General features: G+C 69.0%; 35 protein-coding genes, 3 tRNA genes and 1 pseudogene (1 of these 39 running past the window's edge). 24 read left to right on the forward strand and 15 right to left on the reverse strand.

Annotation, left to right across the window (positions count from 1 at the left end):
- Positions 1-885, reverse strand: the 5' end (the start) of a protein-coding gene (locus BU52_RS20125) for a transglycosylase domain-containing protein (protein WP_200881219.1). The gene continues 1731 nt to the left of window position 1, outside the view; 885 of the gene's 2616 nt are visible here — the first part of the coding sequence; it begins with the start codon at positions 883-885; the stop codon falls past the left edge of the window.
- Between the two features lie 396 nt (positions 886-1281).
- On the opposite strand from BU52_RS20125, the gene BU52_RS20130 reads away from it, so the two are divergent.
- The 4 genes from BU52_RS20130 to BU52_RS20145 all read left to right on the forward strand — a co-directional run bounded on the left by BU52_RS20130 (position 1282) and on the right by BU52_RS20145 (position 5056).
- Positions 1282-1965 carry a PadR family transcriptional regulator gene (locus BU52_RS20130; protein ID WP_037936300.1) on the forward strand — a complete coding sequence of 228 codons (684 nt, stop codon included), beginning with the start codon at positions 1282-1284 and terminating at the stop codon, positions 1963-1965.
- Between the two features lie 43 nt (positions 1966-2008).
- Positions 2009-3091 carry an inositol-3-phosphate synthase gene (locus BU52_RS20135; protein ID WP_037936301.1) on the forward strand — a complete coding sequence of 361 codons (1083 nt, stop codon included), beginning with the start codon at positions 2009-2011 and terminating at the stop codon, positions 3089-3091.
- Between the two features lie 78 nt (positions 3092-3169).
- Entirely contained in the window at positions 3170-4432 is a 1263-nt protein-coding gene (locus tag BU52_RS20140) for an MFS transporter (RefSeq protein WP_037936302.1), read from the forward strand.
- Positions 4433-4555: 123 nt separating this feature from the next.
- Positions 4556-5056 carry an LppU/SCO3897 family protein gene (locus tag BU52_RS20145; RefSeq protein ID WP_037936304.1) on the forward strand — a complete coding sequence of 167 codons (501 nt, stop codon included), beginning with the start codon at positions 4556-4558 and terminating at the stop codon, positions 5054-5056.
- A gap of 113 nt (positions 5057-5169) precedes the next feature.
- On the opposite strand, the gene BU52_RS20150 is transcribed toward BU52_RS20145, so the two are convergent.
- Positions 5170-6636 (reverse strand): CCA tRNA nucleotidyltransferase, encoded by a 1467-nt coding sequence (locus BU52_RS20150; RefSeq protein WP_407702051.1) that lies wholly within the window; start codon positions 6634-6636, stop codon positions 5170-5172.
- A 199-nt stretch (positions 6637-6835) separates the two neighbouring features.
- On the opposite strand from BU52_RS20150, the gene BU52_RS20155 reads away from it, so the two are divergent.
- The 7 genes from BU52_RS20155 (at position 6836) to trxA (ending at position 16628) form a co-directional block, all read left to right on the forward strand.
- Positions 6836-9220 carry a DUF6049 family protein gene (locus BU52_RS20155; RefSeq protein ID WP_037936309.1) on the forward strand — a complete coding sequence of 795 codons (2385 nt, stop codon included), beginning with the start codon at positions 6836-6838 and terminating at the stop codon, positions 9218-9220.
- Between the two features lie 43 nt (positions 9221-9263).
- The gene (murJ, locus tag BU52_RS20160; RefSeq protein ID WP_037936311.1) at positions 9264-11585 is read left to right on the forward strand and encodes a murein biosynthesis integral membrane protein MurJ; all 2322 of its coding nucleotides are present in this window, start codon (positions 9264-9266) and stop codon (positions 11583-11585) included.
- A gap of 141 nt (positions 11586-11726) precedes the next feature.
- Positions 11727-13427, forward strand: coding sequence for a protein kinase family protein (locus tag BU52_RS20165; RefSeq protein WP_037936312.1), 1701 nt, complete (start codon positions 11727-11729; stop codon positions 13425-13427).
- Between the two features lie 28 nt (positions 13428-13455).
- Positions 13456-14181 carry an RNA polymerase sigma factor SigM gene (gene sigM / locus BU52_RS20170; RefSeq protein WP_037936315.1) on the forward strand — a complete coding sequence of 242 codons (726 nt, stop codon included), beginning with the start codon at positions 13456-13458 and terminating at the stop codon, positions 14179-14181.
- On the forward strand, positions 14178-15095 hold the full coding sequence (locus tag BU52_RS20175) for an anti-sigma factor family protein (protein ID WP_037936316.1): 918 nt from the start codon (positions 14178-14180) through the stop codon (positions 15093-15095). Before sigM ends, BU52_RS20175 begins: the two co-directional genes overlap by 4 nt.
- Positions 15096-15284: 189 nt before the next feature.
- Positions 15285-16253, forward strand: a complete 969-nt coding sequence (trxB, locus tag BU52_RS20180; protein ID WP_037936318.1) for a thioredoxin-disulfide reductase — start codon at positions 15285-15287, stop codon at positions 16251-16253.
- Between the two features lie 42 nt (positions 16254-16295).
- Complete coding sequence (gene trxA, locus BU52_RS20185; protein WP_037936319.1) at positions 16296-16628, forward strand: thioredoxin; 333 nt, start codon at positions 16296-16298, stop codon at positions 16626-16628.
- A gap of 98 nt (positions 16629-16726) precedes the next feature.
- On the opposite strand, the gene BU52_RS20190 is transcribed toward trxA, so the two are convergent.
- The 9 genes from BU52_RS20190 to rpmH all read right to left on the reverse strand — a co-directional run bounded on the left by BU52_RS20190 (position 16727) and on the right by rpmH (position 23711).
- A complete protein-coding gene (locus tag BU52_RS20190) occupies positions 16727-17344 on the reverse strand; it encodes a GNAT family N-acetyltransferase (protein ID WP_037936320.1) in 618 nt (205 codons plus the stop codon).
- 306 nt (positions 17345-17650) lie between these two features.
- Entirely contained in the window at positions 17651-18751 is a 1101-nt protein-coding gene (locus tag BU52_RS20195; protein ID WP_037936321.1) for a ParB/RepB/Spo0J family partition protein, read from the reverse strand.
- On the reverse strand, positions 18748-19824 hold the full coding sequence (locus tag BU52_RS20200) for a ParA family protein (protein ID WP_078903353.1): 1077 nt from the start codon (positions 19822-19824) through the stop codon (positions 18748-18750). The genes BU52_RS20195 and BU52_RS20200 overlap by 4 nt, the downstream gene beginning before the upstream one ends.
- 345 nt (positions 19825-20169) lie before the next feature.
- Complete coding sequence (gene rsmG, locus BU52_RS20205; RefSeq protein WP_037936323.1) at positions 20170-20889, reverse strand: 16S rRNA (guanine(527)-N(7))-methyltransferase RsmG; 720 nt, start codon at positions 20887-20889, stop codon at positions 20170-20172.
- Positions 20890-21006: 117 nt separating this feature from the next.
- Entirely contained in the window at positions 21007-21519 is a 513-nt protein-coding gene (locus BU52_RS20210) for a Jag family protein (RefSeq protein WP_037936325.1), read from the reverse strand.
- Positions 21520-21534: 15 nt separating this feature from the next.
- On the reverse strand, positions 21535-22806 hold the full coding sequence (yidC, locus tag BU52_RS20215) for a membrane protein insertase YidC (protein ID WP_037936327.1): 1272 nt from the start codon (positions 22804-22806) through the stop codon (positions 21535-21537).
- A gap of 3 nt (positions 22807-22809) precedes the next feature.
- On the reverse strand, positions 22810-23184 hold the full coding sequence (yidD, locus tag BU52_RS33825) for a membrane protein insertion efficiency factor YidD (protein ID WP_078903345.1): 375 nt from the start codon (positions 23182-23184) through the stop codon (positions 22810-22812).
- Entirely contained in the window at positions 23181-23552 is a 372-nt protein-coding gene (gene rnpA / locus BU52_RS33830; protein ID WP_078903346.1) for a ribonuclease P protein component, read from the reverse strand. Before rnpA ends, yidD begins: the two co-directional genes overlap by 4 nt.
- A 21-nt stretch (positions 23553-23573) precedes the next feature.
- The gene (gene rpmH / locus BU52_RS20225; RefSeq protein ID WP_003949374.1) at positions 23574-23711 is read right to left on the reverse strand and encodes a 50S ribosomal protein L34; all 138 of its coding nucleotides are present in this window, start codon (positions 23709-23711) and stop codon (positions 23574-23576) included.
- A 376-nt stretch (positions 23712-24087) separates the two neighbouring features.
- Between rpmH and dnaA the strand changes: the two genes are divergently transcribed.
- The 10 genes from dnaA (at position 24088) to BU52_RS20275 (ending at position 37055) form a co-directional block, all read left to right on the forward strand.
- Complete coding sequence (gene dnaA, locus BU52_RS20230; RefSeq protein ID WP_078903347.1) at positions 24088-26037, forward strand: chromosomal replication initiator protein DnaA; 1950 nt, start codon at positions 24088-24090, stop codon at positions 26035-26037.
- A gap of 856 nt (positions 26038-26893) precedes the next feature.
- Positions 26894-28024 (forward strand): DNA polymerase III subunit beta, encoded by a 1131-nt coding sequence (gene dnaN, locus BU52_RS20235; protein ID WP_037936336.1) that lies wholly within the window; start codon positions 26894-26896, stop codon positions 28022-28024.
- Positions 28025-28165: 141 nt separating this feature from the next.
- Positions 28166-29041 (forward strand): phosphogluconate dehydrogenase (NAD(+)-dependent, decarboxylating), encoded by an 876-nt coding sequence (gene gnd / locus BU52_RS20240; protein WP_037936338.1) that lies wholly within the window; start codon positions 28166-28168, stop codon positions 29039-29041.
- 71 nt (positions 29042-29112) lie between these two features.
- Entirely contained in the window at positions 29113-30234 is a 1122-nt protein-coding gene (recF, locus tag BU52_RS20245) for a DNA replication/repair protein RecF (RefSeq protein WP_037936339.1), read from the forward strand.
- Entirely contained in the window at positions 30231-30773 is a 543-nt protein-coding gene (locus BU52_RS20250) for a DUF721 domain-containing protein (protein WP_037936342.1), read from the forward strand. The genes recF and BU52_RS20250 overlap by 4 nt, the downstream gene beginning before the upstream one ends.
- Before the next feature lie 422 nt (positions 30774-31195).
- Positions 31196-33256 carry a DNA topoisomerase (ATP-hydrolyzing) subunit B gene (gene gyrB / locus BU52_RS20255; RefSeq protein ID WP_200881220.1) on the forward strand — a complete coding sequence of 687 codons (2061 nt, stop codon included), beginning with the start codon at positions 31196-31198 and terminating at the stop codon, positions 33254-33256.
- Between the two features lie 42 nt (positions 33257-33298).
- Positions 33299-35896 (forward strand): DNA gyrase subunit A, encoded by a 2598-nt coding sequence (gene gyrA, locus BU52_RS20260; RefSeq protein WP_037936349.1) that lies wholly within the window; start codon positions 33299-33301, stop codon positions 35894-35896.
- 18 nt (positions 35897-35914) lie between these two features.
- Positions 35915-36658 carry a DUF3566 domain-containing protein gene (locus BU52_RS20265; RefSeq protein ID WP_078903348.1) on the forward strand — a complete coding sequence of 248 codons (744 nt, stop codon included), beginning with the start codon at positions 35915-35917 and terminating at the stop codon, positions 36656-36658.
- A 119-nt stretch (positions 36659-36777) separates the two neighbouring features.
- Positions 36778-36854: transfer RNA gene (locus tag BU52_RS20270), tRNA-Ile, on the forward strand.
- A gap of 126 nt (positions 36855-36980) precedes the next feature.
- Positions 36981-37055 (forward strand) — tRNA-Trp (locus tag BU52_RS20275).
- A 193-nt stretch (positions 37056-37248) separates the two neighbouring features.
- Here BU52_RS20275 and BU52_RS20280 read toward each other — a convergent pair.
- The gene (locus BU52_RS20280) at positions 37249-37620 is read right to left on the reverse strand and encodes a DUF6344 domain-containing protein (RefSeq protein WP_037936352.1); all 372 of its coding nucleotides are present in this window, start codon (positions 37618-37620) and stop codon (positions 37249-37251) included.
- 339 nt (positions 37621-37959) lie between these two features.
- On the opposite strand from BU52_RS20280, the gene BU52_RS33845 reads away from it, so the two are divergent.
- On the forward strand, positions 37960-38088 hold the full coding sequence (locus BU52_RS33845; RefSeq protein ID WP_003999697.1) for a DLW-39 family protein: 129 nt from the start codon (positions 37960-37962) through the stop codon (positions 38086-38088).
- 99 nt (positions 38089-38187) lie between these two features.
- Entirely contained in the window at positions 38188-39573 is a 1386-nt protein-coding gene (locus BU52_RS20285) for a hypothetical protein (RefSeq protein ID WP_407702052.1), read from the forward strand.
- A 1040-nt stretch (positions 39574-40613) separates the two neighbouring features.
- Here BU52_RS20285 and BU52_RS37170 read toward each other — a convergent pair.
- Positions 40614-41291 (reverse strand): annotated as a pseudogene (locus tag BU52_RS37170) (serine/threonine-protein kinase); the annotation flags it as partial.
- A gap of 176 nt (positions 41292-41467) precedes the next feature.
- Entirely contained in the window at positions 41468-42016 is a 549-nt protein-coding gene (locus BU52_RS20295) for a helix-turn-helix domain-containing protein (protein ID WP_037936355.1), read from the reverse strand.
- Positions 42017-42197: 181 nt separating this feature from the next.
- On the opposite strand from BU52_RS20295, the gene BU52_RS20300 reads away from it, so the two are divergent.
- Positions 42198-42270, forward strand: a tRNA-Ala gene (locus tag BU52_RS20300).
- Between the two features lie 122 nt (positions 42271-42392).
- On the opposite strand, the gene BU52_RS20305 is transcribed toward BU52_RS20300, so the two are convergent.
- Positions 42393-43091: a DUF5324 family protein gene (locus tag BU52_RS20305; RefSeq protein ID WP_037936356.1), complete on the reverse strand. Its 699-nt coding sequence runs from the start codon at positions 43089-43091 to the stop codon at positions 42393-42395.
- Positions 43092-43255: the final 164 nt, after the last annotated feature.

A 43255-nucleotide genomic window follows, 5' to 3' on the forward strand; every position in this document is an offset into this window, starting at 1 on the left:
CGCGTCCTTCCCGTAGTACGTCTGGGCGGCGGCCTGGATGCCGTAGGCACCGCGGCCGTAGTACGAGGTGTTCAGGTAGCCCTGGAGGATCTCGTCCTTGGTGAGCTTCGTGCCCACCTTGATCGAGATGAACATCTCCTTGAACTTCCGGGAGATCGTCTGCTCCTGGCTCAGGTAGGTGTTCTTCACGAACTGCTGGGTGATCGTGGAGCCACCCTGCGTGTCCTCACCCCGTGCCATGTTGCCGAGCGCCCGGGCGATGCCCATCGGGTCGATGCCGGAGTCGTCGTAGAAGCTCTTGTTCTCGGCCGAGATCACCGCCCACCGCATGGCTTCGGGGATGCGGTCGATCGTGACGTTCTGCCGGTTCTGGCCGCTGCCGGTGGCGACCATCTGGCTTCCGTCCGCCCAGTAGTAGACGTTGTTCTCGGACAACGCCGCGGCGTTCTCCTCACTGGGCACGCTCACCATCGCGTACCCGATCCCCGCCACGGCCACCAGGCTGCCCAGGAAGGCGAGGAACAGGCCGGACACGAGCTTCCAGGACGGCGTCCAGCGGCGCCAGCCGTCCTTGTCGTGGCGCGGATAGTCGATCGCCCGCTTCCTGCCGGGTGGGGCCGCACGCCCTCTGCCCCGGCCGGGCGAGGCGGGACCGGTACGCCGGGCCCCGCCCCGCTGCGCCGCGCGCCGCGCCTCGGCGCGGCTGCCGTACGTATGCTCCTCACCCCCCGAGCCGCGGAAACCCGACCCATAGGAATCGGACGGAGATCCGGTGGCGCCTCGCGGTGCCGCGCGGCGGCCGGAGGACGAGCCGGACTGGCCGCGTCGGGCCGCGGCACGTCCGCCTCCCTGCGGCTGCGGCGGTTTGCGACGGTGCTCGCTCATCGAACGACTACTCCTCGGGCAGGCGCACCCTTGCGCGCCTGGAAACGGCGGCTGGTTTCCGGTCCCCCCGAAGTACGGATGCGGCGCTTTCCGCATTCACCCGTACCGCACCGGGGACAGAGACGCCCCCGGGCGTCACTCGGTTCCCGGTGGTGTGCATGGCGCACAGACTACGCACCACCAAAACCCGCCGAGCACAGAAGTTCACCTCAAATCAGGCAACTTGCTCGCAACGAAACGGTGATGTGATCCCGTTCACTCTTCTCCCCCTTGTCGCTTCCGGAAGGCCGTTCTATCGTCGTGATGTATCGAGTCGATACATCAGCCCGACATAAAGGCGGCGCCGAGCCGTCCACGAGACCGTCACGGCACGACCGCGGCAGAGGGGAGGCGACGATGAGCCGGCGTTCCGGGATCCTCGAGTTCGCCGTACTCGGCCTGCTCCGCGAATCCCCGATGCACGGCTACGAGCTGCGTAAGCGACTCAATACGTCACTGGGTGTGTTCCGTGCGTTCAGCTACGGGACGCTCTACCCCTGCCTCAAGACGCTGGTCGCAAACGGCTGGTTGATCGAGGAGCCGGGGAACACCACCGAGGACGCCCTCGCCGCTCCGCTCGCGGGGCGCCGCGCCAAGATCGTCTACCGGTTGACGGCGGAGGGTAAGGAGCACTTCGAGCAGCTGCTCTCCCAGACGGGACCGGACGCCTACGAGGACGAGACCTTCGCCGCGCGGTTCGCCTTCTTCGGGCAGACGTCGCGCGACGTCCGTATGCGCGTGCTCGAGGGCCGCCGCAGCCGGCTGGAGGAGCGCCTCGAGAAGATGCGTGCTTCCCTGGCCCGGACCCGGGAGCGCCTCGACGACTACACGCTCGAGCTCCAGCGCCACGGGATGGAGTCCGTGGAGCGCGAAGTGCGCTGGCTGAACGAGCTCATCGAGAGCGAGCGGGCCGGGCGGGACCTGAAAGGGTCCGCCACCGGAGGGTCCGCTCAGCAGGACACCACATCTGGAGCGCCGGGCGGCCTGCCCCGGCCGGGGGACGAACCCCGGCCGGATTCGCCCGACGACACCGCCACGTGAGACCCGCTCAGGGCCTCACTCGTACACACAGGGAGCAACCGGAATGGGTTCGGTTCGCGTAGCCATCGTCGGCGTGGGCAACTGCGCGGCGTCGCTGGTGCAGGGAGTCGAGTACTACAAGGACGCCGACGCGGCAGCCAAGGTGCCGGGCCTGATGCACGTCCAGTTCGGCGACTACCACGTCGGGGACGTCGAGTTCGTCGCCGCCTTCGATGTGGACGCCAAGAAGGTCGGTCTCGACCTCGCGGACGCCATCGGCGCCTCCGAGAACAACACCATCAAGATCTGCGACGTCCCCAGCACCGGTGTGACGGTCCAGCGCGGCCACACCCTCGACGGCCTCGGCAAGTACTACCGCGAGACGATCGAGGAGTCCGCCGAGGAGCCGGTCGACGTCGTCCAGGTCCTCAAGGACAAGCAGGTCGACGTCCTCGTCTGCTACCTGCCCGTCGGCTCCGAGGACGCGGCGAAGTTCTACGCCCAGTGCGCCATCGACGCCAAGGTCGCCTTCGTCAACGCCCTCCCCGTCTTCATCGCCGGCACCAAGGAGTGGGCGGACAAGTTCACCGAGGCGGGTGTCCCGATCGTCGGTGACGACATCAAGTCCCAGGTCGGCGCCACCATCACGCACCGCGTCATGGCGAAGCTGTTCGAGGACCGGGGCGTCATCCTGGACCGCACGATGCAGCTGAACGTCGGCGGCAACATGGACTTCAAGAACATGCTCGAGCGCGACCGCCTCGAGTCCAAGAAGATCTCCAAGACGCAGGCCGTCACCTCGCAGATCCCCGACCGGGAGCTCGGCGAGAAGAACGTCCACATCGGCCCGTCCGACTACGTCGCCTGGCTGGACGACCGCAAGTGGGCCTACGTCCGCCTGGAGGGCCGCGCCTTCGGTGACGTCCCGCTGAACCTGGAGTACAAGCTCGAGGTCTGGGACTCCCCGAACTCCGCCGGCGTCATCATCGACGCCCTGCGCGCCGCGAAGATCGCCAAGGACCGGGGCATCGGCGGTCCCATCCTCTCGGCGTCCTCGTACTTCATGAAGTCCCCGCCGGTGCAGTACTTCGACGACCAGGCCCGCGAGAACGTCGAGAAGTTCATCAAGGGCGAGGTCGAGCGCTAGGACCTCCCCGATGCGGGCAGTTGAGGGTCTCCGGGTCGTATGGCCCGGGGACCTTCTTCGTATGTGAGGCTGTGCCCCATGGCCGTCGTCCGTGACCTGCGCGTTCTGCTGCGCTTTCAGGGCTTCAGACGCCTGCTCGCCGTCCGGGTGCTCTCCCAGGGCGCCGACGGCGTCTTCCAGGTCGCGCTCGCCTCTTACGTGGTCTTCTCGCCGGAAAGGCAGACGTCGGCCGCAGCGATCGCCTCCGCGATGGCGGTGCTGCTCCTCCCGTACTCCCTGGTGGGGCCCTTCGCCGGGGTCCTGCTGGACCGCTGGCGCCGCCGCCAGGTGTTCCTGTACGGCAACCTGCTGCGCGCTCTGATGGCATCCGTGACCGCCCTCCTCATCCTCGGCCAGGTGCCCGACTGGCTCCTGTTCGTCTCCGCTCTGTGCGTCACCGGAGTGAACCGCTTCGTCCTCGCGGGACTGTCCGCCGCGCTGCCGCGCGTGGTCGACAGCGAGCGGCTGGTCATCGCCAACTCCCTGTCACCGACCGCCGGCACACTCGCCGCGACAGCAGGGGGCGGCCTGGCCTTCGTCGTCCGCCTGCTCGTCGCCGATTCCGATGCGGCGGTGGTGCTCGTGGGCGCCGCGCTGTACCTGTGCGCGGCCATGGCATCACTGCGCATGGCGAAGGAACTGCTGGGCCCCGACCGGGCGCTGGTACGTCCCCGGCTGTCCACGGCGCTCACCGGCACCGTGCGCGATCTGAGGGCGGGGGTGCGTCATCTCGCCGAACCACCGCGCAGAGGGGCGGCCTGGGCGCTGACGGCGATGTCGCTGATGCGGTTCTGCTACGGCGCCGTGCTCGTCCTTCTGCTGATGCTGTGCCGGTACGCGTTGACCTCGACCACGGACGAGGGACTGGCCCTGCTGGGACTGGCGTTGGGGGCCTCGGGCGCCGGCTTCTTCGCCGCGGCCGTCATGACCCCCTGGGCCGCCGGGCGGCTCGGTCCCGGTCGCTGGATCGTGGTGTGCGCCGCGTCAGCCGCGGTGCTGGTGCCCGCGCTCGGCCTGCCGTTCGCCGCCGGCCCGCTCCTGGCCGGGGCGTTCGTCCTGGGGCTGACCACCCAGGGTGCCAAGATCGCCACCGACACCATCGTGCAGTCCACCGTCGAGGACGGCTTCCGCGGCCGGATCTTCTCCCTGTACGACGTCCTGTTCAACGTGGCCTTCGTCGGCGCCGCCGCGGTGGCCGCCCTGATGCTTCCACCCGACGGCCGATCCGTCCCGCTGGTGGTAACAATCGCCGTTATCTACGGAGCAGTAGCTATGGCTATGGCCCGCTTTGCCCGTCAGTAAGTGTCACATCAACGCCACAGAGCTTTCCAGGGCTACAGAGTTGTCAGTGCGGGCCGGTAGCTTACGTGCGTCTTATCAGCGCATCGTTCGCGCCACGCACCCATGTTCTAGGGGGACTCCCAAGTGACCACTCCGCCGCCCCAGGGCAACCCGTTCGCACAGGGGCAGCAGCAGCCCTACGGCCAGCCCCAGGGCCAGGCCCCCTACCCGCCCCAGGGCGGCTTCCCGCAGCAGGCCGGCCAGCCGGGCTTCCCCCCGCCGGGCGCCCCGGTCCCGCCCCAGCAGGGCCGCAAGATCAGCTTCAAGATGATCAAGAACATCGTCATCGTTCTGGTCGTTGCGGGTGTGGCCATCGGCGGCTACATCTCGAGCCGGGACGACGCCAACACCGCCGCGGTCGGGGACTGCATGCACCGGGGCAGCTCGGACGACAACAGCCCGGACCTCGAGGTCGTGGACTGCGGTGACGCGAAGGCGCAGTACACGGTGCTCGCCAAGATCGAAGGAAACTTCTCCGGTCTCACAGCCCAGACGAAGTGCGATGCGGCGGCCAAGGACTTCGAGTACGTCTACACGGAGACCAACGGCAGCAAGAGCTTCCTTCTCTGCTTGAAGGACAAGTAAGGACGAGTAAAAGAGACGGACAGGGCGGTGTTTCACGTGAAACACCGCCCCCGCCATGTCAGCGGGGTTCAGCGGGGTCATGTTTCACGTGAAACATGACCCCGTTCGCACGCTCAGTCCTGCTGCGCGGACCACCACTCCTTGAGTGCGGCCACCGCCGCATCGTGCTCCATCGGACCGTTCTCCAGCCGGAGCTCCAGCATGTGCTTGTACGCCTGACCGACAGCCGGGCCCGGCTTGACGCCGAGGATCTCCATGATCTGGTTGCCGTCGAGGTCCGGACGGATGGCGTCCAGCTCCTCCTGATCCTGGAGCTGGGCGATCCGCTCTTCCAGGCCGTCATACGCGCGGGAGAGAGCGGCGGCCTTGCGCCGGTTGCGGGTGGTGCAGTCCGAGCGGGTCAGCTTGTGCAACCGGCTGAGGAGTGGGCCGGCATCGCGGACGTAGCGGCGGACGGCGGAGTCCGTCCATTCACCCGTGCCGTAGCCGTGGAAGCGCAGATGAAGCTCGACGAGACGTGAGACGTCCTTCACCAGCTCGTTGGAGTACTTCAGCGCCGTCAGACGCTTCTTCGTCATCTTGGCCCCGACCACTTCGTGGTGGTGGAACGAGACACGGCCGTCCTTTTCGAACCGGCGGGTTCGGGGCTTGCCGATGTCATGCAGCAGGGCCGCCAGCCGAAGGGTCAGGTCGGGGCCGTCCTCCTCCAGAGCGATCGCCTGTTCAAGAACGATCAGCGAGTGCTCGTAGACGTCCTTGTGCCGATGGTGCTCGTCCCTCTCCAGGTGCAGGGCCGGCAGCTCGGGCAGCACGTACTCGGCGATCCCGGTGTCCACGAGCAGGGACAACCCCTTGCGGGGGTGCGTGGACACGATCAGTTTGTTCAGCTCGTCCCGCACGCGTTCCGCGGACACGATCTCGATGCGCCCGGCCATCTCCTTCATCGCGGTGACGACCTCGGGCGCCACCTCGAAGTCGAGCTGAGCGGCGAACCGAGCGGCCCGCATCATCCGCAGGGGGTCGTCCGAGAAGGACTCCTCGGGGGTGCCCGGGGTGCGCAGCACACGCGTCGCGAGGTCGCCGAGACCGCCGTGCGGATCGACGAACCTCTTCTCCGGCAGGGAGACGGCCATCGCGTTCACGGTGAAATCGCGGCGCACGAGATCCTGCTCGATCGAGTCGCCGTACGACACCTCCGGCTTGCGGGAGGTGCGGTCGTAGGCCTCCGACCGATAGGTGGTCACCTCGATCTGGAAGCTCCGGTCGGTGTCACCGACCCGCGCGTTCTTCTGCGCACCGACCGTTCCGAAGGCGATCCCGACCTCCCAGACGGCGTCCGCCCAGGGGCGCACGATCTTCAATACGTCCTGCGGATGCGCGTCGGTGGTGAAGTCCAGGTCGTTGCCGAGACGGCCGAGCAGCGCGTCGCGCACCGAACCGCCGACCAGGGCGAGTGAGAACCCTGCCTCCTGGAAGCGGCGGGCGAGGTCGTCGGCGACAGGGGCGACCCGGAGCAGTTCGCTCACGGCGCGGTCCTGCACCTGGCTCAGGGCACTGGTTTCTTCGTTGGCGTTCGGCACAACAGAAGAGGGTACGTGGCCCGAACGGCCGGAACCTCCTCCATTATGTGCGCGCGGACACCCCCGTCGATACACGGACAAGGCCCGCCTCTCACGATCTTGTGGTCCGGTCCGCGGCACTTCCCCTCAGCGCACATCGTTACCATGCCTGGACGCACATTCCGACGACCACTGACGACGACGAGGGACGGGCAAGCGCGTGGCCGAGGCGGCAGACTTCCAGGGGACACGTCCCTCACCTGCCCGCCGCTGGCTGCGGCGTACCGGAGCCCTGCTCGCCGGAGCACCCCTGCTTGCCGGGCTCCTCCAGTTCCCGGCCGCGTCCCCCGCGGACGCCGCGACACCGGACACCTCGCAGGCTCCCTCCGGGGCGGGCTCGGTCTCCGTGTCGGTCGACTCCCTGAGCCCGGGCGCCCCGACCGGCGGTGACACCGTGACCGTGTCCGGAACGGTGACCAACCGGGGCAAGCAGACCGTCACCGACGCACGTGTCGGCCTGCGCGTCGGCCCGCTGCTGAACACGCGCTCGGGCATCGACTCCGTCGCCCGGAACAGCGACGACGTCCAGAGCGCCGTCGGCCCGGAGGTCGACGACAAGTACTCGGAGGAGTTCTCCAAACTCACTCCGGGCGTCTCGCAGCCCTTCACCCTGTCGGTGCCCGTGGACGAACTGGACCTGGGGCAGGACGGCGTGTACCAGCTGGCCGTGGCTCTCGCCGGGGAGACCTCCGCCCAGCCGTGGGAGCAGACGCTCGGTGTCCAGCGGACGTTCCTGCCGTGGCAGCCCGAGGAAGCCGGCACAAGGACGAGGACGACGTTCATGTGGCCTCTGATCTCCACCGTCCACATGACGGCGGAGACACGCGCGGACGAGCAGCAGACGCCGGTCTTCCACGACGACGACCTCGCCAAGGAGATCTCACCGGGCGGGCGGCTGGACCGGATGGTGGCGCTGGGCAAGGACCTCGACGTCACCTGGGTGATCGATCCGGACCTGCTGGCGTCCGTCGAGGCGATGACCGACCGTTACGAAGTGCCCGGCGAGGGTGACGACACCGTCCTCGGCGGCCACCAGGAGGTCGCCAAGCGGTGGCTCACCGAGGTGCAGGAGGCGGTGGCGGACAAGGAGGTCGTCGCGCTGCCGTTCGGCGACCCCGACCTGGCCTCGCTCGCTCACAACGGCACGTCCGTCACCGGATCCCTGAGTCACCTCAAGGAAGCCACCGACGTCGCCTCCGGCACCGTCGAGTCGATTCTCCACGTGAAGCCCACCACGGACTTCTCCTGGCCGGTCGACGGCGCCGTCGACCCCTCCGTCATCAGGGTCGCCACGTCCGCCGGAGCCGACAAGGTGATCGCCCGCAGCGACACCTTCGAGGACACCGGTCTGACGTACACGACCACCGCGCCCCGCCCCATCGGGGGCGGCACCACGGCGGTCGTCGCGGACGCGCGGCTGTCCACGGCCTTCCAGGGCGACATGACCAGGGCCTCCACGTCGACCCTCGCGGTGCAGCGGTTCCTCGCCCAGAGCCTGACCCTCGGCCTGCAGACGGACCGGCAGCGCAGCGTCGTCGTCGCGCCGCAGCGCACACCGTCGGCGAGCCAGGCCCAGACGATGGCAGAGGCCTTCGAGATCCTGCAGGACGGCACCTGGGCCGAGCCCCAGGGCCTCACGGCGGCGGCAAGGGCGAAACCGGACCCCGCCGCCACCACCAGGGTCCCCGCGGCCTCCTCCTACCCCTCCTCGCTGCGCAGGCAGGAGCTCCCGAAGACGACGTTCGAGCAGATCGCCAGGACACAGGCCAAGCTCGACAAGTTCAAGGTGATCCTCTCCGACCAGTCCCGCGTGGTGACACCGTTCGGACGCGCCCTGAACCGGGGCATGTCGGTGTCGTGGCGGGGCCGGCAGGCCGAGTCGGCGATCCACCGCAGCGGAGTCGAGTCCTACCTGGACGGGCTCATCAGCCAGGTGAGACTGATCGACAAGTCGGAGACCAAGCTCTCCGGCCGGAGTGCCATGATCCCCGTGACGGTCCAGAACAACCTGGTACAGGGCGTCGAGCACCTGGTACTGCGGCTCACCTCCACTAACCCGACCCGTCTGGAGATCGGCGGGGACGCCTACGAGGAGCAGCCCGTCGCCGTCTCCGGCGGTCACAGCCAGTCGGTGAAGTTCACCACGTCCGCCAACGCCAACGGCCGGGCGACGGTGGTCGCCCAGCTGTACACACAGGACGGCCGGAAGTACGGCGACCCCGTCACGTTCGACGTGAAGGTCACCGAGATCACCGCCACGGTGATGCTGGTCATCGGCGGTGGCGTGCTGCTGCTCGTCCTCGCCGGCTTCCGGATGTACACCCAGCGCAAGCGTGCCGCGGTCCGCGAGACCGACGAGCAGGAGCACGGGGCGGACGAGGACGCCGACAGCCCGCAGAACCCCGAAGCCCCGGGGGCGCGTCTCACCCGGGAATCCGCAACGGGATCCCGGAAGGACGGCCCGGAGCAGCCGAGTGACCCGGCACCGGACACCGCACCGGAAAGCGCCGACCCGTCCGGCACGGGTGAGAGAGTGGACCGTTGAGGATGTCGTGGCCGTGGGCCCGGGACGATGAGGTGGGGTAACCATGAACGCGCCGTACGACGGTGACCGCGGTCATGCCGCGGGCAACTCGGGCTTCCCCGAGTCGGACCCCCACGAGGGTCCGCCGCCCGGGCACGACCAGGTGCCGCAGCCGCCCGCCGACATGTACGTCCAGGACGCCTACGACCAGGACCCCTACCGGGCGCAGGACATCGCCGCCCAGGACCCGGTCGCGGAGGCGCTGTACGACCGCGCCGCGCACCCGCCGCCCCCGCCGGGCGCCCACCCCCCTCAGGAGCCGCTGTACGGGCCTCCGCCCCAGTCGCCGTACGCCCCCGACCCACGGGTGTGGGCCAGGACCCCCGCACCGGAACCGGACGGCCCCACGCAGTACCTGCCGTACGGCGACGACCCGCGCACGACACAGTTCGTGGGCGTGGACGACCTGGTCGGCCAGGCCGGGGAGCAGCGCCACGAACCGGATGCCTTCGCCCACCTCTTCCGTGACCAGCAGCAGAGCGGCGCCTTCCCGGACCAGCAGCAGGACGGTGGCTACCCTCCACAGCACGGCGGTGGGCACCCAGGACACCCGCCGGTGAGCGGCCATCAGCCGTACACGTCCGCACCGGTGCCCGGCCCCGCGTCCCCGACGCCCGGCCACTACGCGGGCGCCACCCCGCCCCCCACCGCCGAGGCACCGGTCCCGGAATCCGCGCCTGCCCCCGCGAAGAAGGGCGGCCGCGCCGGGGGACTGCTGAAGTCGAGCGCCGTGATGGCGGCGGGCACGATGGTGTCCCGCCTCACCGGGTTCATCCGCTCCGCACTGATCGTTTCAGCACTGGGCCTCGGCCTCCTCGGCGACTCCTTCCAGGTCGCCTACCAGCTGCCGACGATGATCTACATCCTGACCGTCGGCGGAGGCCTCAACTCCGTCTTCGTGCCGCAGCTCGTGCGGGCTATGAAGGACGACGAGGACGGCGGCGAGGCGTACGCCAACCGCCTGCTCACCCTGGTGATGGTGGCCCTGGTCGCCCTCACGGCCCTGGCGTGGCTGGCCGCGCCGCTCCTGGTGCGCGCGCTGTCGAACCCTGTCGCCACCAACCCCGCGGCCAACGACGTCGCCGTCACCTTCACCCGCTTCTTCCTGCCCTCGATCTTCTTCATGGGCGTCCATGTGGTGATGGGTCAGATCCTCAACGCGCGAGGCCGGTTCGGCGCGATGATGTGGACCCCGGTGCTGAACAACATCGTCATCATCGTCACGCTCGGCACGTTCATCTGGGTCTACGGCTCCGCGGCGGACTCGCAGATGAAGGTCACGAACATCCCGCCGGAGGGTGTGCGGCTCCTGGGCGTCGGCGTTCTGCTCGGGCTCGTCGTCCAGGCCCTGGCGATGATTCCGTACCTGCGCGAGACCGGATTCCGTATCCGCCTGCGCTTCGACTGGAAAGGACACGGGCTCGGCAAGGCTGCCATGCTCGCCAAGTGGACCATCTTGTTCGTCCTCGCCAACCAGGCGGGCGCACTGGTGGTCACCCAGTTGTCCACAGCCGCTGGTCTCGATTCCCGCGTGGAGGGCACCGGTTTCGCCGCCTACGCCAACGCCCAGCTGATCTGGGGCCTGCCCCAGGCCATCATCACCGTCTCCCTGATGGCCGCTCTCCTGCCCCGCATCTCCCGCTCGGCAGCCGACGACGACGCCGGTGCCGTCCGTGACGACATCTCCCAGGGCCTGCGCACCACAGCCGTGGCCATCGTGCCGATCGCCTTCGGCTTCGTCTCGCTCGGCATCCCGATGTGCACGCTGATGTTCGGCTCCTCGGGCACCGGGGCGGCCACCAACATGGGCTACATGCTGATGGCCTTCGGTCTCGGCCTGATCCCCTACTCCGTGCAGTACGTCGTCCTGCGCGCCTTCTACGCCTACGAGGACACCCGAACCCCCTTTTACAACACGGTCATCGTGGCCGCGGGCAACGCGATCGCCTCGGGCGTCTGCTACTTCGTGCTTCCGGCCCGCTGGGCCGTGGTGGGCATGTCCGCCTCCTACGGCCTGGCCTACGTGATCGGTGTCGGCGTCGCGTGGCGCCGACTGCGCAAGCGGCTGGGCGGGGACCTGGACGGCGCCCGGGTGCTGCGGACCTACGCCCGGTTGTGCATCGCCTCCGTTCCCGCCGCCGCGCTGAGTGGCGCGGCCTGCTACGGGATCAGTCAGACACTGGGCCAGGGGGTCGTCGGCTCGCTCGCCGCGCTGCTGGGTGGCGGCGCCGTGCTGCTCGGGATCTTCTACGTGGCGGCCCGGCGGATGCGGATCGACGAAGTCAACTCACTGGTCGGTATGGTGCGCGGACGCCTGGGACGCTGAGACGGGGGGTAGGCGCACAACCATCATCCGCCCCTGTGTGTCGTGCATAGCGGCGGACTGTGGGCACAATTGGTCTCGGCGTCGAACGGCGCGCGACGGACGCCGGCCGACGCGCATGGGATGGGGAGGCAGGGAACGACGGTGGCGGAACGGAGCACAGCTGCCGTCGACGTGGCAGACAACAGCGGCGAGCAGCCGCTGACCGCGGAGGCGGACCAGTCCACGGCCGACGGGGTGGCCAAGAACCGGGAGCGGGACACGGACAGCGACGAGGCACAGGAGAGCACCGGGACCGACGGTTCCGAGAAGACCTCGCCGCCCGAACTGCACAGCGGCCACAAGCTCGCCAGACGCTACCGTCTCGAGGAGTGCGTCACCCGTCTGGAGGGATTCAGCAGTTGGCGTGCCGTGGACGAGAAGCTCCGCCGCGCCGTCGGCGTGCACATCCTCCCCGCCGATCACTCACGTGCCCGGTCCGTGCTGGCCGCGGCACGCTCCTCGGCCCTGCTGGGCGATCCGCGCTTCGTGCAGGTGCTGGACGCCGTCGAGGAGGACGACGTCGTCTATGTCGTGCACGAGTGGCTTCCCGACGCCACCGAGCTGACCACGCTCCTGGCGGCCGGACCGCTGGAGGTGTACGACGCCTACCAGATGGTCAGTCAGATCGCCTCCGCCATGGCCGCGGCACACCGTGAGGGTCTGGCCCACCTGCGTCTGAACCCGAACGCCGTCCTGCGCACCTCGACCGGCCAGTGGCGTGTCCGCGGTCTCGCCGTGAACGCGGCGCTGCGCGGCGTCAGCTCCGACACCCCGCAGCGCGCCGACACCGAGTCCATCGGCGCCCTGCTGTACGCGGCCCTCACCCAGCGCTGGCCGTACGAGAGCGACGCCTACGGCATGTCGGGCCTGCCCAAGGACATCGGACTGATCCCGCCCGACCAGGTGCGGGCCGGGGTCCACCGTGGTCTGTCCGAGCTGGCCATGCGCGCGCTCGCCAACGACGGCGCCACCGCCTCCCGCCACGAGTCGCCGTGCACCACGCCGGAGGAACTGGTGAAGGCGATCGGCGAGATGCCCCGTATCCGCCCGCCGGAGCCGGCGTTCACCACTCCGCCCGAGTACCAGCGCACCACGTACCAGCAGGGCACCTATGGCCGGCCGGCGCAGCATCCCGGCGTCGCCCCTGCGGCGGCGGTCCCGCCTCCCCCGCTGCAGAGCCGCACGGGCAAGGCGCTGAAGTGGGCCGTGTCGGCCCTGCTGATCGCCGCGCTGGGTCTGGGCAGTTGGCAGCTCGCGGACGCCCTGATGGAACAGGGCGGCAAGACCGACGACCCGAGCAGGACCCAGACGACCGACGGCGACGACAAGAGCCCCCGGAAGCCGGTGAGCGGCAAGCCGATCGCCATCACGGGGGCGCAGGACTTCGATCCGTTCGGCTCCGACGGGTCCGAGTACCCGGACGACACAGACAAGGTCTACGACGGTGCTCCGGGCACGTACTGGCAGACGAGCTACTACGAGACTGCCGACTTCGGCCGGCTGAAGCCGGGCGTGGGTGTCATCCTCGACCTCGGCAGGACTCAGCAGGTCGGAAAGGTCACCGTCTCCTTCGTGGGCAACACGTCCGTCGAGCTCCGTGCCGCCTCCAGTGACGCAGGGGCGCGACCGACGTCCTTGGACGGTTACACCAAGGTGGCCGATGGATCCGGTAGCAGCGTCACCCTCAAGCCCGGCAAGACATTGAAGTCCCGCTACCTCCTGATCTGGCTGACCGAGCTGCCGGTGCAGGCGGACGACGGCAAGTGGCGCGGCAGGGTTGCGGACGTCAAGGTCACCAGCTGAGGCCATCCGCCTCGAGGGAGGGGATCCGATGGCAGAAGGCGCCGCATATGACGGAGTGGGCGATCAGGAACTGCTCACCCGCCATGTCGAGGGCGACCCCGACGCCTTCGGCGAGCTCGTGCGCCGTCACCGGGATCGGCTCTGGGCGGTGGCTCTCCGCACGCTGGGCGACCGCGAGGAGGCCGCTGACGCCGTGCAGGACGCTCTTGTTTCCGCCTACCGGGCCGCCCACACCTTCCGTGGCCAGTCGGCCGTCACGACGTGGCTGCACCGGATCACGGTGAACGCCTGTCTGGACCGCGCCCGCAAGGCCGCCTCCCGGAAGACCGCGCCGGTCGACGACCCGCAGCGCCTGGAACAGTTGCTGGAACCGCACGAGTCCGCCGCGGCTCCCGCGGAGCGCAATGATCTGCACCGCCAGCTCATCGAAGCGATGGGCACCCTTCCGCCCGATCAGCGGGCCGCCCTCGTCCTCGTGGACATGCAGGGCTACCCGGTCGCCGAAGCCGCCAGCATCCTCGATGTGCCCACCGGCACGGTGAAGAGCCGCTGTGCCCGCGGCAGAGCGAGGCTCCTGCCGCTGCTCGCTCATCTGCGGCCGGACGGTACCGGTGGAGGAAAGCAGCGGCGCGAGGCACGGAACCGGACCCCGGGGACATCCGTCCCACCCGCAGCGGGTTCCCTGCGAGCGGACCCGCCGGAGGCAGAACCGAATGACCCGGCTGCAGCGAAGGGCGGAGGTGGGCGAGCGTGACGTCGACAGAAGACATGGCGGAGCACCCGGACGTCGCGGAGATCTCCGACCTCACCGAGGGACTCCTCTCGCCGGTCCGGAGCGCTGATGTCCGCCGGCATCTGGACGAGTGCGCGTTCTGCGCGGACATCCGCGCCTCACTCAAGGAGATCCGGGACCTGCTCGGCACGGCCCCGGGACCGACCCGCATGCCTGCCGAGGTAGCGGGCCGTATCGACGCGGCGCTGGCTGCGGAGGCCCTGCTGGGGGCCACGACGTCGGAACCCGAGGCAGACCGGGACCCCACACCTCCGGCAGCATCCGACGTCGGCCCCGCACATGTTTCACGTGAAACATCGATGCTCTCGCACCGCCCGACCAGACGCCCTCGCTCCTCCACGACAGGTCCCGGTCGCAAGATCCGTCTGCCGGGCGGACGCCGGCGGGCCGCCGTCCTGGGGGCCGTGCTCACCGTCGCCGCCCTGGGGCTCGGGTCCGTGGTGGTGGCTTCCTGGAACGTCGACACAGGACCCGACGGCGGACACCCGACGACCGCCGCCGACACCTTCTCGGAGAGGAACCTGCAGCAACAGGTCACCGATCTCCTGGCGCGGAGCAACGGGGAGAGCAAGAGCTCCAAGAGCTCGAAGTCCCCGCGGACCTTCGGGCTGGAATCGGAGTCCGGCGCCGCGAACCCGAGGGTCCTCAGGACGCCCTCCGTACCGGAGTGCGTCCGAGAAGGCATCGGCCGCACCGACGCCGCCCTCGCCACCGAGCAGGGCACCTTCCAGGGTGAGGAGGCACTCCTTGTCGTGCTCCCCGACACGTCGGACGACACGCGCGTGACCGCCTACGTCGTCGAGGCGACCTGCGTGAGCAACCCGTCCTCGTCCGCGACGGCGGAGGTTCTGATGAAGCACTCGTACACGCGCTGACGATCTACGCTTGGTCCCCCTCCCGCGTGGTAACCCGTAAGGGTCCTTCACTGCCGTCAAGGGCCCTTACCCGTGTGCCCGGGCACGGCGGGAATGCCCGCCCCTTAGGATCCGTTGGGTGGGGTGAGAGGTCCGAAAGAAAGCCTTCCCCCGGTCGAACGACGCAGACCAGAGACGAGGAATCAAGCCGTGAGCGACGTCCGTAACGTGATCATCATCGGCTCAGGGCCCGCCGGCTACACGGCGGCGCTCTACACCGCCCGTGCGTCGCTGAAGCCCCTGGTGTTCGAGGGCGCCGTCACCGCCGGCGGTGCGCTGATGAACACCACCGAGGTCGAGAACTTCCCCGGTTTCCAGGACGGCATCATGGGCCCCGAGCTCATGGACAACATGCGCGCCCAGGCCGAGCGCTTCGGCGCCGAGCTTCTCCCGGACGACGTGGTCTCCGTAGACCTGACCGGCGAAATCAAGACCGTCACGGACACCGCCGGTACGGTGCACAAGGCTAAGGCGGTCATCGTCACCACCGGCTCGCAGCACCGCAAGCTCGGCCTGCCGAACGAGGACGCCCTGTCCGGACGCGGTGTCTCGTGGTGCGCGACGTGTGACGGCTTCTTCTTCAAGGACCAGGACATCGCCGTGATCGGCGGTGGCGACACCGCGATGGAGGAGGCCACCTTCCTCTCGCGCTTCGCCAAGTCCGTGACGATCGTCCACCGCCGCGACACCCTGCGCGCCTCCAAGGCGATGCAGGAGCGCGCCTTCGCCGACCCGAAGATCTCGTTCGTCTGGGACAGCGAAGTCGCCGAGGTCCAGGGCGACCAGAAGCTGTCAGGTCTGAAGCTGCGCAACGTCAAGACCGGTGAGCTCTCCGACCTGGCGGTGACGGGCCTGTTCATCGCGATCGGCCACGACCCGCGCACCGAGCTCTTCAAGGGTCAGCTGGAGCTGGACGAGGAGGGCTACCTGAAGGTCGACGCGCCCTCGACCCGCACCAACCTCACCGGTGTCTTCGCCGCCGGCGACGTGGTGGACCACACCTACCGCCAGGCGATCACGGCGGCCGGCACGGGCTGTTCCGCCGCCCTCGACTCCGAGCGCTACCTCGCCGCTCTCGCGGACGAGGAGAAGCCTGAGCCCGAGAAGACCGCAGTCTGACCCCCCATCCGCCCCACGCACCAACCAGTTAAGGAGCCCGCCGTGGCCGGCACCCTGAAGAATGTGACCGACGATTCCTTCGAGCAGGACGTCCTCAAGAGCGACAAGCCCGTCCTGGTGGACTTCTGGGCCGCCTGGTGCGGTCCGTGCCGTCAGATCGCTCCGTCCCTCGAGGCCATTGCCTCGGAGTACGGGGACAAGATCGAGGTCGTCAAGCTGAACATCGACGAGAACCCGGGTACGGCCGCCAAGTACGGCGTCATGTCCATCCCGACCCTGAACGTGTACCAGGGTGGCGAGGTCGCCAAGACCATCGTCGGAGCGAAGCCGAAGGCCGCGATCGTTCGCGACCTCGAGGACTTCATCGCTGACTGACCGCCTCCCCCGCGGTGCTTGTTTCACGTGAAACACGGAAGGGCCGGCCCACAAGGGCCGGCCCTTCCGCACGAGGTGGGTACCGTGCCTGCGACGCGTCAGAGGGGCCGCAGCACCGGCTCTTTCTGCACGGCTCCCAGGAGCCGGTCCAAAGCCATCTCCACGTCTTCCTTCCAGGACAGCGTCGTCCGCAATTCCAGTCTCAGCCGGGGATGAGTGGGGTGCTGGCGGACGGTCTTGAATCCCACGGCCAGGAGATGGTCGGCGGGCAGGACGCAGGCGGGCTCCTTCCAGCGCGCGTCACCAAAGGCCTCGATTGCTTTGAAGCCCCGGCGCAGGAGATCCTTCGCCACCGTCTGCACCATCACCCGGCCCAGTCCCTGCCCTTGATACCCCGGCACGATGAATGCTGTCATCAACTGCACCGCGTCGGGTGACACGGGGCTGGTCGGGAACGCCGTGGAACGGGGCACATAGGCGGGCGGAGCGTAAAGAACGAAGCCCACAGGGACGTCATCGACATAGACGACCCTTCCGCAGGACCCCCAGTCCAGGAGAACGGCCGAGATCCACGACTCCTTCTCGTGCGCTGAGGTGCCCGCGTTTACAGCTGCCTCACCGCTGACGGGGTCGCACTCCCAGAAGACACACGAGCGGCAGCGCTGGGGGAGATCCTGAAGGTTGTCCAGCGTGAGCGGTACGAGCCGACGGCCCATGAAGGCTGTTCCTCGCTTCCTTCGCCCGCTGCTTCGCAGGCGGCTGTCAGCGCACTCCGTTCCCTGAGCAGGCTGGCGACAAAGCCGGCGCCCACCCCCAGTCCCGCGCTCACCACCAGTCCGGTGCGGCTCGTCATTCGCATGGCCCCTGCCTTGCTCTCAGAGGTACTGCCGGAAGGATGCGCCATATCCGAACACATCGTATCCATGAAGCGATTCGATCGATACCGCCAAAAAGCAAAGGGCGGACCGTGTTCCGGTACGCACCGGACACGATCCGTCCTGTTCGGCTGAGCCCCCGACGGCTCAGGACGCCTCCTCCACGGAGTCGCCATCCACCAGGCCCTTCTGCAGAACGGGGCCCTCGCCCGGAGCGAGCGTGCCGAGAATCCGCTCCAGGTCCTCCATGGAGGCGAACTCGACGGTGATCTTTCCCTTCTTCTGCCCCAGGTCGACCTTCACCCGGGTCTCGAAGCGGTCCGAGAGACGCGTCGCCAGATCCGACAGAGCCGGGGACACGAGAGCTCCGGCGCGCGGGCCCTTCGAGCGCTGGGCCTTCTGAGGCCGCGAGCCCATCAGGGTCACGATTTCCTCGACGGCCCGTACCGAAAGGCCCTCGGCCACGATCCGGTGAGCCAGGCGGTCCTGTTCCTCGGAGTCCTCGACGGACAGCAGTGCGCGGGCATGTCCGGCGGACAGCACACCAGCAGCGACCCGGCGCTGCACGGTCGGCGACAGCTTCAGCAGACGCAGGGTGTTGGTCACCTGCGGGCGGGACCGGCCGATACGGTCCGCCAACTGATCGTGCGTGCAGTTGAAGTCCTTCAGCAGCTGATCATAGGCGGCGGCCTCTTCCAGCGGATTCAGCTGGGCGCGATGCAGGTTCTCCAGCAACGCGTCCAGAAGGAGCTTCTCGTCGTCCGTGGCCCGCACGATCGCCGGGATGGCCTCAAGACCCGCCTCGTGACATGCCCGCCACCGGCGTTCACCCATGATCAGTTCATAGCGCCCGGGCCCCACCTGTCGCACGACGACGGGTTGGAGGAGACCGACCTCCTTGATGGAGGTGATGAGTTCGGACAGCGCGTCCTCGTCGAAGACCTCACGCGGCTGCCGGGGGTTCGGCGTGATGGCGTCGAGGGGGATCTCGGCGAAGTGAGCGCCCATGGGCGGCGCGGGCACGGCCGCAGAGCCCGTCGTCGTGGGCTCCTCCGTTTCGCGTGAAACAGGAGGCAGTGTAGCCACCTTGGCGGCGGCCACCCCCCGCTCGTTCGGCAGTAGAGGGATCGCCGCAGGGGACGCGGAAGCGGTACCTCCCACGGCCGTCGGCGGGACCGTCTTCTCTGTCGGGGCAGCAGGGATCAGTGCACCCAGACCACGGCCCAACCCTCTCCGTCGATCACTCACTGGACGCCCTCCACCATGTTCGGATCATTCTGCTGTGCGCCGATGTGCGCCTGCGTTGCGTCATACCTGACGCCGACGCCTCTCAATGCGATCTCTCGTGCCGCCTCGAAATAGGAGAGGGCACCGCTCGACCCTGGATCGTAGGTCAGCACCGTCTGCCCATAGCTCGGCGCCTCCGAGATACGGACCGAGCGGGGAATGCTCGTCCGGAGGACCTCGTCGCCGAAGTGGGTGCGCACCTCGTCGGCGACCTGCGAGGCGAGCCTCGTCCGGCCGTCGTACATGGTGAGCAGGATCGTCGATACGTGCAGGGCCGGATTCAGGTGTCCCCGCACCAGGTCGACGTTGCGCAGCAACTGCCCCAGACCCTCCAGCGCGTAGTACTCGCACTGGATCGGGATGAGAACCTCCTGGCCGGCCACCAGGGCGTTGACCGTGAGCAGGCCGAGCGAGGGCGGGCAGTCGATGAGGATGTAGTCCAGCGGCTGCTCGTAGGCCTGGATGGCCCGCACCAGCCGACTTTCCCGCGCCACCAGTGACACCAGCTCGATCTCCGCACCGGCGAGATCGATGGTGGCAGGAGCGCAGAAGAGACCCTCGACATCGGGGACCGGCTGGACGACCTCCGCAAGCGGCTTGCTGTCCACCAATACATCGTAGATCGAGGGCACTTCGGCGTGATGGTCGATACCGAGTGCCGTGGAGGCATTGCCCTGGGGGTCGAGGTCGATCACCAGAACACGGGCACCGTGCAGAGCAAGCGACGCGGCGAGGTTGACGGTGGTCGTCGTCTTACCGACGCCGCCCTTCTGGTTGGCGACCACGATGACGCGGGTCTGCTCGGGCCGCGGCAGGCCCTCCCCGGCACGGCCCAGAGCCTCCACCGCCAGCTGGGCAGCACGACCGATGGGAGTGTCGTCCATCGGAGGCGGTGTTTCACGTGAAACATCCGCCCCCGTCGATTCGGTACGGGGACCGGGGACCGGATCGGTCATCGGTCCCGCGATGTTGGCGTCGGACCGCAAGGATTCACTCTCCTCGACTTCAGGCTCGCAATGAACAGAGCCTCCCATGCCTTCGGGGTCGCGAACCAGTGAGGCCTGACGTTCTGTGGAGAAATCCACCTCTGTGGACAACTCCGTGCCCCTCAGGGAGGCCGATGTCTCGTCGGGAACAGGTGTCTCTCCGAGCGAACCGAGAGGTTTCCGGTCACGGGGTTCGGCCGCGGCGCGGCCCCGACTGATGATGCCGTGCAGCAGTGAGCGACGTTTCACGTGAAACACGATGCACAGCAGCCGAGGCGGCACTGCCGCGACACTCCGGCATGCGTGGGTTTGGCAGCTTGTGTGGAGTACGTCTGGCCCTCAGGGCAGCCCATGCTCCCATCGGACTGCGCCATGCCGGACCAGAGGCGGCCGCTATCCGCGTCGGCGTCGGGCCCGTCCTGTGCGGGCCGCCTTGGCACGCTTCGCTGCGAACCTCACACCCCCAGGACTCTCCCCGACCTCGACGCGCACCACGGTGGACATCGGGTCCACGACACCCTCGCCCACATGCACGATCGATGTGGCCACAGCACCGAGCTTGCTCAACGCCGCGGACGCACTCTTCAGCTCTTCCTCCGCCGTGTCGCCCTTGAGGGCGAGCATCTCTCCGTACGGCCGCAGCAGAGGGATGCCCCAGGTGGCAAGGCGGTCGAGCGGAGCGACGGCACGGGCGGTCACCACGTGCACGGGTTGCAGCTTCCCCATGACCTCTTCGGCGCGGCCCCGCACGACGGTCACATGATCCAGGCCGAGCAGCTCCACGACCTCGGTGAGGAAGTTGGTACGCCGGAGCAACGGTTCCAACAGGGTGATCTTGAGATCCTCCCGGACCAATGCCAGGGGAATGCCCGGCAGACCGGCCCCCGAGCCGACGTCGCACACCGTCACCCCCTCGGGGACGACCTCCGAGAGCACCGCGCAGTTCAGCAAGTGCCGCTCCCACAGGCGGGGCACCTCACGCGGACCGATCAGACCGCGCTGCACGCCTGCCTCGGCGAGCAGCTCCGCGTACCGGACCGCGTCCGCGAAGCGATCACCGAACACGTCGCGTGCCTGCTCGGGCGCAGGGGGAAGCTCCGCTGCCTCCGTCACGGGGGACCGTCCTTCCGTACCGTGCCGGACAGGGCGCCGACACCAGAACCAGAACTATCAGGCTGGCAAAGATCGGCCCCGTCTGCGCTACAGACGGGGCCGGTGACCGTGGAACGATCAGGCGGGAAGCACGACGACGAAGCGCTGCGGCTCCTCGCCCTCGGACTCGCTGCGCAGGCCGGCTGCCTTGACCGCGTCGTGCACGACCTTGCGCTCGAACGGCGTCATCGGGTCGAGATTCACAGGCTGGCCGGTGCTCTTGGCCTCGGCGGCGGCCTTGGCACCGATCTCGGACAGCTCGGTCCGCTTCCTGGCCCGGAAACCGGCGATGTCGAGCATGAGGCGGCTGCGGTCCCCGGTCTCCCGGTGCACGGCCAGCCGCGTGAGCTCCTGGAGCGCCTCCAGCACTTCGCCGTCACGGCCCACCAGCTTCTGCAGGTCACGGCTGCCCGTGTCGCTGATGATCGAGACAGAGGCGCGGTCGGCCTCGACGTCCATGTCGATGTCGCCGTCGAGGTCGGCGATGTCGAGCAGACCCTCCAGGTAGTCCGCCGCGATCTCGCCCTCCTGCTCCAGGCGGGTCAGGGTGTCTGCGCCCTCGGCAGCAGCGGCGGTGGTGCCTTCCGTCACGGGATGGACTCCTTCTTACTTCTTGGACGGGGACTTGGGCCGCTGCGGACCCTTGCGCTGTCCGGACTGGGCCTTGCTGCGGGTACTGCCGGCGGGCTTGGCGTTGCCCTTCTGGGCAGCGGGAGCGGGCTTGGCGTCCTGCGGCTCGTCGGACTTGGTCAGCGAGGTGGGCTCACCCGCCGCCTTGGCCGTGCCGGACTGGCGCTGCGACTTGCTCTGCCGCTTGGGCTGCTGGCGCTTGGGTACGGCTCCGGTGGTGGCCGGCACGCCGTCCTCGGCCTGGGCCGCGGCCGTGCCCTCACCCTTGATCACGGCGCCGTCGGCCTGCGCGGCGAGACCCGCCTTGTGGAGACCGTTGATGAACTTGCGCTCGTACTCGTTGCGGTCCCGGCCCTTGGCGACGATGGCCTTGACGATGGCGCGCTCGCGGCGGTTACGGGTCTTGCCGTGCCGGGTGACGTGCTTGGAGAGGCGCTCGAGGTACGCGGCCTGCGCCTTGGAGCCCGGCGTCGGGTTGTTGTGGATGACGTACATCTGCTGGCCCATGGTCCACACGTTGGTGGTCAGCCAGTAGACGAGGACACCGACCGGGAAGTTGATGCCGAAGACGGCGAAGATGACGGGGAAGACGTACATCAGCATCTTCTGCTGCTGCATGAACGGCGTCTTCACCGAGGTGTCGACGTTCTTCGTCATCAGCTGGCGCTGCGTGTAGAACTGCGACAGCGACATCAGCACGATCATGATCGCCGTGACGACACGGACGTCGGTCAGCGAGGAGTTGAGAGCCTCGACCTTCTCCGAGCTGTCCGTGAACTTCGCGGCGAGCGGGGCGCCGAAGATGTGGGCCTTCTGCGCGCTCTCCAGCAGGCGCTCGTTGATCACGCCGATGGTGTCGTTCGACGCGATGCTGTTGAGCACGTGGTAGAGGGCGAAGAAGAACGGCGACTGGGCCAGGATGGGAAGACACGAGGAGAGCGGGTTGGTACCCGTCTCCTTGTAGAGCTTCATCATCTCTTCGGACTGGCGCTGCCGGTCGTTCTTGTAGCGCTCCTGGATCTTCTTCATCTCCGGCTGGAGCGTCTGCATCGCCCGTGTCGCCTTGATTTGCTTCACGAAGAGCGGGATCAGGCAGATACGGATCAGGATCACCAGGGACACGATGGACAGGCCCCAGGCCCACCCCGTGTCAGGGCCGAAGATGGCCCCGTACACGCTGTGGAACTGGACGATGACCCAGGAGACAGGTGTCGTGATGAAGCTGAAGAGGCTGGCAATCGTGTCCACTAATCATGCTCCTTGGGCATGGGACGAGGTCTCTGCGGCCGGGCTCGAAGGACTCGTCGCACTTGTGGGAGAAGTCTGTCCCTCGGTGGCCGGTTCGGCGGCGGAGGTCCCGCCCTTGCGTGCACGCCAGGCGTTACGCAGCATCTCGTGCCACCGCGGACGCTTGCGCGGCGGGACGTGGTCCACACCGCCCAGCGACCACGGATTGCACCGCAGGATGCGCCAGGCCGTGAGTGCTGTTCCCTTGAGGGCACCGTGCCGGTCGATGGCCGTGTAGCCGTAGTGAGAACACGACGGGTAGTACTTGCATACCGGCCCCAGCAGGGGACTGATCGTCCACTGGTAGAGCTTGATCAGAGCCAGCAGCGGGTACTTCATCGCGCGCCCCCTCCCAGCAGCCGCTGCAGGGCGGCATCCAGGTCTCGGGCCAGCTGTGCATGGTCGGCGTCGCCCGCACCGGGCAGCGCTCGTACCACTACCAGGCTACCGGGGGGCAGCCGGTCGACTCGCTCGCGCATCAGATGGCGAAGCCTGCGCTTCACCTTGTTGCGCACCACCGCACCGCCCACGGCCTTGCTCACGACGAAACCCGCACGCGACGGGGGAGCACTCTCCCCAGCCGCATGCGGGTCCGTTGCACCGCTGCGAAGATGCACGACGAGAAGCTGGCGCCCGGCCCGGCGCCCTCGTCGTACCGCGGTCGCGAAGTCCTCGCGCCGCCTCAGCCGGTTCTCGGTGGGCAGCACGATGTCATGACCTGACCGGGATCAGGCGGACAGACGGGCGCGACCCTTGCCACGGCGGGACGCGAGAATCGCGCGGCCGGCACGGGTGCGCATACGCAGCCGGAAGCCGTGGGTCTTGGCGCGGCGACGGTTGTTCGGCTGGAAGGTGCGCTTGCTCACTCGGGGGCTCCAGAAGAAATCGGTGTTTGCGGGGTGCCGTCCTGGCTGTCACCGTGCGCCCACGAGTAGCTCGCGTTACGCCCCAGTGCACCGCTGACCGATCACCTTGCGCGATCTGTGCCCATCGGAGGCAGGCGGCAGCAGCCATCGACAACTCGACCTCGTTACGGTACGCGCGGCTGCGCCATTCGGTCAAACCAACGGTCACCGGGAGACACTTGTCCACAGCCTGGGGACAACAACTTGAACCGTACCGGCCGCGCTGACTACCGTGGCCGGACTCCGATTCGTTCCGTTGACCCTCCACCACCCCATTTACATCCCGACCCGTCCCTCGCATTCACACGATCGAGGGACCTGTGAGAGAGCGTGCCCTGTGGCTGACGTACCTGCCGATCTTGCCGCAGTGTGGCCACGCGTACTCGAGCAGCTACTCGGTGAGGGCCGCGGACAGGGGGTGGAGGGCAAGGACGAACACTGGATCCGGCGCTGCCAGCCGCTGGCCCTGGTCGCCGACACCGCGTTGCTCGCGGTACCGAACGAGTTCGCGAAGGGGGTACTGGAGGGCCGCCTGGCCCCGGTCGTGAGCGAGAGCCTGAGCCGCGAGTGCGGCCGCCCCATCCGGATCGCGATCACCGTCGACGAAACCGCCGGGGAACCACCCGCCCCGCCGGCGCCCCGCCCGCAGCCACGCTACGAGGAGCCGGAGCTCCCCGCCGTACGGCAGGAACGCCCCGAGCGTTCCCCGGAGCACCGCGAGAGGCCGGACCGGCAGGAACGCGAGCCGTACGAGGGGTACGACGCCTACGGCCGCCGCCGGGGCGACCAGCAGCGCGGACCGTCGGGCGACCAGCTGCCGACCGCCCGTCCCGCCTATCCGTCGGAGTACCAGCGCCCGGAGCCCGGCTCCTGGCCGCGTCCGTCGCAAGAGGACTACGGCTGGCAGCAGCAGCGCCTCGGCTTCCCGGAGCGGGATCCGTACGCCTCGCCGTCGCAGGACGCCTACGGCGCACAGGACGGGTACGGCTCACAGGACGCCTACGGCGGTCCGTCCGCGCAGGACTACCGCCCGCAGCCGATGGACCGGCCCTCCTACGAACAGCAGCGCTCCGACTACGACACGTCGCGCGGCGACTACGACCAGCGCGACGCCCGGCGACGCGAACTGCCCGACCCGCCCTCCGGTTCGGGACACGTCCACCGCGGCGGCCCCGTGGGCCCGAACCTGCCCACCACCGGGGCGCCCGGACCGCTCGCCGCGCAGCCGGCGCCTGCGGCCGGTCCCGGTGAGCCCACCGCGCGGCTGAACCCCAAGTACCTGTTCGACACGTTCGTCATCGGCGCGTCCAACCGCTTCGCGCACGCGGCCGCGGTCGCCGTCGCGGAGGCGCCGGCGAAGGCCTACAACCCTCTCTTCATCTACGGGGAGTCCGGGCTCGGCAAGACGCACCTGCTGCACGCGATCGGGCACTACGCACGGAGCCTCTATCCGGGCACGCGCGTGCGATACGTGAGCTCGGAGGAGTTCACCAACGAGTTCATCAACTCCATCCGCGACGGCAAGGGCGACAGTTTCCGCAAGCGCTACCGCGAGATGGACATCCTCCTCGTCGACGACATCCAGTTCCTTGCGGACAAGGAGTCGACGCAGGAGGAGTTCTTCCACACCTTCAACACGCTCCACAACGCCAACAAGCAGATCGTGCTGTCCAGCGACCGGCCGCCCAAGCAGCTGGTCACCCTGGAGGACCGGCTCCGTAACCGTTTCGAGTGGGGGCTGATCACGGACGTCCAGCCGCCGGAACTGGAGACGCGCATCGCGATCCTGCGCAAGAAGGCGGTGCAGGAACAGCTGAACGCCCCGCCGGAGGTACTGGAGTTCATCGCCTCCCGGATCTCGCGGAACATCCGTGAGCTGGAGGGCGCGCTGATCCGGGTCACGGCGTTCGCCTCGCTCAACCGGCAGCCGGTGGACCTGGGGCTGACGGAGATCGTGCTGAAGGACCTGATGCCCGGGGGCGACGACTCCGCCCCGGAGATCACGTCGACGGCCATCATGGGCGCGACCGCCGACTACTTCGGGCTCACGGTCGAGGACCTGTGCGGCACCTCGCGCGGTCGCGCGCTGGTGACCGCCCGGCAGATCGCCATGTACCTGTGCCGGGAGCTGACGGACCTGTCGCTGCCGAAGATCGGCGCGCTGTTCGGCGGGCGCGATCACACGACGGTGATGCACGCCGACCGTAAGATCCGCAATCTGATGGCCGAGCGGCGCTCCATCTACAACCAGGTCACGGAGCTCACCAACCGCATCAAGGCCGGCTGACGGCCCCGCACGACGGACGAGGGCGCCTCCGGAGGGATCCGGAGGCGCCCTTCCTCGTACCCCGGGCGTTCCTCGCTGTTCGATTTGCGGCCGGGTTACGGTCTCCCTCCACAGATTCGGCGACTTTTTTCCGTCCACATGCTGGGGACCGGGAAGTTGTCCCGATCTTGTCCACAGCTCATGCGGGTGAGAAGCCGTTCACCCAGGTCAGGCGCCTGTGGATTCGTGGACGAATGATCTCCACAGGCTGTGGACAGAGGAGCGGTCCACAGCCTGTGCACCGAGTTGTCCACGGGCAACCCACAGGTCAGGGCCGGTTGTCCCCAGCGATCACCCGCTTCTCCACATGCCTGTCCACTGTTCGGCAACGTGACGCGCTCCCTCACCGGGGCGAGTGAAAGGCGTCACATCAGGCTGCCGGAGAGGGCTGTGGGAAAGACCTCCAAAGCTGGGGACGGAGCTGGGGAGAACCTGCCCCTGCCTGTGCACGGTGTGTGCAGAACTTTCTGTTCTCCACAGACAGGCCTGGTTGTCCACTGGCTCCGCCCACAGGACCCGTGGACAAAAAAGCCGCTCTGAGCTGGGAAAACAAGGTTATCCACGGTATCCACAGGCCCTACTACTACTCCCGACTAGAGAGAGCGAGGAATTCGTTTCGAAGGGGGTGCTGTGCACAACTCGCTGTCCCGGCCCCGGCTGCCACTCGTCACGACTTGACCCCGAGGGGCACCTACTGTCAGTGCGGTGCGTCAGACTGGTCCCCGGTGTCCTTCCCCTCTCAGGGGCCGTCGACACCGAGTCAGACGACGAAGCCAGGCAGGGCGAGAAGCGCCGGCAACAGCAGGAGGCGGCAACAGTGAAGATCCGGGTGGAACGCGACGTACTCGCGGAGGCAGTGGCCTGGGCGGCGCGCAGCCTCCCGGCCCGTCCGCCGGCCCCTGTCCTCGCCGGCCTGCTGCTCAAGGCCGAGAACGGCCAGCTGAGCCTGTCCAGCTTCGACTACGAGGTCTCCGCGCGGGTGTCGGTGGAGGCGGAGGTCGAGGAGGAGGGCACGGTCCTGGTCTCCGGCCGGCTGCTGGCCGACATCTCCCGCGCCCTCCCCAACCGGCCGGTGGAGATTTCCACAGACGGTGTACGGGCGACGGTGGTCTGCGGCTCCTCGCGGTTCACCCTCCACACACTGCCTGTGGAGGAGTACCCGGCCCTGCCGCAGATGCCCAACGCCACGGGCACGGTCCCGGGCGAGGTGTTCGCCTCCGCCGTGCAGCAGGTCGCCATCGCTGCCGGCCGTGACGACACGCTGCCCGTCCTCACGGGTGTGCGCATCGAGATCGAGGGCGACACCGTCACGCTCGCCTCCACCGACCGCTACCGCTTCGCGGTCCGGGAGTTCCTGTGGAAGCCGGAGAACCCGGACGCCTCCGCGGTCGCCCTGGTGCCCGCCAAGACGCTCCTGGACACCGCCAAGGCGCTGACCAGTGGTGACCAGGTCATCCTTGCGCTGTCCGGCTCCGGTGCGGGGGAGGGCCTGATCGGCTTCGAGGGCGCCGGCCGCCGTACCACCACGCGGCTGCTGGAGGGCGACCTGCCGAAGTACCGCACGCTGTTCCCGACCGAGTTCAACAGCGTCGCCGTGATCGAGACCGCTCCCTTCGTGGAGGCCGTCAAGCGCGTGGCCCTGGTCGCCGAACGCAACACCCCGGTGCGGCTGAGCTTCGAGCAGGGTGTGCTCATCCTGGAGGCAGGTTCCAGCGACGACGCACAGGCTGTGGAAAGGGTCGACGCCCAGCTGGAGGGCGACGACATCTCGATCGCCTTCAACCCGACGTTCCTGCTGGACGGCCTGAGCGCCATCGACTCCCCGGTGGCCCAGCTGTCGTTCACCACGTCCACCAAGCCGGCGCTGCTCAGCGGCCGCCCGGCGGTGGACGCCGAGGCGGACGAGGCCTACAAGTACCTGATCATGCCCGTGCGGCTCAGCGGCTGACGGCCCGCGTCCGAAAGCCGCAGGTGAGGGCGTGCGCATGAGCGCGTATGCCCACAGATGTGCGCGAGCGTCCGGGTTTAGGCTCGGACGCCGGTACGTAAGTGCCGTCACGCCACGTCGCATACCTAAGGAACACAACTGATGGAGCTCGGTCTCGTCGGCCTCGGCAAGATGGGCGGCAACATGCGCGAGCGGATCCGCCGCGCCGGCCACACCGTCCACGGATACGACCGCAACCCGGACCTCGCCGATGTCCACAGCCTGCGGGAGCTTGTGGGCAAGCTCAGCGGCCCGCGTGTGGTGTGGGTGATGGTCCCGGCCGGTGGGCCGACCCAGTCCACGATCGACGAGCTCGCCGGGCTGCTCGAGCCGGGTGACGTCGTGGTGGACGGCGGCAACTCCCGCTGGACGGACGACGAGAAGCACGCCGGGGAGCTGGCGGCCAAGGGCATAGGCTTCGTGGACTGCGGTGTCTCCGGCGGCGTCTGGGGCCTGGAGAACGGCTACGCGCTGATGTACGGCGGCGACGAGGACGACGTCGCCAAGGTGCAGCCGATATTCGACGCCCTCAAGCCTGAGGGTGACTTCGGCTCGGTGCACGCCGGCAAGGTCGGCGCGGGGCACTTCGCGAAGATGGTCCACAACGGCATCGAGTACGCCATGATGCAGGCCTACGCCGAGGGCTGGGAGCTGCTCGAGAAGGTCGACTCGGTGACCGACGTCCGGGAGGTGTTCCGCTCCTGGCAGCAGGGCACCGTGATCCGTTCCTGGCTGCTGGACCTCGCGGTCGACGCCCTCGACGAGGACGAGCATCTGGACGGGCTCCGGGGTTATGCACAGGACTCCGGTGAGGGACGCTGGACTGTGGAGGCAGCGATCGACCACGCGGTCCCGCTGCCGGCGATCACGGCCTCGCTGTTCGCGCGGTTCGCCTCCCGTCAGGAGGACTCGCCGCAGATGAAGATGATCGCGGCGCTGCGCAACCAGTTCGGCGGCCACGCGGTCGAGAAGAAGTAGTCCACAGGGCCCGCACGTATCCACAGGACCGCCCGGCGGTCCACAACGCCGGGGGAGGTCGGCGAAACGCCATGCACGTCACGCATCTGTCGCTGGCCGACTTCCGGTCCTACCCCCGGGTCGAGGTCCCGCTCGACCCGGGGGTGACGGCCTTCGTCGGCCCCAACGGACAGGGCAAGACGAACCTCGTCGAGGCGGTCGGCTATCTGGCCACCCTCGGCAGCCACCGGGTCTCCTCCGATGCCCCGCTCGTCCGCATGGGCGCCGACCGCGCGATCATCCGGGCCCAGGTGCGTCAGGGCGAGCGGCAGCAGCTGGTCGAGCTGGAGCTCAACCCGGGCCGCGCCAACCGTGCCCGCATCAACAGGTCCTCGCAGGTCAGGCCCCGGGACGTGCTGGGGATCGTACGGACCGTGCTGTTCGCGCCCGAGGACCTGTCCCTGGTCAAGGGCGATCCCGGTGAGCGGCGCCGTTTCCTGGACGAGCTGATCACCGCGCGTTCGCCGCGCATGGCCGGTGTCCGCTCCGACTACGACCGGGTGCTCAAGCAGCGCAACACCCTGCTGAAGTCCGCCGCGCTGGCCCGCCGGCACGGCGGGCGCACCCTGGACCTGTCCACGCTCGACGTCTGGGACCAGCACCTCGCCCGCGCGGGCGCCGAACTCCTGGCCCGGCGTCTGGACCTGATCGCCGCGCTCCAGCCGCTGGCCGACAAGGCCTACGAGCAGCTCGCGCCCGGCGGCGGACCGGTCGCCCTGGAGTACAGACCGTCCGCGCCCGGCGAGGCCCATACGCGCGAGGACCTGTCCGAGCAGCTGATGTCCGCGCTCGCAGAGGCCCGCAAGCAGGAGATCGAGCGGGGCGTCACCCTGGTCGGCCCGCACCGTGACGACCTGCTCCTCAAGCTGGGTCAGCTGCCCGCCAAGGGGTACGCCTCGCACGGCGAGTCCTGGTCCTACGCACTGGCGCTCCGCCTGGCCTCGTACGACCTGCTGCGCGCCGAGGGCAACGAACCGGTGCTCGTGCTCGACGACGTCTTCGCCGAGCTGGACACGCGCCGCCGGGAGCGGCTGGCAGAGCTGGTCGCGCCCGGTGAGCAGGTCCTGGTGACCGCGGCCGTCGACGACGACGTACCTCATGTGCTGACGGGTACGCGTTTCGCCGTGGCCGAGGGGATGGTGGAGCGCGTATGAGCCGGCAGGGCACACCCGCGGGCGGCCCCGGCGGGGCACCCGAACCCTCCGGTGTCGACCTGGCCCGCGTGGCGCTCCGCGCGGCCAGGGAGGCGGCACGCGCGCGTGGGGACGCGGCGCAGCAGAAGAAGCAGGCGCGTCGCGTCGGGCTGCGCTCGGGCGCGCGCGCCGACCGGCGCGATCCGATGGCACTCGGCGCCGCGATCAACCGGCTGCTCACCGAGCGCGGCTGGGAGGCTCCGGCCGCGGTGGGCGGAGTGATGGGCCGCTGGCCGGAGATCGTCGGCGAGGACGTGGCCAAGCACTGCGAGCCGGAGCGGTACGACGAGGACGAGCGCGTACTGGTCGTCCGCTGCGACTCCACGGCCTGGGCGACGAATCTGCGGCTGCTCGCGCCGACCCTGGTGGCGCGTCTGAACGAGGACCTGGGCCACGGCACGGTGCGGCTGATCAAGGTCGTCGGCCCCACCGGTCCCGCCCGTCGCTTCGGGCCCCTGCGCGCCCCGGGAAGCACCGGACCGGGTGACACGTACGGGTGACCGGAGGGCGTTTTCCGCCCCTCCGGGCACACGTGACTGACATCACATCAGGGCTTCCCGGCACCGTGTTCGCGCCACCGCCCGCGCCAGCCCGGGCGGTGGCGCCGCACTACCTGACTCCTAAGTAGCCAAGGGTTGACGGCCGGAAGCGCTGAGTGCCCTCGTGGGGCTCCTGGAGCCCCCATCCGCATATCGGGAGTCGGACAAGACCGGTTGAGGGCGGCACATGCGGACTCAGGTGCCCGCAAACCCCCATCGATGTCAGCGCTACCGGTAGAATAGAAGACAATCCCGCCCCGATCGTGGGGACCGCCCGGGAAAAGCTGAGCAACGCTGATCAAGGCTTACCAACGCAACATGCCGCAGCCGCTCCGGCAACCTGCCGACGAGCCCGGCTCGTGCTGTGCCAGAAAGGGCGCTTCGTGGCCGATTCCGGCAACCCCAACGAGAACATCCCGTCCACCGACACCGGCGTCACCGACGCGGCGAGCCCCTCGACCGGCGAGGGCGCCGCGTCGTACGACGCGAGCGCCATCACCGTCCTCGAGGGCCTGGACGCGGTCCGCAAGCGACCCGGTATGTACATCGGGTCGACCGGCGAGCGGGGACTGCACCACCTGGTGCAGGAGGTCGTCGACAACTCGGTCGACGAGGCGCTGGCCGGCCATGCGGACACCATCGACGTCACGATCCTGGCGGACGGCGGCGTCCGCGTCGTCGACAACGGCCGAGGCATCCCGGTGGGCATCGTCCCCTCCGAGGGCAAGCCCGCCGTCGAGGTCGTCCTGACCGTGCTGCACGCGGGCGGCAAGTTCGGCGGCGGCGGCTACGCGGTCTCCGGCGGTCTGCACGGCGTGGGCGTCTCCGTGGTCAACGCGCTGTCGACGCGCGTCGCCGTCGAGGTCAGGACCGACGGTCACCGCTGGACGCAGGACTACAAGCTGGGTGTCCCCACCGCGCCCCTCGCCAGGCACGAGGCCACCGAGGAGACCGGGACGTCGGTCACCTTCTGGGCCGACGGCGACATCTTCGAGACCACCGACTACTCCTTCGAGACGCTCTCGCGGCGTTTCCAGGAGATGGCGTTCCTCAACAAGGGTCTCAGGATCAACCTCACCGACGAGCGTGAGTCGGCGAAGGCCACCGCCGGTGCGGACGAGGCGGGCGAGGACGAGAAGCACGAGGTCAAGGCCGTCTCGTACCACTACGAGGGCGGCATCGTCGACTTCGTGAAGTACCTCAACTCCCGCAAGGGAGAGGTGGTGCACCCCACCGTGATCGACCTCGAGGCCGAGGACAAGGACAGGCACCTGTCCCTCGAGGTCGCGATGCAGTGGAACGGCGGCTACACCGAGGGCGTGTACTCCTTCGCCAACATCATCCACACCCACGAGGGCGGTACGCACGAAGAGGGCTTCCGTGCGGCGCTCACCTCGCTCATCAACAAGTACGCGCGCGACAAGAAGCTGCTGCGCGAAAAGGACGACAACCTCACGGGTGACGACATCCGCGAGGGTCTGACCGCGATCATCTCGGTCAAGCTGAGCGAGCCGCAGTTCGAGGGCCAGACCAAGACCAAGCTGGGCAACACCGAGGTGAAGACCTTCGTCCAGAAGGTCGTCTACGAGCACCTCAACGACTGGCTGGACCGCAACCCCAACGAGGCCGCGGACATCATCCGCAAGGGCATCGCGGCGGCCACCGCGCGGGTGGCGGCCCGCAAGGCGCGCGACCTGACCCGCCGCAAGGGCCTGCTGGAGTCGGCGTCCCTGCCGGGCAAGCTGTCCGACTGCCAGTCGAACGACCCCACCAAGTGCGAGATCTTCATCGTCGAGGGTGACTCCGCCGGCGGCTCGGCCAAGTCCGGCCGGAATCCGCAGTACCAGGCGATCCTCCCGATCCGCGGCAAGATCCTCAACGTCGAGAAGGCGCGCATCGACCGGATCCTGCAGAACCAGGAGATCCAGGCGATGATCTCCGCGTTCGGCACCGGTGTGCACGAGGACTTCGACATCGAGAAGCTCCGCTATCACAAGATCATCCTGATGGCGGACGCCGACGTCGACGGCCAGCACATCAACACCCTGCTGCTGACGTTCCTGTTCCGCTTCATGCGTCCGCTGGTCGAGGCCGGGCACGTGTTCCTCTCCCGCCCGCCGCTCTACAAGATCAAGTGGGGCAAGGACGATTTCGAGTACGCGTACTCCGACCGCGAGCGCGACGCGTTGATCGAGCTGGGCCGCAACGCCGGCAAGCGCATCCGTGAGGACTCCGTGCAGCGCTTCAAGGGCCTCGGCGAGATGAACGCCGAGGAACTGCGCATCACCACGATGGACCAGGAGCACCGCGTCCTCGGACAGGTCACCCTGGACGACGCCGCCCAGGCCGACGACCTGTTCTCGGTTCTGATGGGTGAGGACGTCGAGGCCCGCCGCGCGTTCATCCAGCGCAACGCCAAGGACGTCCGCTTCCTCGACATCTGAGTCGGTCTCAGCTGACCGCACCAGGAAGGACCTTCACCAGCAATGACCGACGAGAACACTCCCGTCACGCCCCTGGAAGACCCGGACACGACCGGAATGCGCGTGGAGCCCGTCGGGCTCGAGACGGAGATGCAGCGTTCCTACCTCGACTACGCGATGTCCGTCATCGTGTCGCGAGCGCTGCCGGACGTCCGTGACGGCCTCAAGCCCGTCCACCGCCGGGTGCTGTACGCCATGTACGACGGCGGCTACCGCCCCGAGCGCGGCTTCTACAAGTGCGCCCGCGTCGTCGGCGACGTCATGGGCAACTACCACCCGCACGGCGACTCATCGATCTACGACGCGCTGGTCCGTCTCGCGCAGCCGTGGTCGATGCGGATGCCGCTGGTGGACTCCAACGGCAACTTCGGCTCCCCGGGCAACGACCCGGCGGCGGCGATGCGCTACACCGAGTGCAAGATGGCGCCGCTGTCGATGGAGATGGTCCGTGACATCGACGAGGAGACCGTCGACTTCACGGACAACTACGACGGCCGCTCCCAGGAGCCGACCGTCCTTCCGGCCCGCTTCCCGAACCTGCTGATCAACGGCTCGGCCGGTATCGCGGTCGGCATGGCGACCAACATCCCGCCGCACAACCTGCGCGAGGTCGCCGCCGGAGCCCAGTGGTACCTGGAGAACCCCGAGGCCTCGCACGAGGAGCTGCTGGACGCCCTCATCGAGCGCATCAAGGGCCCCGACTTCCCGACCGGCGCCCTCGTGGTCGGCCGCAGGGGCATCGAGGAGGCGTACCGCACGGGCCGCGGCTCGATCACCATGCGCGCGGTGGTCGAGGTCGAGGAGATCCAGAACCGCCAGTGCCTGGTGGTCACGGAGCTGCCCTACCAGACCAACCCCGACAACCTGGCGCAGAAGATCGCCGACCTGGTGAAGGACGGCAAGATCGGCGGCATCGCCGACGTGCGCGACGAGACGTCCTCGCGCACCGGCCAGCGCCTGGTCATCGTGCTCAAGCGGGACGCGGTCGCCAAGGTCGTGCTGAACAACCTGTACAAGCACACCGACCTGCAGACCAACTTCGGCGCCAACATGCTGGCCCTGGTCGACGGCGTGCCGCGCACGCTGTCCCTGGACGCGTTCATCCGGCACTGGGTGACGCACCAGATCGAGGTCATCGTCCGCCGTACGCGCTTCCGGCTGCGCAAGGCCGAGGAGCGGGCACACATCCTGCGCGGCCTGCTGAAGGCCCTGGACGCCATCGACGACGTCATCGCGCTGATCCGGCGCAGTGACACCGTCGAGATCGCGCGCGGGGGCCTGATGGAGCTCCTGAGGATCGACGAGATCCAGGCCAACGCCATCCTCGAGATGCAGCTGCGCCGGCTCGCCGCCCTGGAGCGCCAGAAGATCGTCCAGGAGCACGACGAACTCCAGGCGAAGATCAACGAGTACAACGAGATCCTCGCCTCCCCGGTCCGCCAGCGCGGGATCGTCAGCCAGGAACTCGCGGCGATCGTGGAGAAGTTCGGCGACGACCGCAAGACGAAGCTGATCCCCTACGAGGGCGACATGTCCATCGAGGACCTGATCGCCGAGGAGGACATCGTCGTCACGGTCACGCGCGGGGGTTACATCAAGCGCACCAAGACCGACGACTACCGGGCCCAGAAGCGCGGCGGCAAGGGCGTACGCGGCACGAAGCTCAAGGAAGACGACATCGTCAACCACTTCTTCGTGTCGACCACCCACCACTGGCTGCTGTTCTTCACCAACAAGGGCCGCGTGTACCGGGTGAAGGCGTACGAGCTCCCCGACGCCGGGCGGGACGCGCGCGGGCAGCACGTGGCGAACCTGCTGGCCTTCCAGCCCGACGAGACGATCGCCCAGATCCGCGCCATCCGCGACTACGAGGCGGTGCCCTACCTGGTCCTGGCCACCAAGGCCGGCCTGGTGAAGAAGACGCCGCTGAAGGACTACGACTCGCCGCGCTCGGGCGGTGTGATCGCGATCAACCTGCGGGAGCGGGAGGACGGTACCGACGACGAGCTGATCGGTGCCGAACTGGTCTCGGCCGACGACGATCTCCTGCTGATCAGCAGGAAGGCGCAGTCGATCAGGTTCACGGCGACGGACGACACACTGCGTCCCATGGGCCGTGCGACCTCGGGTGTCAAGGGCATGAGTTTCCGCGAGGGGGACGAGCTGCTCTCGATGAATGTTGTTCGACCCGGTACGTTCGTGTTCACTGCCACAGACGGCGGGTACGCGAAGCGGACCGTTGTCGACGAGTACCGCGTCCAGGGACGCGGCGGCCTGGGCATCAAGGCCGCCAAGATCGTCGAGGACCGCGGTTCACTCGTCGGCGCGCTGGTGGTCGAGGAGACCGACGAGATCCTCGCCATCACGCTGTCTGGCGGTGTGATTCGTACGCGAGTCAACGAGATCAGGGAAACCGGCCGTGACACCATGGGCGTCCAACTGATCAATCTGGGCAAGCGCGATGCCGTGGTCGGTATCGCTCGTAACGCCGAGGCGGGGCGCGAGGCGGAGGAAGTCGACGGCGACGTGGCCGTGGACGAGACCACCGACGGGGACGCGACCACCGGTACGGACGAGGGTGAGGCGCCCTCGGCCGAGTAGCACGAGGAGTGAGTCAGCGTGAGCGGAGCCACGGGCGCCGGACCGGCCGGTACCAGTAGGGGAACGGACGGCGGTGGCCGTGGCTCCGCCGCGCGGGCGGCGGATCCGCACACGACCAATCTCAAAGCGATCAAGCCGCCCGCCAAGGACGCCTCCTCGTCCGACAGGCAGGGATCCCAGGGGGGAACTGTGAGAGACACCCGAGGCCCGCAGCAGGCCGCGCCGGAGGGCGCCGCCGCTCAGACGGCCTCACCGCTGCCGGGAGAACGGCAGCCGCAGCACCAGGCGGGCCCGTATCACCCGCCGCAGGCCTACCCGGCTCAGGCGGGTACGGCGGCCGGCCAGACCGGCGCGGTACGGCGCCCGCGCACGGGGGCGCGCACCACCCCGCGCGTGCGCAAGGCACGCCTGCGCGTGGCGAAGGCCGACCCGTGGTCGGTGATGAAGGTCAGCTTCCTGCTCTCCATCGCGCTCGGCATCTGCACGATCGTCGCGTCCGTGGTGCTGTGGATGGTCATGGACGCGATGGGCGTGTTCTCGTCGGTCGGCGGCACGATCGCCGAGGCAACGGGGTCCACCGACTCGAACGGCTTCGACCTCCAGTCGTTCCTGTCGCTGCCCAACGTCGTGATGTTCACGACGATCATCGCGGTCATCGACGTCGTCCTGGCGACGGCCCTGGCCACGCTGGGCGCGTTCATCTACAACCTCTCCGCGGGCTTCGTGGGCGGCGTCGAGCTGACGCTGGCCGAGGACGAGTGACCTGCTCACCGCGCTTTCCCCGCCCGCTCCGGGGGGTGCCCGACAACCGATTTTGGGACTGCCCCGGTCGTGCGCTAATCTTCAGGAGTCAGCGCGCGGGACACACCGCAGAGCGCGGCGGGGCTATAGCTCAGTTGGTTAGAGCGCATCCCTGATAAGGATGAGGCCACAGGTTCAAATCCTGTTAGCCCCACCAGCGAGAAGACCCCCAGTCGGTACCGGCTGGGGGTCTTTGACGTCCATGGCTGACATCAGCCGGTGAGTGGATCTCTCAGGAGCTCGCCCCGGCAGGTTCGTCAGCCGTTACGATCGCGGCCAAGGGCGGGACGTAGCGCAGTGGTCGACGCGAGCGGTCTCCAGAACCGCGAGGACGCCGGTTCGAATCCGGTCGTCCCGCCCGCCTGAACGACCCTGATGCGAGCCGCGGCTCGAAGGGCGCGGGGGCGGGCGGCAGCGCGAAGGCCCCCGCCGAATGCGACGGGGGCCTTGCCGGTGCGGGGAGTCTTCGTCGTGCCGTGGTGCTGTACGCAAGTTCGCCAGGACTCCGGGAAGCAGCGACGGCACGAGGAGGTCTCGGGAGCGGCCGGCGGTCAGCGCTGGAGCGGGATGCGTCCGGTGACGGCGGGTTCCGGCCGGGAGGAGGTCGTGTCGTCGGAGCAGTCCGCGGAGTCGGACTCCGCCGTCGTGTCCGACAGGGGGCGGTGCCGGCAGCTCGGGGACTTGCCGTGGGCCTCGGCGTGGATGCGTTGTTTCATCGTGGGGGGCAGGGCCTTGATCAGTGACCAGGACCAGAGGGGCGTCGCCGGTGACGTCGTCCTGGGTGCGCTGTCGCTGTTGCGCGCCTGCTCGGTCTGCGGTACGGCCGCCGAGGCGGTCGTGGTGATGAGTCCGAGCGCCGTGCACAGCGCGAGGAAGGCGGTGACGACGGCGTTCCACAGCTTCATGACCTTGTTCCGGGCCATGGCCCCTCACTTTCGGGTTGGGCGATTTGCGTACTTTCCTCATGATGTGTATGAGGGTCGCGAAGTGGTGGACCGACGCCCGTGGCGCGTGGATGTTCAGATGAACACCACTCGGATGGGGGCATGAGGGCTGAAAAGGTGGGGAGACGGGAGGCATGGCGTCAAAGTGACCTTCCGTGGAGGCGTGATCACTCTCCGGTCGGGTCGCCGTACTTCGCTTCTACTGCGCCGGAGACAGGGGCAGTTCGAGGAGTCGACGCAGGTCACCGATCGGTATCGACCGGTGTGTATAGTCGGGCGCCAGAGGTCCCCAACGTCAACGAAAGACGAGGTCGCGCGGTGAAGAAGCTTCTCCTGGTCGCACTGGCCGCCATCGGCGGGCTCCTCGTGTACCGCCAGATCCAGGCGGATCGCGCCGAGCAGGACCTGTGGACGGAGGCGACTGACTCCGTGCCCACGGGTTCGTGAGCCCCGATATCCGACGCTGAACAGACCCCGGCCGCCCTCGCGGTCGGGGTTTTTGTGTGTGACGGGGGCCTTGTGGACCGGCGTCGTCCACGGGGCAGGATGGGCGGCACGGTGCGACGTCCGGGCAGCGACGAGGGGTGGCGCGTGAGGGGATGGGCGTGTACGGCGCGGGGGCGGGCGGGATCCCGGGCCCGTCGGCGACCGGTCGCGGGATGCGTGGGCGTGGCGGTCGTGCTGGGGCTGGGAGGCGTCCTGCCCGGACAGACGGCGGCCGCGGCCGCCGGACCTGCCGGAACGGCCGGGAACTACGCCTTCGCCGAGGACGCGCGGAGGATCGAGGGGGCGGCGACCACCGCTGACGCCGTGGAACTGGTGCCGGGCCGGACCTACCGGAGCACCCTGCCGGCGGCCGGCACCACCTACTACCGCCTGGAACTCGACGGCACCAGCACCCTCTACGCCTCCGCCACCGCGGCTCCCCCGGCCGGCCGCGACGGCTCCGTCATCGACGGCCTCAAGGTGTCCGTGCAGGACGGTGACGGCCGTTCCTGCGACACGGACACGGCGAGTTTCGGCGCCGGCGGCAGCCCGCATCCGGTGGCCGCGTGGGCCGTGCGGGAGATCTCCCCCAGGAGGTCACTGTGCAAGGACGCCGGTACCTATTACCTGACCGTCGAACGCGCCGACCCGGACGGGAGGGGATCCTCCCCCGGCCCCTGGGAGATCGAGCTCACCGCGGTGTCGGAGCCGGAGCTCGAGGAACCCGGTCCGACGCGCGCGCCCGAGGAGTGGAACTCCGCCCCGCCTCGCCCCGTCACGGGGGAGCCGGAACGGCGCCCGGGCGGTGGGGGGTTCGCCGCGGCCACCCCCCTCGGCGAGGGAGCGTGGCGGGATGACATACGCCCCGGCCAGACCCTCTTCTACAAGGTCCCCGTCGACTGGGGGCAGCAACTCCACACCACCGCCGAACTGGGCAGCGCGGGAGCGGCGGGCCGCGGCTTCGTCGCGGCCGCGCTGGACCTGGACCTGTACAACCCCGCCCGCGGCCGCGTCGAGGACCTGGGCGTCGGCTACGACGGCGGTCAGAAGTCGAAGAGCCTGGCACCCCTGCCGCCGGTGGCGTACGTCAACCGTCACGCCCCCGGCCGGCAGGTCGCGTCGGTGCGGTTCGCCGGTTCGTACTACCTCGTCGCGCACCTGTCGGCAGAGGTGGCGGACGACTTCGGCGACGCTCCCGTGCCGCTGACCCTGCGGGTGCGGCTGAGCGGTGCCGCACAGGAGGGACCCGGGTACGCGGGGAGTTCCGTGCCGTCGGGTGTCTTCACGGTCACGGGGGAGGACCGGGAGTCGGCCGACGGGGGCGGGGCGGCGGGAGGCGACACCGCGTACCGGGCGCTGGCGGTCGGTGGCATCGGTACCGGGAGCGCGCTGCTGGCGGGGCTCGGTGTCTGGACCCTGGTGGCTCGGCGGCGGGCCCTTCCGTAGGCCGCGGTGGCTCAGATGCGGGTGAGGGCCCAGAACCCCACGGCGTAACAGGCCAGGGCCAGCAGCAGGACGGGGACGGTCACCCTCGCCGGGGGACCGGGCCGACGGCTGCGTCGGCGATGGGAGCGAGGGGCGGTTGCGCCGTGCCGCGACGTCGGCCCGCCCGGAGGCGGAACCCGCGGGCCTTGGGCGGTGTATTCGGCAGTAGAGGCGTCGGGAGGCGCGGACGGCCGTGGCAGGGGGGAGCGCAGCGGATGAGTGGGGTCGTGGGGGGAGATGTACGGCGCGGCGTCGGCGTGCCGGTGCTGTGCGCCGTCCGGGAGCTGTTCCGGGTCTTGCGGAGGCCGAGGGGCGTGTGCCGGGTGCTGCGGGGCGGGGAAGGGGACGGGGGAGGAGGTGGCCGTGGCCTGGGGCGGCGGGAGAGGGAAGCTGCCGGTGTCCGACATGCCGGTCGGCCGCGGAAGGGATCCGGGCGGCGTCGCGGAGGAGCCTGCGCTCCGCCGCGGATCGCCGGGGACGGCACTCCCTGGGCTGCCTGTGCCGTGGTCCGGACCCAGCTGTCCGGGCTCGGGGCCGTTTCCGGACCCGGCGGGACCGCCGTGGCCCGCTGCCGTGACCGGCCGGGCGGGCGCGGGGGCGGCCAGGTCGCCGGTGGTGCCCGTGGCGTCCGTGCTCCGGGCGGGTGCGGAGGGTGCCGCATCGTCTTCCCCGGTCGCCCCGGGGACCACGCCCGGCGCCGGGCCGGCCCGCCCGGACCGGGGCAGGGAATCGCCCGAACCACCGTGTCCCTCCGTGGTCGTAGCGCCCCCGTCGCCCGGCCGCACGCCCGAGGCTCGTTTCAGCGGGCCGTCAGAGGAGAAGCCAGGGGGGAGCGGCCCCAGCTGGTCGAAGATCTCGATCAGTTCGTCGTCGGGGCCGGGTTCCGGCAGCAGCTCCGCGGCCGCGGCGAGCGCCTTGCGGGCCCCCGTGGCCGTGCGGAACCGCGCCAGGGGATCCGGCTGGAGCAGCGTGGCCACGACCTGCCACAGCGGCTCGGGGATGCCCCGGGGCGCGCCCGGCGTCCCGTGGTCGGCGAAGTACTGGATGAGCGCCTTGGTGTCCGGCTTGGCGCCCTCGAGCAGATACAGAGCCACCAGGCCCACTGCGAACAGGTCGGAGCGGAAGTCGGGTTCGGAGCCCATCATCTGCTCCGGCGCGAGATACCCCGGCGTGCCCACGACCAGGTTGGTCTCCGTCAGCCGGGGTTCGCCCAGCCGCATCGCGATGCCGAAGTCGGACAGCCGCAGCCGTGGCCTGCCCGTGCCGGTGGCCTCCAGGAGCACGTTCGCGGGCTTGACGTCGCGGTGCACGACGTCTTCCGCGTGCACCGCGGCGAGCCCCGCCAGCAGCTGGTCGAGCAGGGTGCAGACGAAGGCCGGCGGCAGGGGGCCGTAGTCGCCCACCAGGTGGACCAGGGAACCGCCGGTGACCAGGTCCATGGTGAACAGGACCTTGTCGTCGTCGGCGGCCCAGCTGGTGGGAGCCAGGACATGGGGGTGGTCGATGCGCAGCGCCTGCTCACGGACGAAGCGCAGGAGGGAGTGGGCGTCGCTCTGCAGCAGGACCTTGGCGGCCACATAACGGCGGCGGCGGTGGTCCCAGGCGCGCCAGACGGCACCGACACCACCGCGTCCGATCGGATCGACCAGTTCGTACCGGCCGGCGAAGACCTCTCCCATGGCTGTGCGTCGCTCCTCCCCCTGAGGTGTCCTCCAGCCACTCCCCCACGACGAGCGATACGACTCCCCTCGCGCCCCTGCTGTCTCTCCCGCGCGTCCGGTGCCTTCCGGTCACCCGCCCTCGGGCTTCCCGCGCGTCCCCGGCAGCCGCCCCCTCCGGGCCGCCGGGTGGGAGATCAGTTCTGGTGCGACTGGTAGTGCGTGACCGCGTCGGAGGTCCGGCCGGCGCCATAGACGCGCAGGAACTCCGCCAGTTCGGGGTGGGTGGGGGCGAGGGTGTCGGCGGCCTCGATGATGTCGCCGGCGGCCGCCACCGAGCGCAGCAGGGACTGGATCTCGCGGACCACCCGCTTGACCGTGGGCGCTCCCGAACTGCTCGTCGTCTGCGTGGTGTTGCTGAGCACCGACCCCCCCTGGGACTTCTTGATCTCCTCCATGCGCTCGGTCGCCTCGGCCGCGCTGACGCTGCCGTCCGCGACCTGCCCCGCCAGGTCCTGCAGCAGCTGTACCCGCTGCACGACCGCGGGGTTCCCGATCTTCGCCCGCTGGCCGCTCATCAGCTGCGACAGCATCGGCGCGGACAGTCCCAGTACCCCCGCGAGACGAGCCTGATTGAGACCCAGGTCGTCTATGAGCCTACGGAAGAGCGTCCCCAGCGGCTCCCCGTACCAATTCCGCTGCAGTTCCCGCGCTCTGGCGGTGGCTTCCTGCTGTGCGGCGTCCATTGCGTCTCCCCATCGCTTCCCCATGAACCGTGGTTCGCTAGAGCGAACCACGCCGAGCATCTTACGGAGAGTGGTCGGTCACGGGGACCCCCAATCTTTTTGCGGAATCCCCGGGGGAACCCGGTACTCTGGTCCCGGGCGCCCACCGGGATGTGCACTTCCCCGTGGACGCTTTCCTTCCGGGGCCTTAGCTCAGTTGGTAGAGCGCTGTCTTTGCATGGCAGATGTCAGGGGTTCGACTCCCCTAGGCTCCACACCTGGACCCCTCTCACGTGCGGAAACGCGGTGGGAGGGGTCTCGTTTCACGTGAAACGGCGCGGTGGGGCAGAAGACCCTCAAGTCTTCTGCCCCACCGCGCCGTTGATGTGGTCGCGCCTCAGGGCTCGTCGCGCCGGGCGGCGTCCTCCGCGGCCTCCTTGGCCTCGACCTCGGGGTCGAGCGCGCTCAGGTCGCTGCCGTCCACCGACGTCAGCTTGGCCGGGTCCGACACGTCCGTCGCGGCCGGGGGCTCCACCAGCCAGTCCGGGTTGGTCTGCTTGTCCCACCACTTCCAGAGGGCGAAGGCGCCGCCGGCCACGACGCCCAGGAGCAGGGCCTTCCTGGCGGTACGACCGGCCCTCGCCCGCCGCTGCTGCTTGCGGACGATCTTCTGGATCTGCTGGGCCGACACCTGGCCCCGCAGGGCCGCCAGTGCGGCAGCACTGCGGGCCGCTGCCTCCTGACTCGCGGGCCCGGCGGCGGCCACGGCCTGCTCGATCATCGGCCGGGAGTAGTCCGCCGCCTGCCGAGCGGCCATGCGGGTGCGGACTGCGGCTTGCTGGGCGGCCTTGTCGACCTTCGGCGGCACATGTGTGCGGGCCTGTTCCAGGTACGGCTGCACATGGGCGCCGTACTGGACGCGGGCTTGCCCGGCGGCCTGCGTCACCTTGGGCGCCAGCCGTACGCGGGCCTCCTGTGCGTAGTGCGCGGCCCTGACCTTGGCCGTGTCGGCGTAGGGCGCCACCACTTCCGCGGCGTGCAGCACGCTGTCCTTCGCCGAACCGGTCGCGGCGCGCACGCTGTCGATGCGGGTCACGGGTTCCTCCTCCTCGGTGGCGTACGGTATTTCGACTTTCCACCCTTTTACGGATCATGCCTGCCGACTCGCTCCGGGGCATGCGCGGACGGGCATACGGGTGCCGATGATGTTGATCAATGGCGATATCGAGTGCGAAAGAGGACGGATCCTCGTCAAGGGGA

The organism is Streptomyces toyocaensis, from assembly GCF_000725125.1.
In the GTDB taxonomy this organism is placed as follows: Bacteria; Actinomycetota; Actinomycetes; order Streptomycetales; family Streptomycetaceae; genus Streptomyces; species Streptomyces toyocaensis.

Excerpts from the sequence above, each read along its gene's own strand:
- BU52_RS20130 (WP_037936300.1), top strand. The coding sequence starts at position 1,282 with ATGAGCCGGCGTTCCGGGATCCTCGAGTTCGCCGTACTCGGCCTGCTC.
- BU52_RS20135 (WP_037936301.1), top strand. The coding sequence starts at position 2,009 with ATGGGTTCGGTTCGCGTAGCCATCGTCGGCGTGGGCAACTGCGCGGCG.
- BU52_RS20140 (WP_037936302.1), top strand. The coding sequence starts at position 3,170 with ATGGCCGTCGTCCGTGACCTGCGCGTTCTGCTGCGCTTTCAGGGCTTC.
- murJ (WP_037936311.1), top strand. The coding sequence starts at position 9,264 with ATGAACGCGCCGTACGACGGTGACCGCGGTCATGCCGCGGGCAACTCG.
- sigM (WP_037936315.1), top strand. The coding sequence starts at position 13,456 with ATGGCAGAAGGCGCCGCATATGACGGAGTGGGCGATCAGGAACTGCTC.
- BU52_RS20190 (WP_037936320.1), bottom strand. The coding sequence starts at position 17,344 with ATGGGCCGTCGGCTCGTACCGCTCACGCTGGACAACCTTCAGGATCTC.
- BU52_RS20200 (WP_078903353.1), bottom strand. The coding sequence starts at position 19,824 with ATGGGAGGCTCTGTTCATTGCGAGCCTGAAGTCGAGGAGAGTGAATCC.
- yidD (WP_078903345.1), bottom strand. The coding sequence starts at position 23,184 with ATGAAGTACCCGCTGCTGGCTCTGATCAAGCTCTACCAGTGGACGATC.
- gnd (WP_037936338.1), top strand. The coding sequence starts at position 28,166 with ATGGAGCTCGGTCTCGTCGGCCTCGGCAAGATGGGCGGCAACATGCGC.
- recF (WP_037936339.1), top strand. The coding sequence starts at position 29,113 with ATGCACGTCACGCATCTGTCGCTGGCCGACTTCCGGTCCTACCCCCGG.
- BU52_RS20250 (WP_037936342.1), top strand. The coding sequence starts at position 30,231 with ATGAGCCGGCAGGGCACACCCGCGGGCGGCCCCGGCGGGGCACCCGAA.
- gyrA (WP_037936349.1), top strand. The coding sequence starts at position 33,299 with ATGACCGACGAGAACACTCCCGTCACGCCCCTGGAAGACCCGGACACG.
- BU52_RS20280 (WP_037936352.1), bottom strand. The coding sequence starts at position 37,620 with ATGGCCCGGAACAAGGTCATGAAGCTGTGGAACGCCGTCGTCACCGCC.
- BU52_RS20285 (WP_407702052.1), top strand. The coding sequence starts at position 38,188 with ATGGGCGGCACGGTGCGACGTCCGGGCAGCGACGAGGGGTGGCGCGTG.
- BU52_RS20295 (WP_037936355.1), bottom strand. The coding sequence starts at position 42,016 with ATGGACGCCGCACAGCAGGAAGCCACCGCCAGAGCGCGGGAACTGCAG.